Raw genomic sequence first — 55,485 nt, 5'->3', positions numbered from 1 at the left:
CGTAGCGGCCCCTGCCGCAGCGCCCGCCGCCAAGCGTTCGTGGCTCACGCGCCTGAAGGCCGGGCTGTCGAAAACCAGCGCGGGGCTTACGGGCATCTTCGTCGGCGTGAAGGTCGACGAGAATCTATTCGAAGAACTGGAAGGCGCGCTGCTCATGAGCGACGCGGGCGTCGAAGCCACCACGTTCCTGCTCGACGCGCTGCGCAAGAAGGTCAAGTCTGAACGCCTGACCGAAGGTGAACAGGTCAAGCGCGCGCTGCACGATCTGCTGGTCGAGTTGCTCTCGCCGCTGGAACAGAGCCTCGTGCTGGGCCGCGAAGCCCCGCTGGTGGTGATGATCGCGGGCGTGAACGGTGCCGGCAAGACCACCAGCATCGGCAAGCTCGCCAAGCACTTCCAGAGCTATGACCAGTCGGTGCTGCTCGCTGCGGGCGACACCTTCCGCGCCGCCGCGCGCGAGCAACTGACGATCTGGGGCGAGCGCAATAACGTCGCAGTCGTCGCGCAGGAAAGCGGCGACCCCGCCGCCGTGGTGTTCGACGCCGTGAGCGCCGCCCGCGCCCGAAAGATCGACATCGTGATGGCAGACACTGCCGGGCGCCTGCCCACACAGTTGCATCTGATGGAAGAACTGAAGAAGATCAAACGCGTGCTCGGCAAGGCCGCCGACGGCGCACCGCACGAAGTGCTGCTCGTCATCGACGCCAACACCGGCCAGAACGCCCTCGCGCAGGTCAAGGCGTTCGACGACGCGCTGCAACTCACGGGCCTCATCGTCACCAAGCTCGATGGCACGGCCAAGGGCGGCATTCTCGCCGCCATCGCCCGCCAGCGCCCGGTGCCGGTCTACTTCATCGGCGTGGGCGAGAAGGTCGAAGACTTGCAACCGTTCTCGGCACGCGAGTTCTCCGACGCCTTGCTCGGGTAAGTCGATTCGCCTCTGCGCCAAAGAACAACGGCCCGCACTCAACGAGTAGCGGGCCGTTTTCTTTGTGCTTTCGGGGCAGCTTCAACGCACCTCAGGCAGCGTACATCAGGCAGCGCACCAGCCGCTGCTTCACCGCATCACAACTGCTGCGCGATCAGCCCTGCGCAGAGCCCCCACATCATCACGCCGACGATGCCGTCGAGAATCTGCCAAGCGCGGGCGCGGGAGAATAGCGGGGCCAGCAATCGGGCACCATAGCCCAGCGTGGTGAACCACAGCACAGATGCGGTCATTGCTCCCGCAGCAAACCACGCATTCCCCGGGGCAGGCTCGCGCGCGCCGATGCCGCCGAGCAGAATCACCGTATCGAGATACACGTGCGGATTGAGCAGCGAGAGCATGAGCACCAGCACGAGTGCACGCTGCCACGTCATGTCTTGCGTCGCCACACGGCTGCCGTCGGCCTGCAATGCGCCAGTGCCGCGAAACGCCGCCCGCCACGCGCGCAGCCCGTACCAGAACAGAAACGCCGCACCGCCCCACGTGACGGCCGTCAGAAAGCGCGGATAGGCGGCAATCAGCCCGCCCATGCCCGCCACCCCTGCCGCGATGAGTGCCATATCGCAAACGGCACAGACCGCAACGGCGAGACCCACGTGACGTTTCAGAATGCCTTGCCGCAAGACAAATGCGTTTTGCGCGCCAATCGCAATAATGAGGCTGGCGCCGAGCGCCATGCCCCGCCAGAAAGCCGGATCGATCATCGAAGCACTTACTCTGCGTCGGGTTGCGCTTCGGGCGTGGCGCGCTGGAAGGCATCGAGCGTGAGGCAATGCGCATTCACGGCCGAAATACGCGGGAACGGCGTCATGTCGATCTTGAAGCGATTGGCGTTGTAGATCTGCGGCACGAGGCAGCAATCGGCCAGCGTCGGCGTGTCGCCGAACGTGAACTTGCCGGGCTGCGGCTGCGCTTGCAGACGCGCTTCCAGCGACGTAAGCCCTTCGATCACCCAGTGCACGTACCACGCGTTCTTCTGCTCCTCGGTCACGCCGAGGTTGTGCTTCAGGTAACGCAACACGCGCAGATTGTCGATCGGGTGGATATCTGCCGCGATATCGAGCGCCAGCGCACGCACCTGCGCCCGGGCCACCGGATCGGCCGGCAACAAGGCGGGCGTCGGGTGAATGTCTTCCAGATATTCGATGATCGCGAGCGACTGGTGAATATTCACGTCGCCATCGACAAACGTCGGCACCAGCGCATTGACGTTGAGCGCGCGGTACGCGGGCTTGAGCTGTTCGCCACCGTCGCGCACGAGATGCACCGGCACGGTGTCGTAGTCGAGGCCCTTCAGATTGAGCGCGATCCGCACGCGATACGCGGCGGAACTGCGGAAATAGCTGTACAGCGTGGACATGGCGTTCCTCAAAGACGGGATATTCCGGGTGAGCAGGCGGCGGGACGTTCGGCGGGGGTCGTAGCCCGTCTGTTGCGTGGCACTCGCCACGTCCCGCACAGACACGAGATGGTACTTGAAGCGTTGCCCGCTGCAACACCTGATTGCGTATGATGGAAGCCTGTCTGCGCCGCGGTCTGCGTACTGTGGCGGCCCGCACCACCTGTACTGCCTGCACTATCTGTACTACCCGCAATCCTCTTTCCCATCCCGAACTTCTGACGCGTCATGACCACTGCTGCTCCGTTTGCCTGCGCACCGCTGCTCAAAACCATCGCCCGAGGGGCAAAGGGCGCGCGGCCGCTGAGCGCCGACGAGACGCGTACGCTGTTCGACGCAATTCTCGCGGATCGCGTCGCGCCCGCGGAGCTTGGCGGCGTGTTGATTGCGTACCGCATCAAGGGCGAAACGCCGGTGGAACTACGTGCGATGCTCGACGCCGCCCACGCGACGTTCACCCCGCTCAAGGCGCCCGACGATGCCCCGCCGCCGGTGCTCCTGCCGAGTTACAACGGCGCACGCAAACAACCCAATCTGACGCCGCTGCTGGCGCTGCTGCTCGCCCGCGAGGGCATTCCGGTGCTGGTCCACGGTCAGCATCACAGCGGGGCGAATCGCGTCGGGACGCAGGCCATCTTTGCCGCGCTAGGCCATGCGGCTTGCCAGTCGGGCGCCGAGGCCGAAGCGGCGCTGCGCGCCCGCCGCGTCGCCTATCTGCCGATTGCCGCGCTGTCGCCCGGCCTTGAGCGCTTGTTGGAAATGCGCGCCGCACTGGGGGTACGCAATTCCGGGCACACGGTCGTGAAGTTGCTCCAGCCGTTTGCCGGACCGGCATTGCGGCTGGTGAATTACACCCACCCGGAATACAAGGAAACGCTCGGCGCGATGTTTGCCGACGCGGCCAACAGCCCGGCCCCCGGCGTGCTGCTCGCGCGGGGCACCGAAGGCGAGCCGGTCGCCGATGCCCGCCGTCAGGGGGCGATCGACGGATTTTCCGATGGCGTACCCCGCGCTTGGCAAAACGCGGAGGAAGGGGCCTCGGGCGCACCGCCCGCCCTGCCCGCCGCCGATGCCGAAGCAACGGCCCGCTGGATCGAGGCCGTGCTGGCCGGCGATGTCACGATTCCGGCCCCCATCGCGCGGCAAGTCGAGGTGATCCGGCTGGCGCTGGGCCTAAAGGGCTGACGTCGAGGACTGACCTCAAGGGCTGAAGTCATGCGCGAACCTCAGTGGCTGACCTCGATGGCTGAATGAGCAGCCGCAACTCGGTTTAAGGGCGCAACGGTTGCGCGACATTCGAGCGCAATGCGTCGCCGTCGCTCGAAATCCGGAAATATCGGGTTTTTCTGCAAAAAATCCGATATTTTCGGAACATTTCATCCCGAAACACATCAAATCTTCTGCTTAGAAGTACACGCTCGAAGCGTGTCGTGAGAAGGGCCGCCGGCCCGCCGCGCTGCCCGCTGTGTCTTTACTCGGCCGACGCCATCCGCGTTGCCTGCCATGAGATGAGCCGCCACGCTTCGGCCTCGCGCACATGGACCGCCGTGTAAATCATTTGCGATTCCAGCGAGCCGGTGGCGGTTTCCAGCTCCACCAGGAGCTTGCCGATCACCACGACGGTGTCGCCGAACTGGTGAAGTTGCTGATCCGACGACTGAATGTCGAGATAGCGGCGGCGGCCGGACGTCAGTGCGCCCAGAAATTGCTGTTTTGTTTCGCATTTGCCGTTCGAGTGAACGTAGCGAACGCCCTCGGCCAGAAGTGAGTCCAGTTTTTCGACGTCGACCTCGACCATCGCGGAAAACCGCGCTGCTTCGAGCTCTCGGATTGCGTCGATATGCTTTCCAGCCATGCTGACCTCCCCTCTCGCCGACACCTGAACACACGCGACTTGGGTTGCAATTTACACCATCCACGTCACGTTTGCGCCAGTGACTTTTTCCGGAACCCCGGGGCTGCTGGAAAACCCCGAGACCTCGGAAACTTCCCGCCCAGTAAGGGTTCTAACGTCTTTAGCACTCGTCTGGAGAGAGTGCTAAAATGCTTTCCCAGAGGCTAACCAGGAGTCCACCACTTGAGTACTGCCGCCACTTTGCATCCGACGACGCCGGCCACCGGCACGGCGCCGAATTCTCGTGCCCTTGCTATCGCCCCGTCGGCATTGATGCTGCCGGGCAGTCTGGGCAACATCGACAGCTATATTCAGGCTGTTCACCGTATTCCGCTGCTGACCGCCGAGGAAGAGCAGTCGCTCGCCAAGCGTCTGCGCGACAACGACGATCTCGAGGCCGCCCGCCAGCTCGTGCTTTCGCACCTGCGACTGGTGGTTTCGATCGCGCGTAACTACCTCGGCTACGGGCTGCCGCATGCCGACCTGATTCAGGAAGGCAATATCGGCCTGATGAAGGCTGTGAAGCGCTTCGACCCCACGCAGGGCGTGCGACTCGTGTCGTATGCCATGCACTGGATCAAGGCCGAGATTCACGAGTACGTCCTGAAAAACTGGCGCACCGTGAAGGTCGCGACGACCAAGGCCCAGCGCAAGCTGTTCTTCAACCTGCGCAGCCAGAAGCAGGGCCTGCAAGCGTTCACGCCGGACGAAATCGATCAGGTCGCCCGCGACCTGAATGTGAAGCGCGAAGACGTCATCGAGATGGAAACGCGCATGTCCGGTGGCGATATCGCCCTCGAAGGCCATAGCGACGACAGCGACAGCGCCAGCTTCGCCCCGATCGCCTACCTTGCCGACTCGCATCAGGAGCCGACGGCCGTGATCGCTGCCCGCGAACGCGACCATCTGCAAAGCGACGGTCTGCAAACGGCTTTGGGCCGTCTGGACCCGCGCAGCCGCCGTATCATCGAAGCCCGCTGGCTGTCGGTGGAAGACGACGGTAGCGGCGGCGCCACGCTGCACGAACTGGCTGACGAATTCGGCGTCTCCGCCGAGCGCATCCGCCAGATCGAAGCCGCGGCAATGAAGAAGATGAAGGGTGCGCTGCAAGCGTTTGCGTAATCCCGGCTGACATCGGCGCGCGTCTACGTCAGAACGTGCGACACGATGTCACAGCGGCGCCCCACGGCGCCGCCTGAACACAGCAAAGCCCCGCGATGATTCGCGGGGCTTTTTGCTTTCTGGCGCCGGACAAAGTTCGCAGACCAATTGCTTAGGACTTGATGCATCGCAAGGTCTACCGGCAGACCGGTCGATAGAATCGGTTCGTACGTGGCCATGCTACGTGCGAAGGACGGCCCGGGGGGCTGCCCGACGCGCCGGACCCTTGTCTCGAACCCGCTTCTCATCGGCTGCCTGCCAAGGCAGAAGATCCGCATCGAACCAGCGTCATCTGCGTGTCATCCGCCCCCATCCGCCGCGGTTTGACATTTTTAAGCGATAAGGCACAATGCCTCGGAAGTCGACGCTGTTTCCAACACACGACTTTCGACGCCAGGAGCCGTCACGGATGGACACCCACTCTCCTAGCAGTCCGAAGCCTCCCGCCACGGCCACTTCTTCGGCGGCGGCGCATTCCGCCCTCGCCGGCTGGCTGATCAGGCGCTGGCGTACCCGCCCTTCCCGTTTCATGCTCGAAATCCTGATCGTTCTCGCGATCAAGGTAGTACTCCTTTTCATTCTGAAAAACGCGTTCTTCGACGCCCCGATGGCCAAGCACATGTACTTGCCCCCGGACGTCGTGGCCCGCGCCCTGATCGGGCCGCCCGCCGCAGAAACGCCATCCCCCACCCCAAGTCAAGGTGTCCGCCATGATCAGTAGCGAAGTCGTTGACCTCTCGCGCTTGCAGTTCGCCATAACGGCGCTGTATCACTTTCTGTTCGTCCCGCTCACGCTGGGTCTCTCGTGGCTGCTTGTCATCATGGAGTCGGTCTACGTGATGACCGGCAAGCAGATCTACAAGGACATGACCCAGTTCTGGGGCAAGCTCTTCCTGATCAACTTCGCCATGGGCGTGACCACCGGTCTCACGCTCGAATTCCAGTTCGGCACCAATTGGGCGTACTACTCGCACTACGTCGGTGACATCTTCGGGGTGCCGCTCGCCATCGAAGGCCTGATGGCGTTCTTCCTCGAAGCCACCTTCGTCGGCCTGTTCTTCTTCGGCTGGAACAAGCTCTCCCGCATCGGCCACTTGGCCACCACCTTCGCAGTGGCCCTCGGCTCGAACCTCTCGGCGTTGTGGATTCTCGTGGCCAACGGCTGGATGAACAATCCGGTCGGCGCGCACTTCAACTACGAGACGATGCGCATGGAGCTGAACAGCATCTGGGACGTGATCTTCAACCCGGTCGCGCAGGTGAAGTTCGTGCATACGCTCTCTGCGGGCTACGTCACGGCTGCGATGTTCGTGCTCGGTATCTCGGCGTGGTATTTGCTCAAGCGTCGCGACGTGCCGTTCGCACTGCGCTCGTTTGCGGTGGCCGCCGGCTTCGGTCTCGCGTCGACACTCTCGGTGATCGTGCTCGGCGACGAGTCGGGCTACACCACGGGTGAAGTGCAGAAGGTCAAGCTCGCCGCCATCGAAGCCGAGTGGGAAACCGCCAAGCCGCCCGCATCGTTCACGCTGTTCGGGTTCCCGAACCAGAAGGAAGAGCGCACCGACTTCGCCGTGAAGATTCCTTGGGCGATGGGCCTGATTGCCACGCGCTCGGTCGATACGCCGGTCATCGGTCTCACGCAACTGCGTGACGAGCACAAGGACAACATCAAGCGCGGCATGATCGCCTTCGCCGCCCTCGAGAAACTGCGCAGCGGCGACACATCGCCGGCCGTGCGCGCCGAGTTCGACAAGTACAAGGATGATCTGGGCTACGGCCTGCTGCTCAAGAAGTACACGCCGAACGTGGTCGATGCCACGCCCGAACAGATCCACATGGCCGCGAACGACACCATTCCGCCGGTCGCGCCGGTGTTCTGGTCGTTCCGCATCATGGTCGGTCTGGGCTTCCTGTTCCTGTTCACGTTCCTGTGGGCGTTCTGGCTGTGCGCGCGCCGCCGCTTGCTCAAGCCGCGCTCGGCGTGGTTCTTGCGCTGGACGGTGTGGGCCATTCCGCTGCCGTGGCTGGCCGCTGAATTCGGCTGGATCGTGGCTGAAATGGGCCGTCAGCCGTGGACCATCGCCGGCATTCTGCCGACCCATCTCTCGACGTCGTCGCTCTCGGCGGGCGATCTGTATCTGAGCCTCGCGGGCTTCATCATCTTCTACACCGCGTTGCTCATCATCGAGATGTTCCTGATGGTGAAGTACGTCAAGCTCGGCCCGTCGTCGCTGCATACCGGCCGCTACCACTTCGAGACGGAAGACGGTGCGACCGGGGCCATTGGCCGCGACCGCCCGGCCTCGGTCTGATCGTCAGGGAGAAACCACATCATGATGATCGATTACACCGTACTCAAGCTGATCTGGTGGGTGCTCATCGGCGTGCTGCTGATCGGCTTCGCCTTCTTCGACGGCTTCGACATGGGCACCGGCACGCTGCTGCCGTTCCTCGGCAAGACGGACGCGGAGCGCCGCGTCATCATCAACACCGTTGCCCCCACTTGGGAAGGCAATCAAGTCTGGTTCGTGACGGCAGGCGGCGCGATGTTTGCCGCGTGGCCGCTGGTGTATGCCGCCGCGTTCTCGGGGCTCTACTGGGCGCTGCTGCTCGTGCTCTTCGCGTTGTTCCTGCGACCGGTCGGCTTCGACTATCGCAACAAGCTCCCGAGCGCGCGCTGGCGGACGTCGTGGGACTGGGCACTGTTCGTCGGCAGCGTCGTGCCGTCGCTGGTGTTCGGCGTGGCGTTCGGCAATCTGCTGCTCGGCCTGCCGTTCTCGTACGACAACACGCTGCGCTCCACGTACACCGGCTCGTTCTGGGCATTGCTCAACCCGTTTGCGTTGCTGTGCGGTCTGGTCAGCGTGCTCATGCTGGTGACGCACGGTGCGGCCCACCTGCGCATGAAGGCCGATCCGCTGGTGGCCGAGCGCGCGGGCCGCATCATGCGGATGACGGCGCTGGGCACGTTGTTGCTGTTCCTCGTCGCCGGGGTGCTCGTTGCTACGCACGTCGACGGCTTTGCCATCACGCAGATGGCCTCGACCGGCGCGCCGGCCAACCCGCTCATGAAGCAGGTCACCACCGGCCCCGGCCTGTGGCTCACCAACTACCACACGTATCCATGGATGATCGCGGCGCCCGTCGTCGCTTGCCTGTGCGCGCTGCTGGCAGCGTTGCTCGCCACTAGCCGTGCCTACGCGTGGACGTTCGTGATCACGGGGCTGATGATGGCCGGCATCATCCTCACGGCGGGCTTCTCGATGTTCCCGTTCGTGATGCCGTCGTCCACCGCGCCGGGCAGCAGCCTGACGCTCTGGGATGCCAGCTCGAGCCAGCTCACGCTGCAAATCATGTTGATCGCCGTCGTTGTCTTCCTGCCGATCGTGCTCGCTTACACCGGCTGGGTATACCGCGTGGTTCGCGGTCGCGTGACGATCGACGAGGTCAACGAAAACCCGCACACGATGTACTGATCAAGGAGCTGCGACATGTGGTATTTCTCTTGGGTTCTCGGCCTTGGCCTCGCGCTCGCGTTCGGCATCATCAACGTGATGTGGTTCGAGGCGCACGACGATCTCGAACGGCGCAGTCAGGAAGGTAGCTGAACGTCGAACGCGCCCCTCGGGGCGCGTTTTTGTTAGGGCAGCACAAAGACCGAAATCGCCGGTCCGGCGGCCAAGCCCGCACGAAGCACTCGCAGTACCGTGGCGCCTCTCTGACTGAAACGATGAGGTTTGCCATGCTTCCAAGTGCGACCGGCGCTGCCAGTGTTACCGGCATTACCGGTAATAGCGATGTTACGGCCGCCAATCGTTGCAACGCGTGCCGGCAGCGTGAGAGTTCGCCTGCCGTCGACGATCTCGACTATGTGGCTCGCTGCCGCCCCGACGCGGAAATCATCAATCGAACACCGTCGCAACTGGCGTGCTTGAGGCGTGTGCTGGACACGCCACATACGGCACTCCTTGCCGAGCATCTGACCGACACGGGTATGTGGCCCGACGCCGCGGCAGACCTTCTCGCCCAGCTGGCGCATTGCCCCGATGGGGAACTACGCCGTCGCATTCAGGCCACGCCGACACTGCGCGATTGGTTCGGGCATCTTGCGCAGCCAGTATCCGACCGGCCGGACAACGACGCGTTGATCCTGTCGTTGCGCGTGCTTCAGTTGTTCGCTCACCCCACGAGTGTGCCAGTCGTGTTCGACCCCATTCGCCGGACTGTCCTCCTCGCTTATGCACCCGGCCGGGCGCCGCACGATGGTGCAGTCCCGGCTGACGGCGTCATCGCACGAGCCCTGCTCGACGCCGCCACGTGCCACCCGCCGTATCTGGTCAATCGCCCGGCGTTCAATGCGAGTCGCAACGCGCTGGATTTGCTGGTGCGAACCAACGACATCGATGGCCGCCGTCAGCGGTCTCCGTTCTGGCAGAACGGTACCGACTACTGGTCACACGGGGGCGAGGTGGTGCGCTTCGTCTCCACGCACCTCACGCCGGAATTCGAGGCATGGCTTGAAGCCCGGCGCGACACGGCCGTGTCGCACAGCTTTCGCTATATCCACCGGGACGCAGGTGCCGTCCCACCGCCGACGCGCGCATAAGTGGCGCATCACGTCACCATGCCGATGACAAATCGACGGATCACGCCGCCTGCAGGGTCCGATCACCGCGTCGCCGTCCACGATCTTCACGAGGTCTCAGATGTTCCCAATGTCCAGCCGTATAACCCAAGCCACGTTTCACGGCGTGCGCCAGTTCGCTCAGGAGCCCATCAGGGCCGACATGCTCGGTTACGTGGCCCGCCGCGAACCGGGCGCGCCTGTCGAATGTCGTGATGCGTGCGAAATGAGCCATCTGCTCGCCGTGATCGACACGCCAACGGCGGCACTGACACTGAACGCGCTGCTCGATACCGGCATGCTGGCCGAGGGCGCGGCCGACTTGCATACGCGTCTGTCGACATGCCGCGACGGCGAAATTCTGCGCCGCATCATGGCGACACCCACGCTGCGCGACTGGGCCAGCGACGCCACGTGGCAGTTGCCGAGCGAGTCTCACAATCGGTCGTTGATGTTGTCGCTACGGGTGCTGCAACTGTTCGGGCACACCACGAGCGTGCCGGTGGTGTTCGATCCGGAAAACCGGCGCGTCGCGTTTCACTACGTCGCTTGCGACGCACCCGTCGGCACGACGGCGGCAGGCGCGCCGGATCGCGATGGACTGCGCGACGATCGTTTGCGCATGTTGCTGCACGACGCCGCCGACGGACGCAACCCGAGTGATCCGTTCCATCGCGCCAGCCGCAACGCGCTGATGCTGCTCGTGAGTGCCAACGACATCGATGGCCGTCGTCAGCGCGCGCCCCACTGGCAACGTCAGTGGGATCACTGGCGACACGGCAACGACCACGTGCGTACGCTGTCGACGCGGCTCACGCCCGAGTTCGAGACGTGGCTAGCGGCCCGGCGCGAGACCGCAGTGTCGTACAGTCAGGACTATGTATTCAGGAAAGCGCTGACGCCGCAGGACCGGCATCCGGAGGGCGCCCCCATCGGCTGGCAGCGTCGATAGGCGCAAAAAAGGGCGGCTCAAGGCCGCCCTTTTCAAGGCAAATCATGGCAAATCGCGAGACTCCCGATGCGCTGCGCTTAGCTCAGCAGCGTCTTCAGATCCTGCGCCATCGCGTCGACCGGCTCATCCGGACGCATGAACAGACGCAGTTGCCCCTTCGGGTCGAAGACATAGATACCGGCGGTATGGTCGATGGTGTAGTTGGTCGGCGTCGAGCCTTCCACCTTGTTGACCACCACGCGGAACGACTTGGTCACTTGCTTGAGCGCTGCATCGTCAGCCGGGCGCAGCCCCACGAACGCCGGGTTGAACGCCGGCACGTACTGCCCCATCAGTTCCGCCGTGTCGCGCTGCGGATCGACGGTCACGAAGAGCACCTGCACGTTCTGCGCGTCCGGGCCGAGCTTCTGCATCACCTGATTGAGTTCGGCCATCGTGGTCGGGCACACGTCCGGGCAATGCGTGTAGCCGAAGAACATCACCACCGCCTTGCCTTTGTAATCGGCGAGCGTGCGCGTCTTGCCCTGCGGGTCGAGCAACGAGAAGTCCTGCGCGAACTCCTTGTTACCGGTGATATCGAGACTCTGGAACGTCGGACCGTCCTTGCCGCAGGCGGCGAGCAAAACGGTAAGTCCCATCAGAAACATCGCGCGGCGCAACCAGATGACAGCAAGCTTCATGAAGAAATGACCCCGAAACAAAGGAAAGGCATGGCCTGAAAAGACAACAGGCGCGCCGGCAGAGAAAACCGTCACGCGCCTGTCATCGTCTTCATCAGATCGTTAGCCGAGCATTAGCCGAGCAAATAGATCTGCACGTAATGATCGATCAGCAACGCCGCGAACAGCAGCGAAAGGTAGACGATCGAATAGCGGAACATCGAGCGCGAGAGCGCATCGGAATAGTGGCGCCACAACTTGATCGCGTAGCCCAGGAAGATGCCCGAGAGCACCACCGCCGACGCCAGATACAGATAACCGCTCATGCGATGCGCAAACGGCAGCAGCGAGACGGCAAACAGCACCACGCTATAGAGCAGGATCTGAAGACGCGTGTACTTTTCGCCGTGTGTATTCGGCAGCATCGGTAGGCCGGAATTCACATAGTCCTGACGGCGATAGAGCGCGAGCGCCCAGAAGTGCGGCGGCGTCCAGACGAAGATGATGAGCACCAGAATCCACGCATCGGCCGGCACGGCGCCGGTCACGGCGGCCCAGCCGAGGGCCGGCGGCATCGCACCCGCAGCACCGCCGATCACGATGTTCTGCGGCGTCGAGGGCTTCAGGATGATGGTGTAGATGAGGGCGTAGCCGACAAAGGTGCCGAGCGTGAGCCACATCGTGAGCGCGTTGGTGTACGTGTAGAGCACCACCATGCCGGCAGCACCCAGAATCGTCGAGAAGACGATGATCTGCCACGGTGCGATTTCGCCCCGGGCGGACGGACGCCACGCGGTGCGGCGCATGAGCGCGTCGACGCGTTGCTCGATCAGGCAGTTCACGGCAAACGCGGAACCGGCGAGCAGCCAGATACCGATGGTGCCGCCAATCAGCACCTGCCACGGCACCATACCGCGCGTGGACAGGAACATGCCGATGACGGCGCAGAACACGGCGAGCTGCGTCACACGGGGCTTGGTCAACGCCCAGTATTGCGAGATGCGGCTAGCCGGCGGATGGGGAAGGGTCGTGCTTTTCATACACTCAGAGGCAATGCGCTACGCCGAGCCAGTCGGGGCGCCAGCGAGTGGTGCGGCAGCCGGCTCCGCTGCGGGGAGGGGCTTCTGGCGGGCGGGATCGGCAGACGGATCCAGTGGATTCAGATCGGCCGAAACAGACGCCGCCCGGGCGGCGCGAATGCGGTAGTTTAACATAACAAGCAATAGCAACAGGACCGCCGCCCCACCGTTGTGCGCAATGGCGTTCAGCAGCGGCCACTGGAAAACGATGTTCGACAGCCCCGTCGCAAACTGCACGAGGACAAGCATAAATACCAGAGTTGCGGGCCGCCGTAGCGCGGCATGTCGTCGCAGGCGCGTCGCCAGCCAGCCCAGATAAAGCACCACGATCACCGCGAACGTCCGGTGCGCCCAGTGAATCGCGACGAGCGCGTCCATCGGAATCACCTCGCCGCCGGCCGTCTTGCCCAGCTCGCGCCAGAGCTTGAAGCCATTGTGGAAATCCATCGGCGGCACCCACTGACCTTGACACGTTGGGAAGTCAGTACAGGCGAGCACGGCGTAGTTGGTACTCACCCAGCCGCCCAGCGCAATCTGGAACACCAGCAACGCCAGTCCGATCAGCGCCGCCCAGCGCCAGCGCAACGCGCTGGGATCAGCCGCGATAGACGACCCCGGTGAAGCAGGCACCTGACTCGACGCGAGCCACGCCAGCGAGCCCAGCAAAGTGAGCGCCAGCATCAGGTGCGTCGTGACGATTACCGGCTGGAGCTTCATGGTGACCGTCCACGCACCGAACGCGCCCTGCACGCACACGAGAACGAACAGCCACGTAGCGAGCCACGGCGACTGCACCGGCACCTGACTTGCCCGTCCCTGCACCGTTCCTTGCACCGCCGCGACACGGCGTCCCCGCGCTTTCAGCCACTTCGTCCAAGCCATCACCATCAGCACGATGATGAGCACCCCCACCGCCATGGCGAAGTACCGGTGAATCATCTCGATCCACGCTTTGACGAACGTCACCGGCCCGGTCGGCAGCATCGACTGCGCGGCGTGGATGTCGGCATGCGCCGCAAATGGCGACGACGTGCCATAGCAGCCCGGCCAGTCGGGACAGCCGAGCCCCGAATCCGTCAGGCGCGTGAAACCGCCGAACATGATCAGGTCGAGCGTGAGAAAGGTCGTCACCCAAGCCAGTTTGCGGTACTTGTCGGCGTCGCGGCGCAGCAGCACCCAGCCCAGCGGCAGCACCGCGATACACAGGCCGATGAAGCCCAGTTCCAGAAGGTAAAGCATCGGTTTTACGTCAATCCTTCGTCATGTCCGGCGCGTGCTCGCGGCCGACGTTCCATCATGCGGTCAGTGACCGCCCTTGCCCTTGCCGTGGCGCCGATCAACCCGTACCCGACCACTTCAGCAGCCGCGTCAGGTCGCTCTTGATGCGGCCCGGGTCGGGGTTCTTCGGAAACGCCATCATCAGATTGCCCAGCGGGTCGACCAGATAGATGTGATCGCGCAGGCCCGTGCCCTCTTGCGTCGGCAGCCAGTTGGCCAGTGCCACCGGGTCGGCACGCAAACGGCGCGTGTCTTCGTAGGCCGTGTCGAGCTTGTCAGAGACGGCGTTGTCGTCCGTCACCAGCCAGATCGTTTCCACCCGCGTGCGCTCGTTGCCCTGCAACACGCGGATCTGCCGCATGTAGAAGAGCTTGCTCACGCAACTCTCATCGCACGCCGCCGTATCTGCGCTGATCAGCAGCCACTTGCCCTTGAGCGACGTCAGCGGCAGTGCTTCGTTGGTTTCGTCGTCGCGTACGACCAGCGCCGGCAACGGACGCTGCGGCTCGATCAGCTTGCCGTACGACGACGTGCCGCCCTGCGGCTTGAACACGAAATACATCAGATAGGCCGCCACGGCCGGTGCCGCGCACACGGCAAACAGCAGCACCAGCATGCGCCGCGCCTTACGGCGTTGCACCGGGTCGATCGCCGGGGTACCGGGTGCGGATTTGGCCTGCCCGCTGGTCACATCTGCACTCATATCCGCCTCATGTTCTGCGCTGGGGTTGCCAGCCGACGGCCGCGCTTGTAAGCCATGCGCAGCCCCAACAGCGCGAGGATCAGCGACATGCCGAACCACTGCGCCATATAACCATAGTTGCGATCTGCGCCGCTTGCCGGTGCCGGCCAGTCGCGCAGCAGATGATCGCCCGTGTCGTTCGTCTGCATGATCACGAACGGCTGCAACGGCAGGCCGGTCTCGCGTGCGTAGTCGCTCACGTCGAGATTCTGCCGGATCATCAGCCCTGCCGCCGAGCCGCCATGCCCCAGCTCGAAGGCACGCGACGGATCGGGTTGGGCCAAGCCCTCGATCGTCACGTCGCCCGCAGGGGTCGGGTACGGCATGATCGCGGCGCGATCGCGCAAGTCGCGTGGCAGCCAGCCGCGGTTCACCAGCACAACGCGCTCCGGCGTGACCTGCAACGCCATCACCACGTAGAACCCCGGGAGTTCGTTGCGCGGACGGTTATCCAGATACACCACGCGATTCTGGAGAAAATGCCCGGTCACGCGAACCCGCCGGTTGGCGACATCGGTCAACGCATAAGCACGCGCATTCAGGCCACGCTCGAGCTCGACCACCGGCGCGTGCTCAGCCTGTTCGATCTTCGCCTGACGGTCCAGCCGCAGGTGCGCGCGGCCGTATTGCCACACGCCCAGCGCGGCGGTCAGCGCCACGCCCAGCACAATCAGCAGCGTCGGCACGGGCCGCATGCCGCGAAAAAGGGTTTTCAACACTTACGTTCCTTGTCTGGCAGCGCGTGAGAGCCCTCGCGCACACTGCATTGCAGCGTGCCAGCCGGGGCTCGTTGCCCGATAATGACGCATTCCCGTCATTCAGCCGATTATGCGCATTCTCGTTGCCATCGCCTTCATCTTGATTCTCGGCAGTCTGGCGTCCGCATTGTTCTTCATGATGCGGGACAAGGGCCGGTCCAATCGCACCGTCCATTCACTTATGGTGCGCGTCGGCCTGTCGGTGACGCTGTTTCTGCTCATCCTGTTTGCCAACTGGATGGGCTGGATTCACAGCACGGGCATACGATACTGAGTCCCGCGAGCAAGCCCTGCGGCAAATCGCCGCACCCATCACTTCCTCGTCTTGCCGCGCGCGCCCCGAGTGCAGTGACGTTCTCTGAACGTTCGTCACGGTGCGCGTCGACGCGCCGGCCCTGCCGCCAAGCATTGCTGCGGCATATGGCCGCATTCTCAGCGGCGTTCTGCCACATTCCCTGCATTCCCCGGATTCCCACAGCGGGAACGCTACAAACAGAAACGCCGCCGGAGTCCGGCGGCGTCTCACACCGATCGATACGCGGTTTGTACTGACCGGCGTTAAACCATCAGAGCCAGTACACCACGACGTACAGACCCAGCCACACCACGTCCACAAAGTGCCAGTACCAAGCGGCGCCTTCGAAGCCGAAGTGATGCTCCGGCGTGAAGTGGCCCTTGATCAGGCGAATCAGCATGACGGAGAGCATGATCGCGCCCAGCATCACGTGGAAGCCGTGGAAACCCGTGAGCAGGAAGAACGTCGAGCCGTACACGCCCGAGGTCAGCTTCAGGTTCAGCTCGGTATAGGCGTGGTGATACTCATACGCCTGAAAGCCCAGAAACACGAAGCCCAGTACGACCGTGGCAAACAGCCAGAAGATCGCGCTGCCACGATGATTCGCACGCAACGCATGGTGCGAAATCGTGAGCGTGACGCCCGAAGTCAGCAGCAGTGCCGTGTTGAGCGTCGGGATCGGCCACGGGCCCATCGTTTCGAACGCATCAACCACACCGGCCGGGCCGGCATTCGGCCACACGGCGGTGAAGTCGGGCCAGAGCAGCTTGTTATCGAGATCGCCGAGCCACGGCATCGCCAGCGTGCGCGCGTAGAACAATGCGCCAAAGAACGCGGCGAAGAACATCACCTCGGAGAAGATGAACCAGCTCATCCCCCAGCGGTACGAGACATCGATGCGCTTGCTGTAAAGCCCGCCCTCCGACTCGGCAATCGAATCGCCGAACCACGAGCGAAGGACCCACAGCACCCACAGCAGGCCGGCCAGTGCTGTCCACGGCGCCCACGGCAGCCCGTTGACCCACGCCGCCGCCGAGCCGAGCACCACCAGCAGGCCGATGCTGCAATTGACCGGGTGGCGCGATGGCGCCGGTACGAAGTAATAAGGCGCCGTTTGGTGTTGACCACTCATTCTTATCTCTCCAGGCTTGGTTCTCTTTGTCTGAATCACGTCGCGAGGCGGATGGCGAGCTTCGCCAGCAGCACCAGCGCCACCACGAACAGGATGCCCCCGATCAGTCCCGCGATAATCAGATGCACAGGGTTGAGCTGTGCCATGTCGCGGTCGTGATCACGCCCCTTGCGCACGCCGAAGAACGACCAGAACACCGCTTTCACGGTCTGGACAAACGACAGCTTGCGACGGGTCGCCTCCTTGAGGTCATCCATTGCTGCCCTTGCCTCCGCTTCCACCCGTTAGCGCACCCGGCACCGTCACCGGGGCGTTCGACACATCCGCACGCTGGTTGGCGTCGGCTTTGCCGAGATCGAAAAAAGTGTAGGACAGCGTAATCGTCGTCACATCTTTTGGCAGTTTCGTGTCCACCACGAACACCACCGGAAATTCCTTGGCCTCACCGGCCCTGAGCGTCTGCTGCGTGAAGCAGAAACACTCGATCTTCTTGAAGTAGCTCGCCGCCTGCGCCGGTGCGTAGCTCGGAATCGCCTGCGCCCGAACTTCGTGCGGCTGCTGGTTCGCCACTTCGTACTCGATCGTTGCGATCTGCCCCGGGTGAACGGTCAGACTGCTCTTCGCCGGCTTGAACCGCAACGGCCCCTGCGCATTCGCATCGAACTCGACGATGATCGTGCGGCTCTCGTCGACTTGCGAATTGCGCGCAGTCAGCTCGTTCGTGCGATCGCCCAGCTGGTTGATGCCCACGAGATCGCAGAACGCGCGGTAGAACGGCACCATGGCGTAGCCGAAACCGAACATCACCGCGACCAGCAGCAACAACTTGCTGAAGGTGCGCACATTGAGCCGCCGCATACCCGCCATATTCATCCTTTTCCATCTCGCCGGACGCCGGTTGCCCGGCATCCGGTGCCCTGCTTGCGCGCTTAGCGTCAGATCCCGCCCAACAACTTGGCCTTGATCATTACGCCGAAGAAGAAAATCGCAACCACCGACGCCAGAATCAATCCAGTGCGCAGGTTCTTCGCGCGCTGTTCACGAGCGAGTGCCATGTTCAATGCACCTTCGGCGGCGTCTCGAACGTGTGGAACGGTGCCGGGCTCGGCACGGTCCATTCGAGACCTTCCGCGCCATCCCACGGCTTGGCTTCCGCGGCCGGGCCGCTACGCCACGTCGGCAGCGCAATGAAGAACAGGAAGTACACCTGCATCAGGCCGAAACCGAACGCGCCGATCGTCGCGATCTGGTTGAAGTCCGTGAACTGCGCCGGGTAGTCGGCATAGCGTCGCGGCATGCCGGCCAGCCCCAGGAAGTGCATCGGGAAGAACGTCACGTTGAACGTGATGAGCGAGCCCCAGAAGTGGAACTTGCCGCGCCACTCGTTGTACATGTGGCCCGTCCACTTCGGCACCCAGTAATAGAACCCTGAGAAGAGCGCGAAGAGTGAGCCGGCCACTAGCACATAGTGGAAGTGCGCCACCACGTAATAAGTGCCGTGCATCTGAATGTCGAGCGGGGCCAGCGAGAGAATCAGCCCGGTGAAGCCGCCCATCGTGAACACGAACAGGAAGCCCACGGCGAAGAGCATCGGCGTTTCGAACGTGAGCGCGCCCTTCCACATCGTGGCAACCCAGTTGAACACCTTCACGCCGGTGGGCACCGAGATCAGCATCGTCGCGTACATGAAGAACAGCTGGCCCGTCACCGGCATACCGGTCACGAACATGTGGTGCGCCCACACCATGAACGAGAGAATCGCGATCGACGCCGTGGCGTACACCATCGAGCTATAGCCGAACAGCGGCTTGCGCGAGAACGCCGGAATCACCTGCGAGACGATCCCGAACGCCGGCAAGATCATGATGTACACCTCGGGGTGACCGAAGAACCAGAAAATATGCTGGTACATCACCGGGTCGCCGCCGCCCGCTGCGTTGAAGAACGACGTGCCGAAGTGACGGTCCGTGAGCAGCATCGTGATCGCGCCCGCGAGCACCGGCATCACGGCGATGAGCAGGTAGGCAGTGATCAGCCACGTCCACACGAACATCGGCATCTTCATGAGCGTCATGCCCGGCGCGCGCATGTTCAGAATGGTCACGATGATGTTGATCGCGCCCATGATCGACGAGGCGCCGAGAATGTGCGCGCCGAAGATCGCCAGATCCTGGCCCGGACCCATCTGCACCGACAGCGGCGCGTACATCGTCCAGCCGGCTGCCGTGGCACCGCCCGGCACGAGGAACGACGAAATCAGCAGCAGACCGCCGACCGGCAGCAGCCAGAAGCTGAAGTTGTTCATCCGCGCGAAGGCCATGTCCGACGCACCGATCTGCAACGGGATCATCCAGTTCGCAAACCCCACGAACGCCGGCATGATCGCGCCGAAAATCATCACCAGCCCGTGCATGGTAGTGAGCTGATTGAAAAACTCCGGACGAATGAATTGCAGGCCCGGTTCGAACAATTCCGCACGGATCATCAACGCCATCACGCCGCCCGAGAGCAGCATGACGAACGAGAAGATCATGTACATCGTGCCGATGTCCTTGTGATTCGTCGCGAACAGCCAGCGACGCCATCCGTGCGGATGGTCGTGCGCGTGATCGTCGTGACCCGCCACGTGATCGTGAGCGATGGAACTCATACCCAATCTCCTTCCTCGACTTGGTCGAACGGCACTTAACTATTCTTCGCTGCGCGCACAGCGTTGGCGGCATCGCCGGCATTGGCCGACTTGTTGCCACGCGCTTCGCGCACCTGTGCCGGCTGAACGACGTCGCCGGTCTTGTTGCTCCACGAGTTGCGCTCGAACGTAATCACGGCGGCCAACTCCACATCGTTCAGATGCGACCAGTTCGGCATCGCATTCTTGCCATGCAGCACGATGCTGATGTGATCGGCCACCGGGCCCGTCACGATCTTCCCGCCATCGAGTGCCGGGAAGGCACCGCCGCCCTTGCCGTTCGGCTGGTGGCAGACCGCGCAGTTCGAGGCGTAGACCTTCTGGCCACGCTCCATGAGTTCCGCCACGGTGTAGGTCTTGTTGGGATCGTCGGCGGAAGCGGCCATCAGCTTCTTCTGCGCGTCGACCCACTTGGTGTAGTCCTCGTCAGAGACGACCTTCACCACGACCGGCATGTACGCGTGTTCCTTACCGCACAGCTCGGTACAGAAGCCGCGATACTCGCCCACCTTCTCGGCCTTGAACCACGTGTCGCGCACGAAGCCGGGAATCGCGTCCTGCTTGATGCCGAAGGCCGGCACGTAGAACGAGTGAATCACGTCGTTAGCCGTCGTGATCAGGCGCACCTTCTTGTTGACCGGCACGACCATCGGGTTATCGACTTCTTGCAGGTACGTATTGCTCTTGGCTTCCTGCCCGTCGATCTGGCTGCGCGGCGTGCTGAGCGTGGAGAGGAACTTGATGCCCTCGCCGTCGCCCTTGAGGTAGTCGTAGCCCCACTTCCACTGATAGCCGGTGACCTTGATGGTCAGGTCGGCGTTGGTGGTGTCCTTCATCGCCACCACGGTCTTCGTGGCGGGCAGCGCCATCAGAATCACGATGACGAACGGCACGACCGTCCAGATCACCTCGACCGTGGTGCTTTCATGGAAATTCGCGGGCTGATGGCCCTTGGATTTGCGGTGCTTGAAGATCGAATAGAACATCACACCGAACACGCCGATGAAGATCACCAGACAGATGATCAGCATCATGTTGTGCAGACTGTGAAGCTCTTCCGCAAGCTTGGTGACTGGCGGCTGGAAGTTGAGCTCGTTGACGGCCGGTCCCCCCGGCATATCGGAGACCGCCGCCACTGCCAGTGCCGGAGCGCCGGCGAGCAGTGAGGCGCCCGCAAGGAAAGCCGCCAGGGCATGTTTCGTTTTTTTCATAGCTTCCTTACCCAAAATTACCATCCAAATCCTCCCTGGCGGTCGCCCGAGATCGTCTCCATCTCTCTCAGGCCTCTTGGGCAAGACAACGGCGCAGCTCGCGCGCAAACGTTTCGCGGCGATGCGGCGCAAGGTAGGCACCGACAGTGACCGAGCGACCGCCCGAGCGCAAGATGATGCGCAAACGCGGCGGTTTCTCGATGTCGATGCGTACCCAGCGGGGATTGAACTCGTATTGCGTCAACCTCTGTGCTGAACGTTGCTCGACCACAAGGCTCACGGGCGACAACCGAATGACCTCGTAATCTGTGGCATGCCGGGCATGAATGACGAACGCAACGCCCACCACGAGCAAGTCCAGGCCTGTGAACGGCAAGACCAACCACCCACCGCGCCACGCCGCAATCAAGGCAACACCCAGCGACACGGCGGCCAACGACAGGTAGAACAGGACAAACTGGCGCGGCGATATCGCGCAGTTGCGCTTGTGCTTCCATTCCTTCGTCACCGATCCGGCTTCGGAAGAAGAGGCTGCGAGCATCGCCGTCACCCGTGGGGCATTTTGGGTCTTTCATGTCCGACGGCCGGGAACTAGTTACGTCCGGGCCGCGACAAACTGCCGCATTATAGAACGCGCTATCTCGAAGCGACAACATTGATACCGAGTATTTGGCGCGCCATAGCATCCTCCTGAACTCATTGATGCAAAAGGGAAATCCGGTTATTCCCTTAGCTGGCGAAGCGCGCGCGGAAGCGTCTACGGGATACTCCCTATGCTTTGCGCGTTTGACACATTGCAACACGACACAAGTCATTGCGGTGTCCTGAATAGCCCGTCGCCGATCTTGTCGAACACCACTCACCGCATTGCCGGCTGCCCCATTGTCTTGGTCGCGACACATTCGCCGTCGCCTGCCGATCCATTGCGCGCGTTGCGATGTGATGCAATGCGGGATTCGTCCGATATCCATCAACAGTAGACGTTGCACCGGATTTCGCGTGCGACGTTATGTCGCGCCCGTCGCGGGGTCGCGCCGTGACAACACTCAGGCGATACGGCAACGACCGTGACGAGCCGCACGCGTTGTCGCGTGCTACAAGCGATGCATGTTCCCTACATGAACGCCGATGCCGGCGAAACGATGCCATGCGTTGCGCGATCCTTCACGCGTTTGCCGACGGTCTGCAAACGCTTCAGACGGCCTCCGACTTCGACGCACTGCACGCGACGCTGCAATCGTTGTGCGGTTTGCTCAGACAACGCTATTTCCGCTATCAGGGGCAGTTCACGTTGCCACGCGGCGATGCGGCAGAGCCCGACGTCTCCAACTACCCCGAAACGTGGCAGCGCCGTTACCACGAATGCGGCTATGCCGCCCTCGACCCCGTGCTCGCACGAGCGCGCACGCAACTAACGCCCGTCGAGTGGACACCGGACTTGTTCGCAACGCCGGAGGCATCGCGTTTTCGCTGCGAACAAACGGCGGCTGGACTTTGCACCGGCGTGACGTATCCGATCTTTGCGCCGTCCGGCGCGGCGGGCATGTTGAGTCTTGCCGCCTCGGATGCCCGCCCTCGCCCGCGTTTGCGTGCATGGACGCAGCACCTCGGCGCCGCGTTGGCGATGCATGTGCACGACGCTGCGTGGCGCATCGTCCAACGCGACGCCACAAGCACTTTGCCTCCGGCACTGACACCACGCGAACGCGAATGCCTGCAATGGGTGGCACGCGGCAAAACATCATGGGAGATCGGCCGCATCCTGACCATTTCCGAACACGGTGTGGTCTTTCACCTGCGCAGTGTGATGCGCAAGTTCGAGGTGTCGAGCCGGCACCGCGCGGCAAAACTGGCCAGCGAATACGGTTTGCTCGACGAAGTGAATTGAAGGCAGTCACACGAAGCGGCGCAATCGCGTGACACAGTTCGGCATCATGTTCGCGACATAGATATCGCCATGAGCGTCGACGGCAAGCCCGTGGCCGATGGCGCCAAAGGTACGGCAGCGTCCGATCAACTGTCCGCTCGGCGTATAGGCGCAAAGACGCGGCGTCTGATCGGTCACATAGAGGACGCCGTCGTGACCGATAGCGATCGCCGTCGGCAGATGCAGCCCGCCGATGTCACCACGCCACTCGCCGTCGATCGCAAAGCATTGCACACGATGATTCTCACGATCCACGACCCACGCCTGATCCTCCGCATCGATGGCGATCGCGTGGGGATTGCTGAAGCGCCCGCGCTCGCTCCCGATGCCTCCCCAACTGCGAAGGTGGCGTCCGTGTGACGAGAATCGATGGACGTGCGAATTGCCATAACCATCGGAAACCAATATCTCTCCGCTCGACGCCACCGCGACGCCAGTCGGATGATTGAACGGCTCGCGCCATCTCGGCTCATCCGCGATGCCCAGCGTGATATCGAGTGCGCCGTCGGTTTCGAATCGATGCACGCAATGACGATCGGAATCGACAAGATACAGGCGCCCTTTCGGATCGAAGCAAGCGCTGTGTCCGTGCGTGGTGGTGTCGTATTGCCAGATGCCATGTGCTTGGCCATCGTCGCCGAACCATCGCACGACAGGATTACCTCGCATGATCAGTGCAACACCAAGTGTCGGGTGAATCGCAACGTCGGAGACGAACGCCCGACTCAGATCCACCCCGGAAAACGGCGCAACGTCGACGTGATAGCGTCGAGCCCCCAGCGCCACGACGCGCGCTTCGCTACAAGCCGGTGCGGCGGTCATGCGTCGGCGCCTTTGACGACGTTGCCGGACGCGGACGTTCGTTCCCGCCGCGTCACCAGATCTGCGAGCGTCTTGTAGCGTGTCAGCGTGAAGGTATCGCTGGCGGCGTTCACGAACTCGCCGCCGCCCAGCCGGCCAATCGGTTTGAGTTCGCGAAGATTCACCTGATGCGTCGCCGGATCGAGCAAGGCATCCTCCACATGCGCTGCCAGCACCGTGCCGAGCACGACCCACCCGCCCCCGGGAGCTGCATTGATCTCGATGATGTCGCGCACGGCGCACTCGAACGCCACGCTGGCCTCCAGCACGCGCGGCGGCCGCACGCGAGAAGACGCAACCGGCGTCACGCCGGCCAGTTCGAATTCCGATTCACCGGGTGGCAGCGGTGCCGCCGAAAGATTCACGGCTTCGATACACGATTCACTCGCCACGTTGACGACAAACTCAGGCACCGCTTCGATATTGCGCAGCGTGTCCTTCTTGCGCATCGGCGGCGGTGGCACGACCGGACAGAACAACACCGTCATTGGCACACAGCACACACCCATGAAGTACGCATACGGCGCGAGATTCGGCCGCCCCTGTGCGTCGACCGTGCTCACCCAAGCAATAGGACGTGGCAGGATCGTGCTCATCATGAAGTTGTAGATACGGGCTTCGTCGAGTGTCGCGGGATCTATCAGCATAGGGTCTCTCGATAAGCGCGCGATATGCGCAATTCAGGTGTGGGAAGTGCGGGAGCAGTGCGTGAGGAATGAGTGAGAAATACGTGATGAATGGGAGATATTTGCGTGAGGCGTGTGTACTTAAATCGTCACCGCCTCGTCCATCAGACGAAGCACCTGATTGGCACATCCCCACGACAGCGTGAAGCCGCCACCGCCGTGACCGTAGTTGTGCAGCAATCCGGAATGCCGGCCATCGCGTTCTACGCGTGCGCTGCGCCGCATCGGCCGAAAGCCGACGCGCGCTTCGATGAGATCGAGTGAGTTGACCCCTGCACAAAGGCGCGCGCAACGTCGAACGATGTCGCCGATCTGTCGCTCGCCGATGACCGTTGACGTCATGTCCGGATCTGCTGTCCCGCCGAGGACGATGTCGTGACGCCGCTCGACCACGTAAGTCGGGCGCAGCGGGTCGGTGTCGTCGACGAAGCACCCATGCACCGCGTCGTGACGCCGGGCGCGCACCACCACAGCACGGGAAAGCGACAGTTCCCTGTCACCGAAGGCCGCGCCGCCGTAGCCGCAGCAATTCACCACACAGTTGGCGCCGTCAAGCAAGGTGGCTGGGTCACTGACGCGTGCGAGAACGAACCGGCCGCCGAGATCGAGAAACATGCTCATCAGGTAGCCGAGATAGGTACCGGTGTCGGCGACGGGCACGTCCATGCGATAGGCGCAGGCGTAACGTGACGGCACATCGGCATCCAGTCGCACGACGCCCGGCACGCACGCTGACCACCATGGCGTGCCCACATCGCGCTCGAAGTATTCCGTGAGCGATCGCATGACGACACCGGACGCCTCATCGTCGGACAGGCGCGTCATCGCCGCATAGGTCTGACGTGCGTTCTCGAGATAGACAAGATCAGGGGCCTGATAAAACGGATGCCAGATCGCGGCGGCCAACGCGGAGGTCGTCTGCGCAGGGGCTTCCGCCGCATGAATGGCCACGTCGCAACCGGCCATCGATAGCGTCACGGCAGTCGTAAGACCGCTGACGCCCGCACCGACGACGATGACGCGTTGGCGCGTCACGGGCGGCCCCGCATCGGCATGTCGATGGTGTCACCGGGGCAAATGGGCGGCGCGAAGACGCCAGCGTCGGTGGCAATTTCCGCCGTATCGCACGCCACACGCGCACAGGCGTGTGGGTCCTTGAGACCGCTCCCCGTCCCCAGCAACACCACGCGTGCGCCCGGCGCGATTCGCCCACGGGCAATGCTGTCGCTGAGTGCGGCGTGCCCGGCCGCGGCCGACGGCTCGAACCACAACCCGTAGCGTTGCGACAGGATCTGGGAAGACGCCATGATCTGCGCATCGGTCACGACGACGCATTCGCCTTGCGTCATCCGTAACGCCTGCAAAGCCGCCAGATGGTCACGCGGACGAGCCACCGCGAGACTGTCTGCCACGGTGTCCGGCGTGACGGGCGTCGGTGACGATGGCAGCGGGCCAGACGCGCCGCTGACGAGCCAATCATGCGCGATGCTGTGCGAACTGCTGGCCTGCGCGGCGAGCAAGCGAGGCACCCGTGCCGTAATGCCCAAGGTGTGTAGGTCGAGGAACCCCGTCGCGATCCCCGACAGGATATTGCCATCGCCGGTCGGCACAACCACCCAGTCGGGGACATCCCAACCCAGCGTTTCGGCGATCTCGAATGCGCATGTCTTCTTGCCTTCACGGGTGAACGGATTGAATCCCGTGTTACGGCAGTACACATCCGGTGCATCGGCCATCGCGACGGCGACATCGAACGCCTCGTCGTAGGTGCCATCGATCTCTCGCACCTGTGCACCGTACGCGCGTATCTGCGCGAGCTTGGCGTACGGGGTGTGCCTCGGCACGACCACGGTCGCAGGCAACTGCTGCGACGCGGCGATACACGCCAGCGACGCGCCTGCGTTGCCCGTCGACGCGGCAACCACGCGCGTGCATCCCAGCCATCTGGCGGCGGCAAGCACCAACTCCGTTGCGCGGTCCTTGAGCGAGCCGCTCGGATTGCGGCTGTCGTCCTTCACCCAGAGGTGTACACCGTCGTCGGCACCCAGCGCGAGCAATGGCGTGTCGCCCACGGCAAGGCGGCTCGACCAACGCGACGACACCGGCAAGAGCGATGCGTAGCGCCACATGCCCGTTCCGCAAAACGAGGCGACGATGTCGGCCGCCGCGAGTGACTCGCCGGCGCTATCCCTCTCGACACGCTCTACGCGCTCGATGCGTAGGTTGTGACCGCACAAGGGACACAGATAGCAAATCATGCCCCAGTCTTGGGGCTCGGCGCATCGCACGCAAACGTACCGATACGAGAATGTCATGCCAGACATCCCGGATTGAGCAGGTGCGCCATCACCGCATTTTGCGCATGAAGGCGATTCGCGGCTTGTTGAAATACCCAAGATTGCGGACCGTCGATGACCTCGTCCGTCACCTCTTGCCCGCGATCCGCCGGAAGGCAGTGCAGGTACCCCGCACCGGGGGCGGCATGACGCAGCACCTGCGTATCGACGCACCAATCGCGATGCGGTTCGAACGCCGCAAGCATGGCACTTTCATCCACTGCGTCGCCGCGACGTGTTGGCAGATGCGCAAGGCTGCACCACGATTTCGCATAGACGGCGTGCGCATCGGTCACGCCATCGCGCAAGTCGTGTGTCACACGCACTTGCGAGCCCGTCTGGCCTGCAAACTGCGTCGCGGCCTGCATGATCTCCGGGTCCAGTGCGAACTCAGGCGGATGCGCGAGCGTCACGTCCATGCCCGACTTCACGGCGGCAAGCAGCAGACTTTGCGGCACGGCGACCGGCTTGTGCCAGCTGCCCGAATACGCCCAGCTGATGCAGAGCCGACGCCCCGTCAGTCCACCGAGTTGTTCGCGTAACGTCATGACGTCCGCCAGCGCCTGACACGGATGAAAGCGATCGCACTCCATGTTGATCACCGGTACGCTCGCCCACTGCGCAAAGGCTTCCAGATGCCGGTGCGCACCGCCGTACACCCAGCCCGCGGGCTCGCCATACATCCGAATGGCAATCGCATCGCCATAGGCCGACAGCACGCGAGCCACGTCGGCGACGCGTTCGGTCGAATAAGGAATCTCCGCCTCGGGCAGCGCGGGCGTGTAAATGCCGTTCTGCGGGTCCAGCATCACCGGGTGCCCGCCCATACGAGACAAGCCGGTCTGAAAGCTGCTGCGAGTGCGCAGTGACGCGTTATAGAAGAGGAAGTAGATCGTTCGGCCACGCAGCGCGAACTCCGTCTGCTGCGGGTAGCGGCGCTTGAGGTCAAGTGCCGCGTCGAGCAACGCTCGGTAGTCCGTGGCACTCATCGTCAAATCGGGGGCAAGCCAGCCAGAAGTCACAGATATCTCCTTGTCGATGCTCGCCGTCGTTGCGGCGCGACGTTGCCGTTCGTATGCCGTGTCGTGTGCCGCATTTCGTGAGAATTCGCACGCGTCGCGGACGGGTTGCTATCGGGGGGAGATGTCCGGGATTCAGGGTGGACGCCATCGGCTTGCGCGCCGGGAGAATGTTTCGGCACATGACATGCCCAGTCGCTCGAAGAGACGGCGTGGTACCAGCGCCGCCTCCATCATCTGCACGCCAATCTCCAGCGGATCCACGCTCTCGTGAATCACCCGGTCGGCAACGGCTTCCTCCAGACCGACGGCGCAGAGATGGTCGCGCCACGTCGGTAACTCCGGCGCGAGAAACGCCATCATCAGTTCGGGTATCAGGGTGTCGAGACACTCACGCTCGGTGGATGACAGCGTCGGCACCCACTCGCTGACGAAACGTACGAAAGCCGCCTGATGCCGCATTTCGTCGGATGCGTGGTCGGCCAGCAAGACACAGACCGGTGGATAGACATCGTCCGACGCGCCCGCGCGTCGCAACGTGCCGGTAATCAGCGTTTCAGTGACCGATGCCGCCGCGATGATGGCCAGACCTCGATAGGCCTGAGGCACAGCCTCGCACAGTGACAGTACGCGAATGACGGCGAGCGATGGCCCCTGTGGCAGCACATGACCGGACTGCCCTTGCACGTCGCGCCGGAACCTCGCCATCATCCACGTGTGAAATCCTTCATCGGTGTAGATCGCCAGTAGATCCTCCCGATGCAACGACGCGATCCCCGGCACATCAAGCATGAACTCGACGGCGCGATTGACGATGTGCAATTCGACGCGCTCCGTCTTGTTCAGATAGTCCGCCAGACGCAGTGCGCTCAACTGTTGGCGCACAGACTGCCCCAGTTCGCAAACACACGGATGCGTTGCGTAGGGCATCAGAGACACATTGAAAAAGAGATGGTCCGGCTGAAGCGGTGGGAACGATGGATACGGCGCCTCGCCGGGCGAACGTCGCACCGTAGCCACCTCATGCCACGGCCGCGACGCAGTGCCGCGCAGGTCGTGTGCCTGATGCGAGTCACTCATCGGCGACGGCGTCTCAGCCATGCGTGACCACCCGAGGCACCACGGCGCAGGACGGTACGGTCGGCTTGTCCCCGTCCAGCAGCAACATGCTCGCCCGCTCCGGCCCAAGACCGATACCGGCTAGCGACGCGCCGATGTGCCGCTCGACGAAATCGATGAAGCCGCCTAGCGCGGCATCCAGATGCCCCTCACGTCCGTACGTCAGCGAGCGCTCGGTCAACCCGGGATAAATCAGCACATCGGGAATTCGCTCACTCGGCAGAACATCGCGGTGCACGCGCATCGGCACCCCCTGATACGACGACTGAAGATAGTGCGCCAGACAGTCCACCTTGTTCAGATAGACACGGTCGACACCGTGCGCCTTAACGACCTCGCGCAGTTGCGCAAGATCGAGCATGCCGATCCGGCGCGGGCGGCCGGTGCCCGTACCGTATTCGCCCGTCAGCATGCGCAGTGCAGCACCGATCTCGAACGGATCGTTCGATCGTAAAAGCGTGTCGGGAGAAAAGTGCTCATGCTCGTGCGCCACGCCGATGTGCTTCTCCGCCGCCTCCCGGCAATACTGCGCAGAACGCTCCCCGCCCAGTTCCGAGGGAAACGGGCCACGCCCGACACGGGACATGATCGCCTTCGCCACACCAATCGTGCGCCGGTGGTACTTCGGCGAGAGGTCGCCGCCCACATACGCATAGGCCGGCACGGTATGACTCGATGTCACGTACGGCTGATACCCGTCGACCACGTCGAGCAATACGGATTGCGCCCCCTCGAACAGCACGCGCGCGCCCTGCTTCACCCGCCTCGTCAGCCAGCTGCGATCGACTTCCACGTGTGGGCGCAACTTCGTCATGACGGCAGGCAGACGCAGCAGCAGGTCCGACATTTCGGCAACCCATGGTGACGTGCCGCCATCCGAATTGATCATGCCGGTGAGCACCCGGCGCATCGCCGCCACCGTCTCCGTCTCGTTGTCGAGCAGATCGCAGAGCATGAAATTGACCCGTGTGTCATTGCGAACGCGCAGCGCTCGGTCGGCATAGCACGGCCCGATGCCGTTGCCAGTGGTGCCGATGGTTGCGCTGCCGCGCCTGTCGAGCGCAATGTGGTGCGGCTGCACGACGGCAGCGCGTGCACTGATATGCAGACGGCCGTCGAGGTCGACGCCCATGTCACGCAATTGCTCGATCTCGTCGGCCAGCTTCCACGGATTGAGTGCGCATCCCGAGCCGATGTACAACTCGGCATGCGGATGAAACACACCCGACGGCAGTTGTTTGAGCGCGATGCGGCCCAACGGGGTGTCGATGGTATGGCCGGCATTGGCGCCGCCATTGAAGCGGGCGATCACGTCGTACCCGGCGGCGAGCACGTCGATGATTTTCGCCTTGCCTTCGTCGCCGTATTGCAGACCGACGAGGACATCGGCATACCCGATGGCATCGCCGGATTCGGTTGGCGAGGTGGAGGAAGTCGGGGAACAGGAAGCAGAAGTCATGCGCGTTGCATATCGTAGAAAAAACGGGGAATCGGGGCTTGTTGCGCTGCCAGCCGGTCGTAGACCCAGCGGCCGACGGCGATGTCGAGAATGCCCATGCCGAATGGTGAGAACACGATGGGACGATCTCGTGTCGGGGCTTCACCGCCGCTCAGCAGATGAGGAAGCGATGTCGTGACGAAGCGGCGATGTCCGGTGGCCATCTCGGTACGATGCAGCGACGTCATCGCCCGCAGGCAGTGCTCGATATCGTCCACAACGTTGTGAGCTTCGAGGATCACCGCCGGTGCGAGATCGCGCAGCGACAGATGCAACACCACCGGGCAATGTGAAAACCAGTCCGGGTTGTCGACATAGGGGACGGCAGCCGTCGTCGTAAAGACCACGACGTCCGCCTGTCGAATAGCCTGCTCGAGCGAGGACGCTGTCGTCACTTCGTAGCCAAGCTGCGACTGAATGCGCCCCGCCAGCATTGCCGCATACGTCTCGTTCAAGTCGTACAGGATCACCTGTTCGATCGGCACGCCGGCCAGCGGCAAACCCTCGGCAACGTGTCGTGCGATGAGGCCCGTGCCGACAAACGCGATGCGCACAGCGCTCGAATTCGTCGATTGGGTCGATTGGGTCGGCCCACGCCCTGCGAGACACTTCAACGCGCTGATCGCGCTGGCCGCCGTGCGTGCGGCACTGATGATGCTCGCCTCCATGCACGCCATGGGATAGCCCGTCACGGGATCGTTCAGAATCAGCACCGCCGATGCGCGTGGCATGCCGTGTGCGATGTTTTCGGGGAAACTCGAAATCCATTTGATGCCGGTGACGCCGTCGCCAACATCGCCGTCGTCTGCATCGATGTGCGCCGGTAACGCAATGATGCGATTCGAACGCCCGTCGGGAAAGCGCAGGAATTGACTCTCCGGGTTGACGGTTCGGCCGGCATGATGCGCGCGGTAGGCCGCTTCGACGGCATCCAGCACCGCATGCCGATGCTCACGTACCACGGCATGGACCTGCTCTCCGGTGAACACACGGAATTGGGGCAGTGGTATCGCGTTCATGGCAGCACCGGACAAACCGTCGGAATGACATGGGACACCGACAACCCGCTGCCGGCCATTTGTGGGAAGCAACGCTGTATCCAGTCAGCGTCATAGACACCGTCCAGATACTTGTCGCCCATATCGGGGGCGATGGCGACGACGGTGTCGTTGGCATCGATGCGTGCGGCTTCGCTTTGTACCGCGCACAACACACTGCCGGTCGAGCCACCGGCGAAGTAACCGTGACGCGCCAACGCGTGGCACATGTGTACGGCATCGATCTCGGGGACATGCACGATGGCGTCCGGCAGCGACGGGTCGCACAACTCGGGGCGGCGGCTGGTGCCCAGTCCGGGAATGTGGCGCCGCCCCGGCGCTTCGCCGAACGTGACGGACCCGACAGTGTCGACAGCGATCACGCGTGTCCGAGGGTGATTCGCACGCACGTAACGGAGGCATCCCATCAACGTCCCGGTAGTGCCGGCGCCAACGAACAAGTGATCGACTGTCTTGAAGGTCGCGAAGATCTCCGGTGCCGTCCAGCGGTAGTGCGCACGCCAGTTGCTCGGGTTCGCGTATTGGTTGATCCAGAGCCAGCGATCGTCGCCCGCCACTTGCTCGTGAATCCACGCAATGCGCGTTGCGAGAAACCCGCCTTGAGCGTCGCGCCGCTCCACGCGCACGACGCGCGCCCCCAGCGCCTGCATGGTGCGTACGGCGTGCTGCGACGTGTTGGGATCGGTCACGCACGTGAAGCGGTAACCGCGATTGGCGCAGACCATCGACAACGCTACGCCCAAATTGCCCGATGACGACTCGATCAACTGCGTGTCGTCGCGAATGCGGCCTTTCGCCTCAAGATCTTCGATCAGTTGGAGCGCAGGTTTGAGCTTGATCGACCCCGCCGCGTTGAGTCCCTCCAGCTTGAGGCGGACCGGCGCGGCGCACAGGCCGTGGATGTCGGTGAATACCGGTGTGGCGGGTCGCAGGAAAGCATCGGCCACGCGCAGCGCTGCCGTCTCGTTTGCCGTCTGGCCCGACAGGGTTTCGTGCGGATGCCCCACCATGCCTCTCCTGAAGTCTTGCCCGAAGGCAACGGAATGGCGTGGCTGATCGAAATGCCCGAAACCTTTCGCTCATGCACGCCGTGAAGCGTCATTTAAGCGAATGGCATCGACGCCGAACACCTGCATGCTCATGTAGGACGCAGGGTGCGGCGTATTAAAAGGAAGGGCGCGTAGGGGAAAAGAGGAACGGGAAAAGGGGAAGGAAAGGGTCAGCGCGGACGGCCACCGCGTCCGATATCTTGCAGACGAATCACGGCATTGCCTGCGGCGTCCGTCTTGTCAGGCACTTTCCACGCGTGCCCGTAGACGAGCTCGAACGTCAGCGCAATCGTGCCGTCGCTCCCGCGTTGGCGCTCCAGCGCGGCGCGTAGTGCGGCAATCCGGGCACGTCCGGTCAGGCCGCCACGACGCTCCGGCAGTGGGTTCACCCCCAGCAAGCGGACGTCGCGCAGCAACGTATCCGGTGTCTCGAACGTCAGCGTGAGCCGCTCCATGTCGGTCACCGGCGTGTCGAACCCGCTCGCGACCATCATGTCGCCCAGATCGTGCATGTCCGTAGGCTCAAGTCCGTGCGGCACATCGTCGACTTCGGCCCACGCCGTCCGCAGTTCGCGGAGCGTGTCAGGACCATACGCGGAGAACATCAACAGGCCGTCGGTACTCAACACGCGGTGCCATTCGGGAATCACGCGATGTGGCTCGCGATACCAGTGCAGCGCGAGGTTGGACCAGACGAGATCGAAAGCACGGGGCGCGAACGGCAACGCAGAAAAATCGGCCTGCACCACGCCATGAGGCGGGCTGCTGCGCAGCAAGCGCCGCCAGCCGGTCGCAGCACCGGCCGAAGCGGCCGCGCTGGCCATGCCGTACGAGGCGTCGAGGCCGACGCGGTAGGCATCCGGATAGCGCTCGCCAAAGGCAAGCAGGTCGCCACCCGTACCGCAACCGATGTCCAGCACGCGCTTCGGTTTCAGCTTGATGTAGTCAAGCCGGCTCGCGAGGCGCGAGGCGACTTCTCGCATCAGGAAATCGGCGTCGGCCCATTTCGTTGCGCGACGATCGAACGCGGTCCGCAAAAAGCGGGCGGAAAACGGGGACGGGGGGGCGGCAGCAGGCTTCATGGGACGGGCAAAAAGGCGAGTCGGCAGTATACTCGCAGCTGTCCGAATGCATCGGACAGCGCCATGCGGCGCCCTTTCACCGGAATTTCACGGCCATCCCACTGCCTTTGCTTCTGCGCCCCCGGCTGCGAGTCTGCCGGTTGTTGTTCAGCATTGGCTTGCGCCACGCCATCGTCCGATACCGCCTTGCCCATCTTCCGCGACGCCCGTCCCACGCTTTCCACAGCTTCCATGCTTGGCCGCCTCACGCAGGGGCTGCTGCGGATCGCCCTGCCCGACCACTGCGCGGTCTGCGAGGCGCGGGCACCGCGGCAGCTTTGCGCGCGCTGCGCAGTGGCGTTCGATGCGGACCGGGCGCCGGTGCCGAATCGTTGCGAGCGGTGCGCTGTCGCGCTGCCGTCAATATCGTCGATGCCGTCGATGCCGTCGATGCCGTCGATGCCGGGGCAAGAGGCTGGCAGCCTCCCCCCGGAGAGTGCGACAATTTGCCGCACCCACCCAACGATTTGCGGCACCTGTCTGCGGCGGCCACCGGCTTTTGACGCCGCCAGCGCCCTTGCAGATTACGTAGCCCCGCTCGATGCACTCATGATTCGTCTGAAATACCATGGCGCGCTGCCATTGGCGCGCGAATTCGGTGAACGCCTTGGTGACGCCGTGCTGCCGTGCTGCGATGCACAGACCTTGCTGGTCCCCGTGCCCTTGGCGCCCGCGCGACTGGCCACTCGCGGCTTCAACCAAGCGTGGGAACTGGCGCGCGTTGCGGCCCGGCGAGTGCAACGCCCCGCCAGCGCACGATGGCTCAGGCGCGAGCGCACGACCACGGCGCAACGCGGGCTCACGCGCGATGCACGGCAACGTAATTTGCGCGATGCCTTCGTGGCCAGCGACCGGGTCCAAGGGCATCGCATCGTCCTGATCGATGATGTGATGACCACTGGCGCAACTTGCCATGCTGCGGCGCAAGCCCTGAAACGCGCAGGCGCGACCTACGTACTCGCCGCTGTGGTGTTGCGTACGCCGACTTCCGAATAACCTTGCCCCCTGACTGCTCATCGACCATGTTCAACGTCGTTCTCGTTTCGCCGGAAATCCCACCGAATACCGGCAATGTCATTCGCCTCTGCGCCAACACGGGCGCGCGTCTGCATCTGATCGAACCCCTTGGCTTTCCGCTTGACGACGCGCGCATGCGCCGCGCCGGACTCGACTATCACGAGTACGCCGACATGAAGGTGCACAGCAACTGGGAGAATTTTCTGAGTACCGAGACGCCGGACCCGACGCGGATGTTTGCGTTGACCACGCGTGGCTCGCGCCCCTTCGGCGAACTCTCGTTCGCACCGGGCGACTGGTTCATCTTCGGCTCAGAGACACGCGGCCTCGCGCCGGAATTGCTCGACACGTTTGCGACCACGCAGCGCGTTCGCCTGCCGATGCGTCCCGACAATCGCAGTCTGAATCTGTCGAATACCGTGGCCGTCGTCGTCTTCGAAGCGTGGCGCCAGCAGGGCTACGCCGGCGGCTCCTGATTGACCCTGCCACCGGTTTCGTCCAACGCATCGAGCGCACCCAGCGCATCGCGATACCGTTGCAGCATCGCACCGTCGAGACCGCCACCGCCCAGCAGCGATTCGTTCGCTGCATTGACGATGGCGTCGACCGGATATTGGGTGATGTCGCCTTGAGAGGCGTGGAGACGAGGCACTTGCGATATGGGCAGAACTCCCTTGTAGCGAGGTCAGCGACGCTCAGCGGAGACCCGTGTAGGTTACGCGTCGTCTTCCCGCTCGGCGCGGGCATCGCGGCGCAGCAGCGCTTCGACAGCGGCCCGGGCGGGCAACCCATCGAACAGCATCGCGCAGACGGCATCGGTAATCGGCATGCTCACACCGTGTGCCCGTGCGAGATCACGCACGGCACGTGCGCAACGTACCCCTTCAGCGACATGCCCCAGCGACGCGAGCACGTCGTCGAGCGACTTGCCCGACGCGAGTTGCAGACCGACTGTACGGTTACGCGACAGATCGCCGGTTGCCGTCAGAATCAGATCGCCCATGCCCGCAAGGCCCATGAACGTCTCGGGCTTGCCGCCCAACGCTACGCCCAAGCGGGTCATCTCAGCGAGCCCACGTGTCACCAGCGCGGCACGCGCATTCAGCCCGAGCCCTAGCCCGTCGCCAACACCCGTCGCAATCGCGAGCACGTTCTTCACGGCGCCACCGACTTCCACGCCGATAACGTCGTCGCTCGAATAAATACGCAGCGCGCCAAAATGGCACGCATCGATGGTCAACTCGCACAGCGACGGCGCAGCGCTCGCGATGGTCAGCGCGGCTGGCAACCCCTGCGCCACTTCGCGCGCGAAGCTCGGACCGGACAACGAACCACCGGCAACGCCGGGGAACACATCAGACACGATCTGATGCGGCAACAGTCCCGTATCGGACTCGAAGCCCTTGCATAGCCAGATCAGGTGTTCCGGCGGATGCTCAGCCGTGGCCAGATGACCGGCCAACGCCCGCAATCCCGCAACAGGAACGGCGGCAACGCACAGCGCCCGTTCGCCCGTACCGTGCGCGAGCGTGCTCTCAAAATCGGCATCGAAGCGCAAACGCGGCGACAGCGCGGCACCCGGAAGATAAGTGGAATTTTCGTGAGTGGCGCTCAGTTGCTTCACGAGCGCAGCATCACGCGCCCAGAGAACAACGTCATGGCGTGCTGCCATGTGACTCGCCATTGCGGTGCCCCAGGCACCCGCACCGAATACGGCAATTTTCATGAGGGCGACCTCGACGCAATGGCTTGGCTCACGCAGCTAAGCGCCCTGCTGGCCATCGCGTCGATCAAGCGCGAGAGCGCTTAGTGAGTCTTGGCGGACGAGCCGTCGGGCATCACGATGCCCGGGGCCGGCGTCTCGCCGTTGGCCGCTTGCTGCTCGGCCAGTTGTGCCAGACGTTGTTCGTACAGCGCCTGGAAGTTGATTTCGGCCAGATGGATCGGCTGGAAACCGGCACGGCTGATGGCATCGGCCACGTTCGCACGCAGGTACGGGTACACGATCGTCGGGCAGGCGATGCCGATGAGCGGATCGAGCTGTTCGACCGGCACGTTGCGGATTTCGAAAATACCGGCTTGCTTGCCTTCGACCAGGAACGCGACCTTGTCCTTGATCTTTGCCGTCACGGTGGCGATCACGGCCACTTCGAAGATTTCATCGGCCAGACGCTCGGCGGCGACGTCCACTTGCACTTCGACCGTCGGCATTTCCTGTTCAAGGAAGATCGCGGGCGAATTCGGCTGCTCAAGCGACAGATCTTTCAGGTACGAACGCTGGATGCTGAAAAACGGCTGATTCTGGTCGGACATTTCTTTTCCTTGGGATAAAACAGCCGCGCAACGGCGCGGCTGGGCGGACTATTTTGCAGGCGGTATCAGGCGGCTTGCAAGAGCGGCAAGAGGCCACCCGCACGATCGAGCGCCGACAGATCGTCGTAACCCCCGACGTGGCGATCATCGATGTAGATCTGCGGCACCGTGCGACGGCCCGTGCGCGTCATCATTTCTTCACGACGGGCAGGGTCCTTGTCGATCAGAATCTTCTCGATTTCCTGAACACCACGCTGGCGCAGCAGGCGCTCGGCCATCTGGCAATACGGGCACACTTGCGTGCTGTACATCACGATCTTCGGCATAACTGGCAACTCCTCGATTACTTCACGACCGGCAAGCCGGCTTCCTGCCAAGCGGCAAGACCGCCCTGGAGGCTGAACGACTCGGCATAGCCGAGATTGCGCAGCAACGTCTGGGCGCGCGCCGAGCGTTGACCGCTCTTGCACACGATAAGTACCGGTGCTGCCTTATTCTTGATGACTTGCCCGACTTTTTGTTCCACGTCGTCGAGCGGCACGTTGCGCGCGGACGGCAGGTGGCCGCCGGCGAATTCCTCTGTCGAGCGCACGTCGAGAACGACGGCGCCCTTGCGATTGATGAGCTGCGTCGCTTCGATCGTGGACAGACCACGACCGCCGCGCTTGAATACCGGCCATGCCAGCATGCCGCCCGAAACGAGGGCAATGGCGATCAGCGCGAGGTTGGTGTAATCGGCAAAGAACTTCACAAGCCACCTGAAAAAGATCAAAAGAATCCGATCATTATAAAATATTCCGAGATTGCGCCGACGGGTCGCGTTGCCAATCGTTGCGCCGGACCTCGGCGGCGGCTTCACCGCCCCCTCGATCGTCCCCGGTCCGCTGCCGCTACGCCCTTACCGGGCGGTGCTGCGCGGGGTGCCACGAACCGCTTTCGCGCCTCCCGGCTGCCCCCGCTTTCCAACTCTGACTGAAGCTGCTCATGTACAAGCTCGTTCTCATCCGCCACGGCGAATCGACGTGGAACAAGGAAAATCGCTTCACCGGCTGGGTCGACGTCGACCTGACCGAAAAGGGCGTTGCCGAAGCCAGCCAGGCAGGTAAATTGCTCGCCGACGCCGGTTTCGCGTTCGATCTGGCCTACACGTCGGTGCTCAAGCGCGCGATTCGCACGCTCTGGCACGTACAGGACGCGATGGACCAGATGTGGATTCCCGTGGTCCACACCTGGCGCCTGAACGAGCGTCACTACGGTGCGCTGGCCGGGCTGAACAAGGCCGAAACCGCCGCAAAGTACGGTGACGATCAGGTGCACGTCTGGCGCCGCAGCTACGACACGCCGCCGCCCCCGCTCGCCGCCGACGACGACCGCAGCTCGTACAACGACCCGCGTTACGCCAAGCTCAAGCGCGAAGAGATTCCGCTCACCGAGTGCCTGAAGGACACCGTCGCGCGCGTTCTCCCGCTGTGGAACGAATCGATTGCCCCGGCCGTGCGTGCCGGCAAGCAAGTGCTCGTCGCCGCACACGGTAACTCGCTGCGCGCGCTCATCAAGCACCTGGACAACATTTCGGACGACGACATCGCCGGCCTGAACATCCCGAACGGCACGCCGCTCGTGTATGAACTGGACGCCGATCTCAAGCCGATCCGCCACTACTACCTCGGCGATCAGGATAAGATCGCCGGTGCACTGGCGGCTGTCGCGGCGCAAGGCAAGTCGAAGTAAATCGCCGGAAATCACCGGAAAGCGCACGGCACCCGCCGTGCGTGCAGTCCCTGAAGGGCCGTCGCGACACCTCGGTGTTCCGATGGCCCGTTCGCCATGCGCACCGTCACACTGACGCCATCGCCACGCCATCACCACGCCATTCCCGCGCTATCCGCACGTCATTCATCCGTCATTCGCACTGCGCACAAACCCCTAGCGGTAATACGGTGTAACACGTCCATATGACCGTTTGCCACGCATTTGCCGGCATAGCGCAGCCACGCCACCCGGGCCGTTTGGCGCATCCTGCCTGCGAACACAACGCATTATCGGGCCACGCTTCACCGAAAATTCACGCAAAGGACGCATTGACTGGAACTTTTCGGCGAACCTCTCCGGAAAACTCCCTGTCGAATGGGCAATGTCCGCCCTGCGGGCAAACGGTTATACTTCGCCAAAGTGCGCGCGCCCATTGGCGGGCGCCCCAAAAAAATCCGGAATTTCCACGCCTATATGCGCCAAACCCTCAAACACATCGGCCTGATCGTGCTGGGCCTCGCGACCGGTGCGGCTGCCACCCTCGCGTTTTCGCAGGCTTCCGCACAGAGCGCTACCACGCCGCTACCGCTTGAGCAGCTCCGTCTGCTGGCCGAAGTGTTCGGTCAGATCAAGCGCGAGTACGTCCAGCCGGTCGACGACAAGAAGCTGCTGACCGCAGCCATCAAGGGTATGGTGTCGAGCCTCGACCCGCACTCGTCGTATCTCGACAAGGAAGAATACAAAGAGCTGCAAGAGCAGACGCGTGGCCGCTTCGCAGGTCTCGGCATCGAGATCTCGCAGGAAGACGGCCTCGTGAAGGTGATCACCCCGATCGAGGACAGCCCGGCATTCAAGGCCGGCCTCAAGCCCGGCGACCTGATCACCCGCATCGACGACAAGCCGGTTCGCGGCATGACGCTCGACCAGGCGGTCAAGCGTATGCGCGGCGCGCCGGGCAGCAAGGTCACCCTGACCATTTACCGCAAGTCCGACGAACGCACCTTCCCGGTGTCGATCGTGCGCGCCGAAATTCGCGTGCAGAGCGTCAAGGGCAAGCTGCTGGAGCCGGGTATCGCCTACGTGCGCATCACCAGCTTCCAAGAGCGCACGGTGCCGGATCTCGCGAAGAAGCTGCAAGAACTGTCGAAGGATCAACCGGTCAAGGGCCTGATTCTCGATCTGCGTAACAACGGCGGCGGCATTCTCCAGTCCGCGGTTGGCGTGTCGGCAGCGTTCGTGCAAAACGGCGCGACCGTCGTGACGACCAACGGTCAGATCGAAGACGCGAAGCAGAAGTACACCGCAACGTTCGACAACTACCGCCTGTCGGCCAGCCCGGACGATCCGCTCAAGGGCGAAGCGCCGATCTGGAAGACGGTGCCGATGGTGGTGCTGGTGAACGCCTACTCGGCCTCGGCTTCGGAAATCGTGGCGGGTGCGCTGCAAGACTCGAAGCGTGCGCTGATCATGGGCAAGACCACGTTCGGCAAGGGTTCGGTGCAAACGGTGCGTCAACTCTCGCCGGATACGGCACTGCGTCTGACCACGGCTTACTACTACACGCCGAGCGGCCGCTCGATCCAGTCGATCGGTATCAAGCCGGACGTGCCGGTCGATCAGAATCCGAAGGGTGACCCGGACGACGTGCTGGTAACGCGCGAAATCGACTACCAGAACCACCTGCACAACACGCAGACGCCGGACGAGCAGAAGGAAATCGACGCTCGCGAGACCCGCCGTCTGGAAGAACTGCGCCGTCTCGAGGAAGAAAACGCCAAGAAGACGCCGGAAGAACGTAAGAAGGAAAGCCAGGAGCGTCTGCCGGATCTGGGTAGCGCCGATGACTTCATGCTCCAGCAGGCAGTGCATCAACTGAAGGGCGAACCGGTCCAGCGCACGAAGTCGCGTCTGGAAGCCAATGCCGGTCCGCTCCCGAAGGATGCCAAGGCAGCACCGGCCGCCACCCCGGCCGCCGGCGCCAAGACCGATCCGAAGACGGATACGGTCCTGCCCGCCAAGCCGGCGACGGACAAGAAGTAAGCATCCGCCTTACACTACGAACCGTGCCCGCGAAAGCCGGCACGGTTTTTTTATTGCCGCGCGGGCGTCATCCCGCCGCTCCGTCCACCGACGGCCGCACGCTGCCCCCCTTGTGGCCAAAAGGCTTCTCCGTTTTGCGATGAACGACGATCAGCTGTTGCGTTACTCCCGTCATATCCTGCTCGATGAAATCGGTATCGAAGGTCAGGAGCGCCTGCTGAGCGCCCACGCGGTGATCGTGGGCGCCGGTGGTCTGGGCTCGCCTGCCGCGCTTTATCTGGCGGCCTCGGGCATCGGGCGTATTACTTTGATCGACGACGACGATGTCGATCTCACCAACCTGCAACGTCAGATCCTGCACGACACCCACAGCGTCGGGCATCCCAAGGTGATCTCGGGCCGCAACCGCATTGCGCAGATCAACCCGGGCGTGGTGGTCGATGTCGTCAACGAGCGTGTGGATGAAGTCCGCCTCACCGCGTTGGCGAAAACCGCGAGCGTGGTACTCGACGGCTCCGACAACTTCGTCACACGCCATGCAGTCAATCGCGCATGCGTGGCGGCCAAGGTGCCGTTAGTCTCGGGCGCGGCACTACGCTTCGACGGACAGATCAGCGTGTTCGACGTGCGCAACGACGCGTCGCCCTGCTACGAATGCATCTTCCCGGCCGACGAGCCATTCCCAGAGCAAGCCTGCGCCACCATGGGCGTGCTGGCGCCGCTCGTGGGCATCATCGGCAGCATGCAGGCCGCCGAAGCGATCAAGGTCATTACGGGGGTCGGTGTGCCGCTGGTAGGCCGTCTGCTGATGCTCGACAGCCGCAAGATGAGTTGGCACACGATGCACTGCGCACGCAATCCCGAATGCAAGGTCTGCGGACAACGTCACTGAGTGACGTCCATTTTTTTGTGCCGATTCCGAGAGTTCACGCGCGAAGCTGAGCAGATATAAAAAATGCGGGCACCCCGTTACCGGGGGCTCGCATTTTTTTCGAGGGTGCGGAAAACTACGCGACTACACGACCGCGAGACGCGCCAGCGCTGCCTGCATTTCCTCCGGTTCCGTTGCCGCCAGCAGTTCCTGCACCGGCCGCTCGAGATCGGGCAAGTGTGCGCGCAGAATCTCCTGCTTGACCTGAAGCAACTGGCTCGGATGCATCGAGAACTCGCGCAAGCCCATGCCAAGCAGCAGACGCGTTGCCGTCGGGTCACCGGCCATTTCGCCGCAGACGGCCACGGGCACACCATACGCGTGCGCCTCGCGAATCGTCATAGCAATCAGGCGCAGCACGGCCGGATGCAGCGGATCGTAGAGATGCGCCACTGCGTTATCGGCCCGGTCGATTGCCAGCGTGTACTGAATCAAATCGTTCGTGCCGATCGACAGGAAGTCGAGCCGCTTGAGGAACATCGGCACGGTGAGCGCGGCAGCGGGCACTTCAATCATCGCGCCGAGTTTCACACCCGGGTCGTAGAGCAGACCGGCCGCGTCGAGTTGTGCCTTGGCTTCGCGCACGAGTTCAAGCGTTTGATCGATCTCTTGCGCGTGCGCGAGCATCGGGAACAGGATTCGCACCTGACCGAACGACGACGCACGCAAAATCGCCCGCAACTGCGTGAGGAACATGCGCGGCTCGGACAAACTCCAGCGAATGGCCCGCAGGCCCAGCGCCGGGTTCGACGCAGTCTCGTACGACTCGTGGCTGTCGAGCGGCTTGTCGGCCCCGACATCGATGGTGCGAATGGTGAGCGGCAGCCCCTTCATCGACTCGACCGCGCGTTTGTACGCCTCGAACTGTTCCTCTTCTTCCGGCGCCTCTTCCATATTCATGAAGAGGAATTCCGTGCGGAAGAGCCCTACGCCGACGGCACCCGCGGCCACTGCGGTCTTGGCGTCTTCCGGCAGCTCGATGTTGGCGAGCAGTTCGATGGGCGTGCCATCGATCGTCTGCGCCGGCGAGTGCTTGAGCCGTTGCAACCGGCGGTCTTCGAGCGCGCGCTCGCTTTGCCGGTAGCTGTACTCTTCGAGCACGATTGGTGCCGGGTCGACGATCACGATGCCGTGGTCGCCGTCGATGATGATGATGTCGTCCTGCTTGATCAGCAGGCTGGCCTGCGCCACGCCGACCGATGCCGGAATACCCAGACTGCGCGCGACGATCGCCGTGTGCGAGGTCTTGCCGCCGAGATCGGTGACAAAGCCTTTGAACGTCTGCGACTTGAACTGAAGCATGTCGGCCGGGGCGATGTCGCGCGCCACGACGATCATGTCGTCGCGCGGCGTCTCGGCCACCACGTGCCGGATGCCCGGCGCCCCGGCGAGTGCCTTGAGCACTCGCTCGGTCACTTGTTCGATATCGGCGCGACGTTCACGCAGATACTCGTCTTCGATGTCTTCGAAGCGGGCGACGAGCACTTCCAGTTGCGTGGTCAGTGCCCACTCGGCGTTATAGCGGCGCTCGCGCACGAGCTTGACGACGGCGTCGACGAGCAGCGTGTCGTTGAGAATCAGGGAATGGACGTCGAGAAATGCCCCCATCTCGCCCGGCGCATCGTCGGGGAGTTCAGCCTTGAGGGTATCGAGTTCTTGCTGGACGCTCGCCTGCGCTTTGCGAAAGCGCGCGATTTCGTCGTCGATCTGGGACGGATCGAGCAGATAGTGCGGGACATCGAGCGTTGCGGGCGCCAGAAGATAGGCGCGGCCGATCGCGATGCCACGCGAGACGGGAATGCCGTGCAGGGTGAAAGACAAGGAAGTCTCCCCAGTTCAAAGGCGGATGATTCGATCCTCCGGGCCGGTGCGGGCCCGATTCCGGCGTTTGGATGGCGCTTGGGCTGCCCCGTTGGCGACGCGCCTGCAAAGCGCCGCCGGACTCGCCACTGGCCAAAACAACGCGCTTACTCCCCTTCGCCGAACTTGTTCGCGATGAGGGCCAGGATCTCGTCCATGGCTTGTTGTTCGTCCGTACCTTCGGTCTCGACTTCCACTTTCGAGCCAATGCCGGCCGCCAGCATCATGACGCCCATGATGCTCTTCGCGTTGATTCGCCGACCGTTCCGGGTCAGCCAGACCTCACTCTGAAATTTCGCCGCCAGTTGCGTCAGCTTTGCGGATGCCCGGGCATGCAAGCCCAATTTATTTACGATCGTCGTTTCTTGTCGAAGCATGTTTCAGTGTGACGTAGAGTGTATGGCCGGCGCACCTGCGCCGACTTCCAGAATACCTTTAGATCCGCCTGCAAGCACCTTTTCCGCCAGCGTATCGAGCGGCACCGAGCGGTAGCAGACCGACTTGATGAGCATCGACAGGTTGACCCCCGCGAGCACCCGCACCTTCGGTCCGACCAGTTGTGCCGCAATGTTCGACGGCGTGGCACCGAACAGGTCGGTGAGCACCAGCACGCCGTTTTCTTCGTGCAGTTGTGCGAGCCGTTCGCGGGCAACGCCGAGCAGCGCCGCCGTGTCCTGATCGGGGGCAACGTCAATCGCACCGATGCGCGCCGGACAGCCACCGTAAATATGTGAAACACACTCGCGAAGGGCGGTCGCGAGCGGTGCGTGGGCAATGATCAGAATTCCAGCCATGATGCTAGGCACACCGAGCGCCGTGGATGTCCGGGGTACGAACACAACGACGAACGCAAGCCTGTCGATTTTGGGACTCTCATTTTAGCAGGCGCGCAAAATCCCCGTGTTTTCATCACGTTAGGGTCTGTACCGACGCGTCACAAAGCGCTGAGCACCGGCCGCAGACCCTTGCTGGCCTTAGATCGCGAGTTCCAGCGCGTCGATAAACATCTTCGGCACGTCGAATCCCGTCTGGTCCGTGATTTCCTGGAAGCACGTCGGACTCGTGACGTTCACTTCCGTGAGGTAATCCCCGATCACGTCGAGCCCCACGAGCAGCAGGCCACGTTGCCAGAGTGTCGGCGCCAGCGTTTCGGCAATTTGACGGTCACGTGCGGAAAGATCGCGCGCTTCGCCCAAACCGCCCGCAGCCAGGTTGCCGCGCACTTCATTGCCTTGCGGAATGCGTGCCAGCGAATGCGGTACCACTTTGCCGCCGATCACCAGAATGCGTTTGTCACCCAACTTGATGTCGGGGATGAAACGCTGTGCCATCACCGAGCGGGCACCGTTCTCGCCCAGCATTTCAATGACGGCGCCGAGATTGCGGCCATCCGGGCCGATGCGGAACACGCCCGTGCCACCCATGCCGTCGAGCGGCTTGTAGATGGCGTCGCCATGTTCCGCATGAAAGGCACGCAGCCGTGCGGCATCGCGCGTGACCAGCGTCGGCGTGACGAACTCGCCAAACTCGGCAATCGCGAGCTTTTCCGAGTGGTCGCGAATCGCGCTGGGTTTGTTGAATACGCGGGCACCGGCGCGCTCTGCAATCTCGAGCAGCCACGTGGAGTTGATGTACTCCATGTCGAACGGCGGGTCTTTGCGCATGATCACGGCGTCGAACGCCGTGAGTGCGGCCACGCACGTATCGATGGTTTCGTACCAGCGTTCAGCATCCCCGGTCAGGCGAATCTCCTGCACGCGTGCGTCCACGCTGTCACCCTGCCACGCCATTTCGTGCGGCTCGCACGCGAAAATGCGATGCCCGCGACGCGCGGCTTCGCGCATCATCGAGAACGTGGTGTCCTTGTAGATTTTGAAGTGGTCGAGCGGGTCGGCGATAAAGAGAATCTGCATCGATCGGCGGGGGTCTTGGAGGTTCGGATGCACACACCGCATGCTGCGGCGACAGGCGTCTATTCTAGCCGAGCCGCCGTTTTGCCGCTGCGCACCGATGCGTTTGAAACGCCGCACCCCGGGCCGCCCAGCCCGCGCAGCAAGCTGGCGTCCCGCACCGGGTCCAGCCGGGCACGCATCGCCGACAAGTGCGTTTTAAGCGTCTGTAGGCCAATGCCGCAAGCCTCGCGCGCCTGCGCCCGCGACTGACCGGAAAGCAGCCGCATGGCGATTTCGCGCTGCACGGGCGTCAACGGCGTCGCCCAAAGGCGATGCAGCAGCCGTATCGCCGGGGGCACGGCAAGATGCAACGCAATGCGCACCCGCTCCGTGGGGCGTCCGCTCATGCTGCGCAGGCGTGTCGCCTGAAGGTGCAGCGTGCCACCCGGCAAAGCAACCTGCCGGCTCGCGTGACGCGCTGCGGATGCGGGAGACATGGGAGACATGGGAGACATGGGAGGCACGAGAAACTCGGGAGACATGGAAGGCGTGACCGCTTCCGGCAGCGAGGTCAATTCGGCCGCCAGTGCGTGACACTCGCGTACGACGAGACACGCGTCGGGCCAGACCTCGCCGGAGGCGCCACGCCACACGCGCTGCATCAGGCCTAGCGCGGCGGCATCGGCCCACTCCGGCTGGCCGTGATGCCAGACGAGCGTGCCACAGATGTCGCGACAGAGCGGGTCGATGGGATCGTCCCCGGCGTCCCGGCCGAATGCAGACACCGGGAAAACAGCCGCCCCGGCCTCGGGCCACGGTAAAACGGGACGCGCCGGCGCTATCGCAAATTCCGCAGCGGCACGCTCGAACGTCTGCACTTCACACGCACTAAAGCGCCGATGCGTCTTGTCGCGGGAAACCAGAATGCGCAGCGGGCCCGTGCACTGCGGCAAGTCAGACGGGTGAGCCGCGTCCACCGCATCCACCGCCCCCCTCTGGCCGGCCCGATCCCTGAGCACGGGTATCAGACAAATATCTAGTACGTCGCCATCGCCCAGACACGCGTCGAGTTCCGGTGCGCGGGTGAGCGTCGGTGAGCATTCTCCGGCGGAATCCAACATGCGATGCGACGCGCTAACCCGACGCGCATGGCCGCGAGTCAGCCCACCGGGCGACATCGGAAACCATGCGTCGTCACCCGACGCCCCACCACCACCTCCACCACCACTGGCGGCAAACCGCTCGCAGGCAGACACCGGTGACTGCGGCGCGAACCAGTTCCCCGCCGTCGATCGCTGGGTGTCGCCGTCATGCCACAGCGCCGCCACGGCATCCGCCGAGAGCAGCGTGCGTAACGTCTCCAGCCATAGGGGCAGGTAATCCAGCGTGGATACCGGCAACTGATGGAGTTGCCGAAGACATGCGCGCAAATCCCCCTGTATTCCCATGCGTCTCCCGCTCAGAAGCCTTCCGAGGAAAATTCTTAATCTGTCCGAATTCAGAGATACATCCCCCATTCGGGGGATGTTTGCCGCGTCGATCGCCCGCATCATCACGCCATTGCTCGACGCGAAAGCCCCTTCGAACAGCAGATCGGCCGGCACGGTACACCGGATCGGCCAGCAGCAGGAAGCCGCAGGAAGTAGCGGGAGACAGGGGAATACGCGAAGGGAGACAGGTTTGCGGGGGGGCCCGCCCAGGGAAGCCCCGATTTCCGGCCGCTGCATGAGGTCGCCGGTAAATGTGACGCCCGGCTAGTCGGGGGGCCAGCCGGGCGTCTTTTTATTTCCGCTTCCCGTTGCAGGAAGCGCAACACGCCTCCGCCGCATGCAGACCGTGCACCGGCAGAGCGCCTCAAATTCAGAAACTTCTCATTCGAACCGTCCGCGCGCCTGACACTCGCAGAGGTCAGGCGGGCGACACGCGTGGCGACATCGCCACGCCGATCAGTACGTTTCCGGGTCCGGGTCCGTCCGTTCGAGTTCAATCGACGACGCCAGCAGCGCGAGACGCGCCACCACGCCATACATATAGAAGCGATTTGGCGGCGCCGCACCCGGCTTGGCGTGAACATCCGGCAACGCCGTGTGTTCGAACGCCAGCGGCACGAAGTGCATACCCGGTGCGTTCAGGTTCTCGTCGGTGCCACGGCCCGTGTGCACGCGGTAGAAGCCGCCGACCACATAGCGGTCGATCATGTAGACCACCGGCTCGGCCACGGCCTCATTGATGCGCTCGAACGTGTACACACCTTCTTGCACGATCACGTCGTGCACTTCGAGGCCGTCCTTCACCACGCTCATCTTGGTGCGTTCGCGCCGGTTCAGGTTTTTGATCTCGGCAGCGTCGTGCACCATCATCACGCCCATGCCGTACGTCCCGGCATCGGCTTTGATCACGACAAACGGCTTTTCGGTGATGCCGTACTCGCGATACTTCTTGTTGATCTTCTTGAGCACCGCGTCGACCGTGTCGGCCAGCTTTTCCTCGCCCACGCGCTCATCGAAGTCGATGCCTTCGCACTTGGCGAAGTACGGATTGAGCATCCACTGATCGACGTCGATCATCTTGGCGAACTTCTTGACCACATCGTCGTACGCCGAGAAATGCTGGCTCTTGCGGCGCACGGCCCAGCCCGCGTGCAGCGGCGGCAGCAGATATTGCTCGTGCAGCCCTTCGAGAATCGGCGGAATGCCGGCCGACAGGTCGTTGTTGAGCAGAATCGAACAGGGATCGAAATTCTTGAGGCCCAGCCGGCGCTGCGAGCGCTCCAGCGGCTCGATCACGACATGCTGGCCGTCGGGCAGCTCGATCGTGGTCGGCTCGGTAATGTCGTCCGAGAGGCTGCCGAGACGCACGTTCAGCCCTGCGTGACGCATGATCGTCGACAGCCGGGCGATGTTCTGAAGGTAGAACGAGTTGCGCGTGTGGCGCTCGGGGATCAGCAGCAGGTTCTTGGCGTCGGGGCAGATCTTCTCGATGGCGGCCATGGCGGCCTGCACCGCGAGCGGCAGCACTTCAGGGGCCAGATTGTTGAAGCCGCCGGGGAAGAGGTTCGTGTCGACGGGCGCGAGCTTGAAGCCGGCGTTACGCAAGTCGACCGAACAGTAGAACGGCGGCGTGTGCTCCTGCCACTCCAACCGGAACCAGCGCTCGATGGCGGGCGTCGCATCGAGAATCTTCTTTTCCAGGTCGAGCAGGGGGCCTTTCAGGGCCGTGACGAGATGCGGAACCATGCTTCTCTCATATCCAGATGGAATATCGATTGTAGAGCAAACGCCTGGCATTCCCGCCGTTCGCCATGCCCCGTGAAGGGGCACCGCGCTTTGCGGGGATAGCGGTGCGATGCCGCGATGAGAAAAGATGGGGACAGATTCGACAAACGCAAGCGCCGCCAGCGGGGGAATCGACCGGACAATCGTCACGGCAATCGACGGCGCATAAAAAAACGGGCACCCGAGGGGTGCCCGCACAATACCGGGCCGGCTGTCCGACCGGCGCCAGTAACTCCTCTCTTGCTCGTCTATCAGTTGTGATAGGCGGATTCGCCATGCGAGGTGATGTCCAGACCCTCGCGTTCTTCGTCTTCCGGCACCCGCAGGCCCAGCACGATATCGGCAATCTTGAAGGCGATGAACGCCACCACGCCCGACCACACCAGCGTGGTCAGCACGCCTTGGAACTGAATCCAGACCTGACCGGCGATCGAGTAATCCGGGGCCACCTTGTTGGCCACGTAGTCATAGATGCCCGTGCCGCCCAGCGACGGCGCCGCAAACACGCCCGTCAGAATCGCGCCGAGCATACCGCCCACGCCGTGCACGCCGAACACATCGAGCGCGTCGTCGGCCTTGAGCAGGCGCTTCAGACCGTTCACGCCCCACAGGCAGACGAAACCGGCGATCAGACCGAGCACGATCGAGCCCATCGGGCCGACGAAGCCTGCTGCCGGCGTCACCGCCACCAGACCAGCCACCGCACCCGAAGCACCGCCGAGCATCGACGGCTTGCCCTTGCCGATCCACTCACCGGCCGTCCACGACAGCGTGGCGGCGGCGGTTGCCAGCAGCGTGTTCACGAAGGCCAGTGCCGCGCCACCGTTGGCTTCCAGACCCGAACCGGCGTTAAAGCCGAACCAGCCGAACCACAGCAGCGACGCACCGATCATCGTCATGGTGAGCGAGTGCGGCTTGAAGGCTTCCTTGCCGAAGCCCACACGCTTGCCGACCATGTACGAGCCGACCAGACCTGCGATAGCGGCGTTGATGTGCACCACCGTGCCGCCCGCGTAGTCGAGCGCCCCCTTCTGGAACAGCCAGCCCGCGTGTGCCGTTGCGGCGTCGGCGGCAGCCTGATCGGTGAAGGCGTCCGGGCCCGGCCAGAACCACACCATGTGGGCCATCGGCAGGTACGAGAACGTGAACCAGATCACCGTGAAGAGCAGCACCGCCGAGAACTTGGCGCGTTCGGCGAAAGCACCGACGATCAGCGCGCAGGTAATGGCGGCAAACGCTGCCTGGAAGGCCATGTAGGCGTACTCCGGCACGTTCACGCCCTTGGTGAAGGTCGCGGCCACCGAATCCGGCGTCATGCCCTTCAGGAACAGCCGGTCAAAGCCGCCGAAGAATGGCCCGCCCTCGGTGAACGCAATGCTGTAGCCGTAAATCGACCAGAGCACGACGACCAGCGAAAAGATGATGAAACACTGCATCAGCACCGACAGCATGTTCTTCGAGCGGACCAGACCGCCGTAGAACAGGCCCAGACCGGGCAGCGTCATGAGAATCACGAACGCCGTGCAGGTGAGCAGCCACGCCGTATCGCCCTTGTTCGGGGGCACGGGTGTCGGCTCAGCGGCAGGCGCGGGGGCCGCCGCCGCTGCCGGCGCGGGCGCGGCGGCAGGGGTAGCGGGGGTTGCCGCCGCAGCAGGCGCGGCAGCGGGTGTAGCGGTTTGCGACGCGGCGGCAGGCGCCGAAGCGTCTTGGGCGAGGGCGACGGACGAACCGAGGCCGGCGGCACCGACGACACCCATAAAGGCGCCGGCGAGCAAGAGTTTGGCAAGCAGTTTTTTCATGATTGTTGTCTCTTTTGTAGGACCTTACAGCGCGTCTTCGCCGGTCTCTCCCGTACGGATGCGGACCACGTGTTCGACGTTGGACACGAAGATCTTGCCGTCACCGATCTTGCCGGTTCGGGCAGCCTGTTCGATAGCATCGATGGCCTGATCGAGCAGGGCATCGCCGATTACCGCCTCGATCTTCACCTTCGGAAGAAAATCGACGACGTACTCTGCGCCACGGTACAGCTCGGTGTGGCCTTTTTGGCGGCCGAAGCCTTTGACTTCGGTGACCGTGATACCCGCCACGCCAATGTTCGAGAGGGCTTCACGCACCTCGTCGAGCTTGAAGGGTTTCACAATTGCGGTAATCAGCTTCATGATGAGTCGCTCCTTAGAATGTCTTCGACACGCTTACGACGACAGTGGCCTTGGAAAGCACTTTGCCCGAGTTTGCGGCGGTGTAGTACTGCTCTTTGGCGTTGGTGTCGACGTAGGCGACCGACACGGAGAAGTTCTTGCCGAGGTCTTTCGACAGGCCGATCTTCCAGTCGGTATAGCTTGCCGCGCTGAAGTTATGCACCCACTGATGCCCCACGTGACCGACGGCCGAGATGCCCCAGAAGCCGGTGTCATAGGTACCCGTCAGGTCGAGGTAACCGCTCCCCGAGGTGTCCTCGCCGTTGGGGCCCACGAGACCGAACAGGCGCGTGAGGGCGTGTGAGTACTTCAGCGTGATGGTTTTCCAGCCCACTGCCGCGTACAACTCGAACGTGTGCGGACGCGGGTAGAAGGTGCCGGACGGGTACGTGCCCGGGTAGTAGTACTGGAGGCCACCGACGTCGATGGTCCAGTCAGGAATGATTTCTTTCTTCCAGCCGCCGTAGAAGTCCATCTCGATCGGTGCGCTGACCGCCGAGTTGCCATCCGAGATCCAGCTGATATTCGACGCCCACACGCCGGCGTACAGACCGGATTCGTGTGCGAGGTCAAAGCCGCCCTGCACTGCCGGACGCTTGCCCGTTTGCGAAATGCCACGGAAACGGTAGTCCGAGAACAGACCGATGTTCGCGGTCACCGTCAGCGGTTCGGCGGCCGCATCCGCAGCGGCCGGTGCGGCAGCGGGCGCTGCCGCGGGTGCGCTGCCATCGGCGGCCTGCGCATAAGCGCCAGCCGACATTGCCATTGCACCGAAGAACACACAGCCAGCCATCGCAGTTGACACTTTATTCATCACTTTCCCCTAAGTTGAAATCATTCGTCTTGGTACAGCGTGCGGCAGGTTCCGGGAACAGGTACAGCAACTCCCGTGCCAGCTCCTGCGTTTAGGTACGCTGCGTCGCGCAAGATACGGATTCCGGGATAAAAAATTGGCAAAATTGCGGGGAACGTTAGGTGGCCTGAGACGGGCAGCAGCCCCGCCCCATCCCGGGCAGGGGTCGGCTGGGCGGGCCTGCGCGCTGGCTGGACGCAGAAAACGGTGATAGAGTTGCGCCAACGTTGACGGCCCCGTGCCCGTGCACCACGTTGCAACGGCGAGACGGCCGGATGACTGGCGCGAAGCACACTGTCGGTGCAAGCACCACGTTGGTGCGGAGAAATGATGAGAGGAAGGCTTATGAAACCGAACGAGATCCTGCAAGACATGCAAGCCAAGGTGAGCGAAATGCTCAAGCAATCGCCCGCCAAGGATATCGAGCGCAACGTCAAAAGCCTGCTGAATCAGGGTTTCACGCGCCTCGATCTGGTGACCCGCGAGGAGTTCGACGTGCAGGCGCAGGTGCTGGCCCGTACACGCGAAAAGCTCGAAGCACTGGAAAAGCGCGTCGCGGCGCTTGAAAGCCTGCGCAACGAAGCGCAGGACTAAGAGATTCAGATAGGGGCGCTGCGGCGCCCCTTGTGGTTTCTGGCGATGGGCAGTCCGCCCAAGCCATCTTCATCGCGGAATATTCTCCGATTCCGCTGCTATTCCGCTTTTGCCCTCGGACATGTCCGACCGGCAGGCAGCACTCGCCGTAAATCCCTGGCTTGCATTCCGAAATATCCCTCTCGACGCCGCTTTGACGCGATAAGGCGTTGCGATGCACCGTTGCCGTCGATGACTATCGACAACGGTCCATTGCGCAAGGGGATGTCATGTCATTGGCAGTTGTCAGCAGTCGCGCGCTTACCGGCATGGCGGCGCACCCGGTCACCGTCGAGGTGCATCTGGCGAACGGGTTGCCGGGTCTGTCGCTGGTCGGGTTGCCCGATACCGAGGTGAAGGAAAGCCGGGAGCGCGTGCGCTGCGCGCTTCAGAACAGCCGGTTTGAATTTCCCGCACGACGCATCACCATCAATCTCGCTCCAGCGGATTTACCGAAGGCGTCGGGTTGTTTTGATCTGCCGATTGCCCTCGGCATTCTCGCAGCGAGCGGGCAGTTGCCTGAAGCGGGGCTGCGCACACATGAGTTCGCGGGAGAGTTGTCGCTTACGGGCGAATTGCGCTCGATTCGCGGCGGACTGGCCATGGCCAGCGCCGTCGCGGCATCGCCCGGGGAACGCGCGCTGGTCCTGCCGTTGGCCAACGCGCAAGAAGCGGCACTGGTGGAAACCGCGACGGTGTACGGCGCACGCACGTTGCTCGACGTGTGCGCGCATCTGGCCGAGGGGGAAATGGCAGTGCGGCTCACGCAGGCGCGGGTGCAGGCGATGCCGAACGCGGGGAGCGGCAGGGAATTCGGAACAACGCAGACCGAGTTGTCCAGCAACGTCCGTCGTCGCAGCGTTGCCGATGAAGAGATCGACTTACCCGATGTGAGCGACATCAAAGGTCAGGATCACGCCAAGCGCGCGCTCGAAGTGGCGGCGGCCGGCGGACATCATCTGCTACTGCATGGGCCACCGGGTACCGGGAAGTCGATGCTGGCGATGCGGCTCACGACATTGCTGCCGCCATTGAGTCCCGCCGAAGCGGTGGAAGTCGCTACGCTGGCGAGCTTGAGCGCGACCGGGTTCGACGTCGACCGTTGGGGCGTCCGACCGTTTCGAGCCCCCCATCACACAGCGTCAGCGGCAGCGCTTGTGGGCGGTGGTGCGGTACCACGTCCGGGCGAAATCAGTCTCGCTCACCGTGGTGTCCTGTTCCTTGATGAACTACCGGAGTTTCAGCGACGTGTGCTTGAAGTGTTACGCGAGCCACTCGAACTCGGGCACGTGACGATCTCGCGGGCCACTGCGCGCGCGGCGTTCCCGGCGTCGTTCCAATTGATCGCTGCGATGAATCCATGTCCGTGCGGCGATCTTGGGCATCCATCACGTGCGTGCCGTTGTTCGAGCGATGCGATTGCGCGCTATCGCAACCGTTTATCCGGCCCGTTGTTGGACCGCATCGATTTGCATGTCGGTGTCCCGGCGTTGAGTGCGGAAACGCTCGCCGGTCCGTCGCATGGCGAGCGCAGTGCCGTCGTGGCGTTGCGCGTGCGCGAAGCACGTGAGCGTCAACACGAGCGGCAAGGCCAATTGAACTGCCAACTGTCTGGCCGGGCGCTGGAAACACACTGCACGTTATGCGCCGATGCGCGCGCGGTGCTGCATCGTGCCGTCGAGCAACATCACTGGTCGGCGCGAACCTACCATCGGGTGTTGCGCGTCGCACGCACCGTCGCGGATCTTGCCGCGTGCGATGCGATCGACGTCAGTCACATCGCCGAGGCCGTGCAGTATCGGGAAGCGAGCGCAGCGTGACATCGCAAGTCGAATCGACAACACATGTCAGCAGCGAACGCACACAAACAGCGCATCACTCCAACGTGAACGAATCGAGGAACTGATCGACCTGATCTTTGGCAGGGGCTTTGGTGGCAAGCACGACCACCTGATAGACGTGGTTGCCGCGTCCGACGAAACGCGCGGCGACATAGCGCTCGGTCTTGTCGCTGGCCAAGCCTTGTGCAGCGACGGCCAGTCCCGGCACCGGCGGCGCGTCGCCTGCCTGACGCACCATCACCTGCGTCGGCGTGGCCGCGGTATCGCTCACATTCGCGAGCAACCCGTGTTGCAGTTCGGTGAGCACGGTCTGGCGCAGCGTTGCATCGTCGCTCGGCAAGGTCACGACACCGACCGCGAACAAGGCGGCTTCCACTCGCGCCGCCTGCATTTGCATCGGCAGCGCGCCGGAGGCGAACTTCACTTCGCGGGCATCCTGCGTCGGCTTGGCGGGATACGTCACGGCGTAGGCACCGTCCTTGTCATGCACTTCGCGCCAGTCGTAGCGAGGCGTGCAGGCGACAAGCATTGCCAAAGTACCGAGAGCGACGAAAACACGGACAACGCGGTTCATAGCGAAGGGCGGGAATCAGTGAAGGAAGTCGGCCATTATCCGTCATCCCGCGCCACGGTTGCGACACGAGAAACGCGCGATGCCGGAACCCGGTATCATCGGCGCCATGAAACACGGCTCTGACACCCTCGCGACAACACCCGCCACACCTGCACGGATCCTCCGCCGGGTGGGAAGTGCTGCGCTTGTCGTGGCAGCAATGCTCAGCGTCAGCCCCGTGCTCGCCAGCGCAACCGCGACCGCGCCCTCGAAATCCACGGCCACCACGGCCACCGCCGTGACCCTGCCCGCCGCCACCGACTTCGCGGCACATGCACGTCGCGCCGTGGCGCTCGACGCCCCGTTGATTGTGCTCGTCTCACTTCGCGACTGTGTCTATTGCGGACCGATTCGCCAGCGTGAGCTCGCCCCGCTGGTGCGCAGCGGCAAGTACGAGGTGCGCGAAATCGGCATGGACAGCGCCGCGCCGGTGCGTGATTTCGACGGCACCACGACGACCGGTATCGCGTGGGCACGTGCCCACGGTGTCAAGGTTTCGCCGACGGTTTTGTTCCTCGATACGAACGGACGCGCGATTGCCGACCCGTTGATCGGCGCCGGTCTGCCCGACTTCTACGGCGCCTATCTGGACGACGCCATCGCCAATGCCCGCGCGCGTTTGCACGCCGCCAGCGGCACCACGACGCGCTGAGATTCAGAGTAGAATCGTCGTCACTGAACGGGGCCAAGCGACCCCGCCCGCGAAACCAACTTTGGCTGTTTCATGAG

59 protein-coding genes and 2 pseudogenes (2 of these 61 running past the window's edge) are annotated in these 55,485 nt (G+C 63.2%); 20 read left to right on the top strand and 41 right to left on the bottom strand.

Annotated elements, in window-relative coordinates:
• Positions 1 to 928, top strand: the 3' portion of a protein-coding gene (ftsY, locus tag PIN31009_RS03305) for a signal recognition particle-docking protein FtsY (protein ID WP_174996923.1). The gene continues 533 nt to the left of window position 1, outside the view; only the last 928 of its 1,461 coding nucleotides appear in the window; its start codon lies beyond the left edge, outside the window; it ends in the stop codon at positions 926 to 928.
• A 137-nt stretch (positions 929 to 1,065) separates the two neighbouring features.
• On the opposite strand, the gene PIN31009_RS03300 is transcribed toward ftsY, so the two are convergent.
• Both PIN31009_RS03300 and maiA read right to left on the bottom strand, forming a co-directional pair.
• On the bottom strand, positions 1,066 to 1,692 hold the full coding sequence (locus tag PIN31009_RS03300) for a LysE/ArgO family amino acid transporter (protein ID WP_087724028.1): 627 nt from the start codon (positions 1,690 to 1,692) through the stop codon (positions 1,066 to 1,068).
• A gap of 8 nt (positions 1,693 to 1,700) precedes the next feature.
• Positions 1,701 to 2,348, bottom strand: coding sequence for a maleylacetoacetate isomerase (gene maiA, locus PIN31009_RS03295; protein WP_150789279.1), 648 nt, complete (start codon positions 2,346 to 2,348; stop codon positions 1,701 to 1,703).
• A gap of 267 nt (positions 2,349 to 2,615) precedes the next feature.
• Between maiA and ybiB the strand changes: the two genes are divergently transcribed.
• Positions 2,616 to 3,572, top strand: a complete 957-nt coding sequence (ybiB, locus tag PIN31009_RS03290; RefSeq protein ID WP_150789278.1) for a DNA-binding protein YbiB — start codon at positions 2,616 to 2,618, stop codon at positions 3,570 to 3,572.
• 286 nt (positions 3,573 to 3,858) lie between these two features.
• Here ybiB and PIN31009_RS03285 read toward each other — a convergent pair whose 3' ends face one another.
• On the bottom strand, positions 3,859 to 4,242 hold the full coding sequence (locus tag PIN31009_RS03285) for a nuclear transport factor 2 family protein (RefSeq protein WP_058377124.1): 384 nt from the start codon (positions 4,240 to 4,242) through the stop codon (positions 3,859 to 3,861).
• A 222-nt stretch (positions 4,243 to 4,464) separates the two neighbouring features.
• Here PIN31009_RS03285 and rpoH point away from each other — a divergent pair, with 222 nt between their 5' ends.
• The 7 genes from rpoH (at position 4,465) to PIN31009_RS03250 (ending at position 11,018) form a co-directional block, all read left to right on the top strand.
• On the top strand, positions 4,465 to 5,403 hold the full coding sequence (gene rpoH, locus PIN31009_RS03280; protein WP_058377123.1) for an RNA polymerase sigma factor RpoH: 939 nt from the start codon (positions 4,465 to 4,467) through the stop codon (positions 5,401 to 5,403).
• A gap of 448 nt (positions 5,404 to 5,851) precedes the next feature.
• The gene (cydP, locus tag PIN31009_RS03275; protein WP_150682976.1) at positions 5,852 to 6,163 is read left to right on the top strand and encodes a cytochrome oxidase putative small subunit CydP; all 312 of its coding nucleotides are present in this window, start codon (positions 5,852 to 5,854) and stop codon (positions 6,161 to 6,163) included.
• Positions 6,153 to 7,754, top strand: a complete 1,602-nt coding sequence (locus PIN31009_RS03270; RefSeq protein WP_150682975.1) for a cytochrome ubiquinol oxidase subunit I — start codon at positions 6,153 to 6,155, stop codon at positions 7,752 to 7,754. Before cydP ends, PIN31009_RS03270 begins: the two co-directional genes overlap by 11 nt.
• Positions 7,755 to 7,781: 27 nt before the next feature.
• Complete coding sequence (gene cydB / locus PIN31009_RS03265) at positions 7,782 to 8,918, top strand: cytochrome d ubiquinol oxidase subunit II (RefSeq protein ID WP_058380053.1); 1,137 nt, start codon at positions 7,782 to 7,784, stop codon at positions 8,916 to 8,918.
• Between the two features lie 15 nt (positions 8,919 to 8,933).
• Complete coding sequence (cydX, locus tag PIN31009_RS03260; RefSeq protein ID WP_064675025.1) at positions 8,934 to 9,050, top strand: cytochrome bd-I oxidase subunit CydX; 117 nt, start codon at positions 8,934 to 8,936, stop codon at positions 9,048 to 9,050.
• Positions 9,051 to 9,184: 134 nt separating this feature from the next.
• On the top strand, positions 9,185 to 10,048 hold the full coding sequence (locus tag PIN31009_RS03255; protein WP_150789277.1) for a hypothetical protein: 864 nt from the start codon (positions 9,185 to 9,187) through the stop codon (positions 10,046 to 10,048).
• A gap of 109 nt (positions 10,049 to 10,157) precedes the next feature.
• On the top strand, positions 10,158 to 11,018 hold the full coding sequence (locus PIN31009_RS03250) for a hypothetical protein (protein ID WP_150789276.1): 861 nt from the start codon (positions 10,158 to 10,160) through the stop codon (positions 11,016 to 11,018).
• Between the two features lie 77 nt (positions 11,019 to 11,095).
• Here the strand turns inward: PIN31009_RS03250 and PIN31009_RS03245 are convergent, their stop codons facing one another.
• The 5 genes from PIN31009_RS03245 to PIN31009_RS03225 all read right to left on the bottom strand — a co-directional run bounded on the left by PIN31009_RS03245 (position 11,096) and on the right by PIN31009_RS03225 (position 15,471).
• Positions 11,096 to 11,698, bottom strand: coding sequence for an SCO family protein (locus PIN31009_RS03245; protein WP_058380052.1), 603 nt, complete (start codon positions 11,696 to 11,698; stop codon positions 11,096 to 11,098).
• Positions 11,699 to 11,811: 113 nt separating this feature from the next.
• Entirely contained in the window at positions 11,812 to 12,717 is a 906-nt protein-coding gene (gene cyoE, locus PIN31009_RS03240) for a heme o synthase (RefSeq protein ID WP_150682971.1), read from the bottom strand.
• An 18-nt stretch (positions 12,718 to 12,735) separates the two neighbouring features.
• Positions 12,736 to 13,995: a COX15/CtaA family protein gene (locus PIN31009_RS03235; protein ID WP_150682970.1), complete on the bottom strand. Its 1,260-nt coding sequence runs from the start codon at positions 13,993 to 13,995 to the stop codon at positions 12,736 to 12,738.
• Between the two features lie 97 nt (positions 13,996 to 14,092).
• Complete coding sequence (locus PIN31009_RS03230; RefSeq protein ID WP_150682969.1) at positions 14,093 to 14,737, bottom strand: SCO family protein; 645 nt, start codon at positions 14,735 to 14,737, stop codon at positions 14,093 to 14,095.
• Positions 14,734 to 15,471, bottom strand: coding sequence for an SURF1 family protein (locus tag PIN31009_RS03225; protein WP_150789630.1), 738 nt, complete (start codon positions 15,469 to 15,471; stop codon positions 14,734 to 14,736). Before PIN31009_RS03225 ends, PIN31009_RS03230 begins: the two co-directional genes overlap by 4 nt.
• 133 nt (positions 15,472 to 15,604) lie before the next feature.
• Between PIN31009_RS03225 and PIN31009_RS03220 the strand changes: the two genes are divergently transcribed.
• A complete protein-coding gene (locus PIN31009_RS03220) occupies positions 15,605 to 15,808 on the top strand; it encodes a twin transmembrane helix small protein (protein ID WP_058377116.1) in 204 nt (67 codons plus the stop codon).
• A 292-nt stretch (positions 15,809 to 16,100) separates the two neighbouring features.
• On the opposite strand, the gene PIN31009_RS03215 is transcribed toward PIN31009_RS03220, so the two are convergent.
• From PIN31009_RS03215 to PIN31009_RS03190, 7 genes and pseudogenes are all read right to left on the bottom strand, one after another.
• On the bottom strand, positions 16,101 to 16,961 hold the full coding sequence (locus tag PIN31009_RS03215; RefSeq protein ID WP_058377115.1) for a cytochrome c oxidase subunit 3: 861 nt from the start codon (positions 16,959 to 16,961) through the stop codon (positions 16,101 to 16,103).
• A 35-nt stretch (positions 16,962 to 16,996) separates the two neighbouring features.
• A complete protein-coding gene (locus tag PIN31009_RS03210; RefSeq protein WP_058377114.1) occupies positions 16,997 to 17,218 on the bottom strand; it encodes a DUF2970 domain-containing protein in 222 nt (73 codons plus the stop codon).
• Positions 17,211 to 17,828, bottom strand: a complete 618-nt coding sequence (locus PIN31009_RS03205) for a cytochrome c oxidase assembly protein (RefSeq protein WP_150789629.1) — start codon at positions 17,826 to 17,828, stop codon at positions 17,211 to 17,213. The genes PIN31009_RS03210 and PIN31009_RS03205 overlap by 8 nt, the downstream gene beginning before the upstream one ends.
• Before the next feature lie 68 nt (positions 17,829 to 17,896).
• Complete coding sequence (locus tag PIN31009_RS28075) at positions 17,897 to 18,016, bottom strand: cytochrome oxidase small assembly protein (RefSeq protein WP_212677134.1); 120 nt, start codon at positions 18,014 to 18,016, stop codon at positions 17,897 to 17,899.
• 2 nt (positions 18,017 to 18,018) lie between these two features.
• Positions 18,019 to 19,611, bottom strand: a complete 1,593-nt coding sequence (gene ctaD, locus PIN31009_RS03200; protein ID WP_150682968.1) for a cytochrome c oxidase subunit I — start codon at positions 19,609 to 19,611, stop codon at positions 18,019 to 18,021.
• 47 nt (positions 19,612 to 19,658) lie between these two features.
• Positions 19,659 to 20,885 (bottom strand): annotated as a pseudogene (gene coxB, locus PIN31009_RS03195) (cytochrome c oxidase subunit II); the annotation flags it as partial.
• 43 nt (positions 20,886 to 20,928) lie between these two features.
• On the bottom strand, positions 20,929 to 21,402 hold the full coding sequence (locus PIN31009_RS03190; RefSeq protein ID WP_150683432.1) for a DUF2244 domain-containing protein: 474 nt from the start codon (positions 21,400 to 21,402) through the stop codon (positions 20,929 to 20,931).
• Between the two features lie 606 nt (positions 21,403 to 22,008).
• Here PIN31009_RS03190 and PIN31009_RS03185 point away from each other — a divergent pair.
• Positions 22,009 to 22,749 carry an autoinducer binding domain-containing protein gene (locus PIN31009_RS03185; RefSeq protein WP_174995960.1) on the top strand — a complete coding sequence of 247 codons (741 nt, stop codon included), beginning with the start codon at positions 22,009 to 22,011 and terminating at the stop codon, positions 22,747 to 22,749.
• Positions 22,750 to 22,755: 6 nt separating this feature from the next.
• Here PIN31009_RS03185 and PIN31009_RS03180 read toward each other — a convergent pair whose 3' ends face one another.
• From PIN31009_RS03180 to PIN31009_RS27820, 11 genes are all read right to left on the bottom strand, one after another.
• A complete protein-coding gene (locus PIN31009_RS03180; protein ID WP_150682965.1) occupies positions 22,756 to 23,610 on the bottom strand; it encodes an NHL repeat-containing protein in 855 nt (284 codons plus the stop codon).
• Complete coding sequence (locus PIN31009_RS03175; protein ID WP_150789273.1) at positions 23,607 to 24,296, bottom strand: flavin reductase family protein; 690 nt, start codon at positions 24,294 to 24,296, stop codon at positions 23,607 to 23,609. Before PIN31009_RS03175 ends, PIN31009_RS03180 begins: the two co-directional genes overlap by 4 nt.
• 120 nt (positions 24,297 to 24,416) lie before the next feature.
• On the bottom strand, positions 24,417 to 25,370 hold the full coding sequence (locus PIN31009_RS03170) for an FAD-dependent oxidoreductase (protein ID WP_150789272.1): 954 nt from the start codon (positions 25,368 to 25,370) through the stop codon (positions 24,417 to 24,419).
• Complete coding sequence (locus PIN31009_RS03165; RefSeq protein ID WP_174996921.1) at positions 25,367 to 26,464, bottom strand: threonine synthase; 1,098 nt, start codon at positions 26,462 to 26,464, stop codon at positions 25,367 to 25,369. Before PIN31009_RS03165 ends, PIN31009_RS03170 begins: the two co-directional genes overlap by 4 nt.
• A 182-nt stretch (positions 26,465 to 26,646) precedes the next feature.
• Positions 26,647 to 27,693, bottom strand: coding sequence for an ornithine carbamoyltransferase (locus tag PIN31009_RS03160; RefSeq protein ID WP_150789270.1), 1,047 nt, complete (start codon positions 27,691 to 27,693; stop codon positions 26,647 to 26,649).
• A 132-nt stretch (positions 27,694 to 27,825) separates the two neighbouring features.
• Positions 27,826 to 28,770, bottom strand: a complete 945-nt coding sequence (locus PIN31009_RS03155; RefSeq protein ID WP_281355821.1) for a diiron oxygenase — start codon at positions 28,768 to 28,770, stop codon at positions 27,826 to 27,828.
• Between the two features lie 13 nt (positions 28,771 to 28,783).
• Complete coding sequence (locus PIN31009_RS03150; RefSeq protein WP_150789268.1) at positions 28,784 to 30,268, bottom strand: adenylosuccinate synthetase; 1,485 nt, start codon at positions 30,266 to 30,268, stop codon at positions 28,784 to 28,786.
• Entirely contained in the window at positions 30,265 to 31,326 is a 1,062-nt protein-coding gene (gene sbnB, locus PIN31009_RS03145; RefSeq protein WP_150789267.1) for a 2,3-diaminopropionate biosynthesis protein SbnB, read from the bottom strand. Before sbnB ends, PIN31009_RS03150 begins: the two co-directional genes overlap by 4 nt.
• Positions 31,323 to 32,375, bottom strand: a complete 1,053-nt coding sequence (gene sbnA, locus PIN31009_RS03140) for a 2,3-diaminopropionate biosynthesis protein SbnA (protein WP_150789266.1) — start codon at positions 32,373 to 32,375, stop codon at positions 31,323 to 31,325. Before sbnA ends, sbnB begins: the two co-directional genes overlap by 4 nt.
• 209 nt (positions 32,376 to 32,584) lie before the next feature.
• Positions 32,585 to 33,496 carry a methyltransferase domain-containing protein gene (locus tag PIN31009_RS03135; RefSeq protein ID WP_150789265.1) on the bottom strand — a complete coding sequence of 304 codons (912 nt, stop codon included), beginning with the start codon at positions 33,494 to 33,496 and terminating at the stop codon, positions 32,585 to 32,587.
• Positions 33,493 to 34,011 carry a hypothetical protein gene (locus PIN31009_RS27820; RefSeq protein ID WP_174996917.1) on the bottom strand — a complete coding sequence of 173 codons (519 nt, stop codon included), beginning with the start codon at positions 34,009 to 34,011 and terminating at the stop codon, positions 33,493 to 33,495. The genes PIN31009_RS03135 and PIN31009_RS27820 overlap by 4 nt, the downstream gene beginning before the upstream one ends.
• A gap of 73 nt (positions 34,012 to 34,084) precedes the next feature.
• On the opposite strand from PIN31009_RS27820, the gene PIN31009_RS27815 reads away from it, so the two are divergent.
• Together PIN31009_RS27815 and trmL are read left to right on the top strand one after the other, a co-directional pair.
• Positions 34,085 to 34,531: a ComF family protein gene (locus PIN31009_RS27815; RefSeq protein WP_174996915.1), complete on the top strand. Its 447-nt coding sequence runs from the start codon at positions 34,085 to 34,087 to the stop codon at positions 34,529 to 34,531.
• A gap of 26 nt (positions 34,532 to 34,557) precedes the next feature.
• A complete protein-coding gene (gene trmL, locus PIN31009_RS03125; protein WP_150789263.1) occupies positions 34,558 to 35,028 on the top strand; it encodes a tRNA (uridine(34)/cytosine(34)/5-carboxymethylaminomethyluridine(34)-2'-O)-methyltransferase TrmL in 471 nt (156 codons plus the stop codon).
• Positions 35,029 to 35,093: 65 nt separating this feature from the next.
• Here trmL and PIN31009_RS03120 read toward each other — a convergent pair.
• The 5 genes and pseudogenes from PIN31009_RS03120 to PIN31009_RS03100 form a co-directional block, all read right to left on the bottom strand.
• Positions 35,094 to 35,213: pseudogene (locus PIN31009_RS03120) on the bottom strand (O-acetyl-ADP-ribose deacetylase); the annotation flags it as partial.
• Positions 35,214 to 35,267: 54 nt separating this feature from the next.
• On the bottom strand, positions 35,268 to 36,278 hold the full coding sequence (locus PIN31009_RS03115) for an NAD(P)H-dependent glycerol-3-phosphate dehydrogenase (RefSeq protein WP_150789262.1): 1,011 nt from the start codon (positions 36,276 to 36,278) through the stop codon (positions 35,268 to 35,270).
• 80 nt (positions 36,279 to 36,358) lie between these two features.
• A complete protein-coding gene (secB, locus tag PIN31009_RS03110; RefSeq protein WP_150679894.1) occupies positions 36,359 to 36,865 on the bottom strand; it encodes a protein-export chaperone SecB in 507 nt (168 codons plus the stop codon).
• A gap of 65 nt (positions 36,866 to 36,930) precedes the next feature.
• Positions 36,931 to 37,191 (bottom strand): glutaredoxin 3, encoded by a 261-nt coding sequence (gene grxC, locus PIN31009_RS03105; protein ID WP_150789261.1) that lies wholly within the window; start codon positions 37,189 to 37,191, stop codon positions 36,931 to 36,933.
• A gap of 17 nt (positions 37,192 to 37,208) precedes the next feature.
• On the bottom strand, positions 37,209 to 37,616 hold the full coding sequence (locus PIN31009_RS03100; RefSeq protein WP_150679892.1) for a rhodanese-like domain-containing protein: 408 nt from the start codon (positions 37,614 to 37,616) through the stop codon (positions 37,209 to 37,211).
• A 233-nt stretch (positions 37,617 to 37,849) separates the two neighbouring features.
• Here PIN31009_RS03100 and gpmA point away from each other — a divergent pair, with 233 nt between their 5' ends.
• The 3 genes from gpmA (at position 37,850) to PIN31009_RS03085 (ending at position 41,549) form a co-directional block, all read left to right on the top strand.
• On the top strand, positions 37,850 to 38,596 hold the full coding sequence (gene gpmA, locus PIN31009_RS03095) for a 2,3-diphosphoglycerate-dependent phosphoglycerate mutase (protein WP_150682951.1): 747 nt from the start codon (positions 37,850 to 37,852) through the stop codon (positions 38,594 to 38,596).
• Between the two features lie 495 nt (positions 38,597 to 39,091).
• Positions 39,092 to 40,657, top strand: coding sequence for a S41 family peptidase (locus PIN31009_RS03090; protein ID WP_150789260.1), 1,566 nt, complete (start codon positions 39,092 to 39,094; stop codon positions 40,655 to 40,657).
• A 139-nt stretch (positions 40,658 to 40,796) separates the two neighbouring features.
• Entirely contained in the window at positions 40,797 to 41,549 is a 753-nt protein-coding gene (locus PIN31009_RS03085) for a HesA/MoeB/ThiF family protein (protein WP_150682949.1), read from the top strand.
• 123 nt (positions 41,550 to 41,672) lie between these two features.
• Here PIN31009_RS03085 and ptsP read toward each other — a convergent pair whose 3' ends face one another.
• From ptsP to PIN31009_RS03040, 9 genes are all read right to left on the bottom strand, one after another.
• Positions 41,673 to 43,409, bottom strand: a complete 1,737-nt coding sequence (ptsP, locus tag PIN31009_RS03080; protein WP_150789259.1) for a phosphoenolpyruvate--protein phosphotransferase — start codon at positions 43,407 to 43,409, stop codon at positions 41,673 to 41,675.
• A 146-nt stretch (positions 43,410 to 43,555) separates the two neighbouring features.
• Positions 43,556 to 43,825: an HPr family phosphocarrier protein gene (locus tag PIN31009_RS03075; RefSeq protein WP_042114247.1), complete on the bottom strand. Its 270-nt coding sequence runs from the start codon at positions 43,823 to 43,825 to the stop codon at positions 43,556 to 43,558.
• Between the two features lie 3 nt (positions 43,826 to 43,828).
• On the bottom strand, positions 43,829 to 44,242 hold the full coding sequence (locus PIN31009_RS03070) for a PTS sugar transporter subunit IIA (RefSeq protein WP_058377091.1): 414 nt from the start codon (positions 44,240 to 44,242) through the stop codon (positions 43,829 to 43,831).
• Between the two features lie 180 nt (positions 44,243 to 44,422).
• Positions 44,423 to 45,361: a glutathione synthase gene (gshB, locus tag PIN31009_RS03065; protein WP_150789258.1), complete on the bottom strand. Its 939-nt coding sequence runs from the start codon at positions 45,359 to 45,361 to the stop codon at positions 44,423 to 44,425.
• Positions 45,362 to 45,420: 59 nt separating this feature from the next.
• A complete protein-coding gene (locus tag PIN31009_RS03060) occupies positions 45,421 to 46,788 on the bottom strand; it encodes a helix-turn-helix transcriptional regulator (protein ID WP_150789257.1) in 1,368 nt (455 codons plus the stop codon).
• Positions 46,789 to 47,286: 498 nt separating this feature from the next.
• Positions 47,287 to 48,576, bottom strand: a complete 1,290-nt coding sequence (gshA, locus tag PIN31009_RS03055; protein ID WP_058377088.1) for a glutamate--cysteine ligase — start codon at positions 48,574 to 48,576, stop codon at positions 47,287 to 47,289.
• Between the two features lie 290 nt (positions 48,577 to 48,866).
• Positions 48,867 to 50,414: an ammonium transporter gene (gene amt / locus PIN31009_RS03050; RefSeq protein WP_087689952.1), complete on the bottom strand. Its 1,548-nt coding sequence runs from the start codon at positions 50,412 to 50,414 to the stop codon at positions 48,867 to 48,869.
• Positions 50,415 to 50,438: 24 nt separating this feature from the next.
• Entirely contained in the window at positions 50,439 to 50,777 is a 339-nt protein-coding gene (locus tag PIN31009_RS03045) for a P-II family nitrogen regulator (protein WP_010804740.1), read from the bottom strand.
• A gap of 13 nt (positions 50,778 to 50,790) precedes the next feature.
• Positions 50,791 to 51,630: a TorF family putative porin gene (locus tag PIN31009_RS03040; protein WP_150682946.1), complete on the bottom strand. Its 840-nt coding sequence runs from the start codon at positions 51,628 to 51,630 to the stop codon at positions 50,791 to 50,793.
• Between the two features lie 384 nt (positions 51,631 to 52,014).
• Here PIN31009_RS03040 and PIN31009_RS03035 point away from each other — a divergent pair, with 384 nt between their 5' ends.
• Together PIN31009_RS03035 and PIN31009_RS03030 are read left to right on the top strand one after the other, a co-directional pair.
• Entirely contained in the window at positions 52,015 to 52,263 is a 249-nt protein-coding gene (locus PIN31009_RS03035) for an accessory factor UbiK family protein (RefSeq protein ID WP_140413415.1), read from the top strand.
• A 269-nt stretch (positions 52,264 to 52,532) separates the two neighbouring features.
• Positions 52,533 to 54,122 (top strand): YifB family Mg chelatase-like AAA ATPase, encoded by a 1,590-nt coding sequence (locus PIN31009_RS03030; RefSeq protein ID WP_150789256.1) that lies wholly within the window; start codon positions 52,533 to 52,535, stop codon positions 54,120 to 54,122.
• A gap of 55 nt (positions 54,123 to 54,177) precedes the next feature.
• Here the strand turns inward: PIN31009_RS03030 and PIN31009_RS03025 are convergent, their stop codons facing one another.
• Positions 54,178 to 54,672, bottom strand: coding sequence for a hypothetical protein (locus PIN31009_RS03025; protein WP_150789255.1), 495 nt, complete (start codon positions 54,670 to 54,672; stop codon positions 54,178 to 54,180).
• Between the two features lie 244 nt (positions 54,673 to 54,916).
• Between PIN31009_RS03025 and PIN31009_RS03020 the strand changes: the two genes are divergently transcribed.
• Both PIN31009_RS03020 and PIN31009_RS03015 read left to right on the top strand, forming a co-directional pair.
• Positions 54,917 to 55,408, top strand: a complete 492-nt coding sequence (locus PIN31009_RS03020) for a thioredoxin domain-containing protein (RefSeq protein ID WP_174995955.1) — start codon at positions 54,917 to 54,919, stop codon at positions 55,406 to 55,408.
• Positions 55,409 to 55,480: 72 nt separating this feature from the next.
• Positions 55,481 to 55,485 carry the start of a TlpA disulfide reductase family protein gene (locus tag PIN31009_RS03015; protein ID WP_150789253.1) on the top strand. The gene runs 520 nt beyond the window's last position, so 5 of the gene's 525 nt are visible here — the first part of the coding sequence; the start codon lies at positions 55,481 to 55,483; the stop codon falls past the right edge of the window.

The sequence above is a fragment of the Pandoraea iniqua genome (assembly GCF_902459685.1).
GTDB lineage: Bacteria > Pseudomonadota > Gammaproteobacteria > Burkholderiales > Burkholderiaceae > Pandoraea > Pandoraea iniqua.
The sequence above is the reverse complement of the archived record's forward strand: the minus strand, read 5'-3'. Positions and strand labels throughout refer to the sequence as shown.

Coding starts and splice junctions, on each gene's coding strand:
- PIN31009_RS03300 (WP_087724028.1), bottom strand. CDS start 1,692: ATGATCGATCCGGCTTTCTGGCGGGGCATGGCGCTCGGCGCCAGCCTC.
- maiA (WP_150789279.1), bottom strand. CDS start 2,348: ATGTCCACGCTGTACAGCTATTTCCGCAGTTCCGCCGCGTATCGCGTG.
- ybiB (WP_150789278.1), top strand. CDS start 2,616: ATGACCACTGCTGCTCCGTTTGCCTGCGCACCGCTGCTCAAAACCATC.
- PIN31009_RS03285 (WP_058377124.1), bottom strand. CDS start 4,242: ATGGCTGGAAAGCATATCGACGCAATCCGAGAGCTCGAAGCAGCGCGG.
- cydP (WP_150682976.1), top strand. CDS start 5,852: ATGGACACCCACTCTCCTAGCAGTCCGAAGCCTCCCGCCACGGCCACT.
- PIN31009_RS03270 (WP_150682975.1), top strand. CDS start 6,153: ATGATCAGTAGCGAAGTCGTTGACCTCTCGCGCTTGCAGTTCGCCATA.
- cydX (WP_064675025.1), top strand. CDS start 8,934: ATGTGGTATTTCTCTTGGGTTCTCGGCCTTGGCCTCGCGCTCGCGTTC.
- PIN31009_RS03255 (WP_150789277.1), top strand. CDS start 9,185: ATGCTTCCAAGTGCGACCGGCGCTGCCAGTGTTACCGGCATTACCGGT.
- PIN31009_RS03250 (WP_150789276.1), top strand. CDS start 10,158: ATGTCCAGCCGTATAACCCAAGCCACGTTTCACGGCGTGCGCCAGTTC.
- PIN31009_RS03245 (WP_058380052.1), bottom strand. CDS start 11,698: ATGAAGCTTGCTGTCATCTGGTTGCGCCGCGCGATGTTTCTGATGGGA.
- cyoE (WP_150682971.1), bottom strand. CDS start 12,717: ATGAAAAGCACGACCCTTCCCCATCCGCCGGCTAGCCGCATCTCGCAA.
- PIN31009_RS03235 (WP_150682970.1), bottom strand. CDS start 13,995: ATGCTTTACCTTCTGGAACTGGGCTTCATCGGCCTGTGTATCGCGGTG.
- PIN31009_RS03230 (WP_150682969.1), bottom strand. CDS start 14,737: ATGAGTGCAGATGTGACCAGCGGGCAGGCCAAATCCGCACCCGGTACC.
- PIN31009_RS03225 (WP_150789630.1), bottom strand. CDS start 15,471: ATGCGGCCCGTGCCGACGCTGCTGATTGTGCTGGGCGTGGCGCTGACC.
- PIN31009_RS03220 (WP_058377116.1), top strand. CDS start 15,605: ATGCGCATTCTCGTTGCCATCGCCTTCATCTTGATTCTCGGCAGTCTG.
- PIN31009_RS03215 (WP_058377115.1), bottom strand. CDS start 16,961: ATGAGTGGTCAACACCAAACGGCGCCTTATTACTTCGTACCGGCGCCA.
- PIN31009_RS03210 (WP_058377114.1), bottom strand. CDS start 17,218: ATGGATGACCTCAAGGAGGCGACCCGTCGCAAGCTGTCGTTTGTCCAG.
- PIN31009_RS03205 (WP_150789629.1), bottom strand. CDS start 17,828: ATGGCGGGTATGCGGCGGCTCAATGTGCGCACCTTCAGCAAGTTGTTG.
- PIN31009_RS28075 (WP_212677134.1), bottom strand. CDS start 18,016: ATGGCACTCGCTCGTGAACAGCGCGCGAAGAACCTGCGCACTGGATTG.
- ctaD (WP_150682968.1), bottom strand. CDS start 19,611: ATGAGTTCCATCGCTCACGATCACGTGGCGGGTCACGACGATCACGCG.
- PIN31009_RS03190 (WP_150683432.1), bottom strand. CDS start 21,402: ATGCTCGCAGCCTCTTCTTCCGAAGCCGGATCGGTGACGAAGGAATGG.
- PIN31009_RS03185 (WP_174995960.1), top strand. CDS start 22,009: ATGCGTTGCGCGATCCTTCACGCGTTTGCCGACGGTCTGCAAACGCTT.
- PIN31009_RS03180 (WP_150682965.1), bottom strand. CDS start 23,610: ATGACCGCCGCACCGGCTTGTAGCGAAGCGCGCGTCGTGGCGCTGGGG.
- PIN31009_RS03175 (WP_150789273.1), bottom strand. CDS start 24,296: ATGCTGATAGATCCCGCGACACTCGACGAAGCCCGTATCTACAACTTC.
- PIN31009_RS03165 (WP_174996921.1), bottom strand. CDS start 26,464: ATGTGGCGCTACGCATCGCTCTTGCCGGTGTCGTCGCGTTGGTCGAGC.
- PIN31009_RS03155 (WP_281355821.1), bottom strand. CDS start 28,770: ATGAGTGACTCGCATCAGGCACACGACCTGCGCGGCACTGCGTCGCGG.
- PIN31009_RS03150 (WP_150789268.1), bottom strand. CDS start 30,268: ATGACTTCTGCTTCCTGTTCCCCGACTTCCTCCACCTCGCCAACCGAA.
- sbnB (WP_150789267.1), bottom strand. CDS start 31,326: ATGAACGCGATACCACTGCCCCAATTCCGTGTGTTCACCGGAGAGCAG.
- sbnA (WP_150789266.1), bottom strand. CDS start 32,375: ATGGTGGGGCATCCGCACGAAACCCTGTCGGGCCAGACGGCAAACGAG.
- PIN31009_RS03135 (WP_150789265.1), bottom strand. CDS start 33,496: ATGAAGCCTGCTGCCGCCCCCCCGTCCCCGTTTTCCGCCCGCTTTTTG.
- PIN31009_RS27815 (WP_174996915.1), top strand. CDS start 34,085: ATGATTCGTCTGAAATACCATGGCGCGCTGCCATTGGCGCGCGAATTC.
- trmL (WP_150789263.1), top strand. CDS start 34,558: ATGTTCAACGTCGTTCTCGTTTCGCCGGAAATCCCACCGAATACCGGC.
- PIN31009_RS03115 (WP_150789262.1), bottom strand. CDS start 36,278: ATGAAAATTGCCGTATTCGGTGCGGGTGCCTGGGGCACCGCAATGGCG.
- secB (WP_150679894.1), bottom strand. CDS start 36,865: ATGTCCGACCAGAATCAGCCGTTTTTCAGCATCCAGCGTTCGTACCTG.
- grxC (WP_150789261.1), bottom strand. CDS start 37,191: ATGCCGAAGATCGTGATGTACAGCACGCAAGTGTGCCCGTATTGCCAG.
- gpmA (WP_150682951.1), top strand. CDS start 37,850: ATGTACAAGCTCGTTCTCATCCGCCACGGCGAATCGACGTGGAACAAG.
- PIN31009_RS03090 (WP_150789260.1), top strand. CDS start 39,092: ATGCGCCAAACCCTCAAACACATCGGCCTGATCGTGCTGGGCCTCGCG.
- PIN31009_RS03085 (WP_150682949.1), top strand. CDS start 40,797: ATGAACGACGATCAGCTGTTGCGTTACTCCCGTCATATCCTGCTCGAT.
- PIN31009_RS03075 (WP_042114247.1), bottom strand. CDS start 43,825: ATGCTTCGACAAGAAACGACGATCGTAAATAAATTGGGCTTGCATGCC.
- PIN31009_RS03070 (WP_058377091.1), bottom strand. CDS start 44,242: ATGGCTGGAATTCTGATCATTGCCCACGCACCGCTCGCGACCGCCCTT.
- gshB (WP_150789258.1), bottom strand. CDS start 45,361: ATGCAGATTCTCTTTATCGCCGACCCGCTCGACCACTTCAAAATCTAC.
- PIN31009_RS03060 (WP_150789257.1), bottom strand. CDS start 46,788: ATGGGAATACAGGGGGATTTGCGCGCATGTCTTCGGCAACTCCATCAG.
- gshA (WP_058377088.1), bottom strand. CDS start 48,576: ATGGTTCCGCATCTCGTCACGGCCCTGAAAGGCCCCCTGCTCGACCTG.
- amt (WP_087689952.1), bottom strand. CDS start 50,414: ATGAAAAAACTGCTTGCCAAACTCTTGCTCGCCGGCGCCTTTATGGGT.
- PIN31009_RS03045 (WP_010804740.1), bottom strand. CDS start 50,777: ATGAAGCTGATTACCGCAATTGTGAAACCCTTCAAGCTCGACGAGGTG.
- PIN31009_RS03040 (WP_150682946.1), bottom strand. CDS start 51,630: ATGAATAAAGTGTCAACTGCGATGGCTGGCTGTGTGTTCTTCGGTGCA.
- PIN31009_RS03035 (WP_140413415.1), top strand. CDS start 52,015: ATGAAACCGAACGAGATCCTGCAAGACATGCAAGCCAAGGTGAGCGAA.
- PIN31009_RS03030 (WP_150789256.1), top strand. CDS start 52,533: ATGTCATTGGCAGTTGTCAGCAGTCGCGCGCTTACCGGCATGGCGGCG.
- PIN31009_RS03025 (WP_150789255.1), bottom strand. CDS start 54,672: ATGCTTGTCGCCTGCACGCCTCGCTACGACTGGCGCGAAGTGCATGAC.
- PIN31009_RS03020 (WP_174995955.1), top strand. CDS start 54,917: ATGCTCAGCGTCAGCCCCGTGCTCGCCAGCGCAACCGCGACCGCGCCC.